Source organism: Mangrovimonas sp. TPBH4, from assembly GCF_001280505.1.
In the GTDB taxonomy this organism is placed as follows: Bacteria; Bacteroidota; Bacteroidia; order Flavobacteriales; family Flavobacteriaceae; genus Mangrovimonas_A.
The window spans coordinates 115,343-173,013 of the sequence record NZ_LBIO01000050.1; the positions used below are offsets into that span (position 1 = coordinate 115,343).

A 57,671-nucleotide genomic window follows, 5' to 3' on the forward strand; every position below is an offset into this window, starting at 1 on the left:
GTTGATATCGTGTTGAACCCACTAGGGGTACCATCACGTATGAACATCGGGCAGATTTATGAAACGGTTCTTGGATGGGCTGGTCAAAAATTAGGACGCACTTATGCAACCCCTATTTTTGACGGTGCAACTCTAGACCAGATCAATGAACTTACCGACGAGGCAGGAATTCCAAGATTTGGACACACTTACTTATATGATGGTGGATCAGGAGATCGTTTTGACCAACCTGCAACTGTAGGGGTTATTTACATGATCAAACTAGGCCACATGATCGACGATAAGATGCACGCACGTTCTATCGGGCCATACTCATTGATTACGCAACAACCACTTGGAGGTAAGGCTCAGTTTGGTGGTCAGCGTTTCGGAGAGATGGAGGTATGGGCACTTGAGGCTTATGGAGCATCAAGCACACTACGTGAAATCTTAACAGTAAAATCTGATGACGTTATAGGTAGAGCTAAAACTTACGAGGCAATCGTAAAAGGAGAGCCGATGCCAGAACCAGGACTACCTGAATCTTTCAACGTATTAATGCACGAATTGAAAGGATTAGGATTAGATATTAGATTAGAAGAATAAAAAAGTTTTCAGTGCTCCTGTAGGTGAATTATCACTTACCGGAAACTGATAAAGACTACAAAGTATTATGGCTAGAAAACAAGATAAGAATACAGTACAGAGATTTAATAAAATCTCGATTGGTTTAGCATCGCCAGAGTCTATATTGGCGGCGTCTCGTGGTGAGGTTCTGAAACCTGAAACTATTAATTATCGAACTCATAAACCAGAAAGAGATGGTTTATTCTGTGAGCGTATTTTTGGTCCCGTTAAGGATTTTGAATGTGCTTGTGGTAAATATAAAAGAATCCGTTACAAAGGAATTGTTTGTGATAGATGTGGTGTTGAAGTAACAGAAAAGAAAGTACGTAGAGATAGAGTAGGACATATTAACCTTGTTGTGCCAGTAGCACATATTTGGTATTTCCGTTCTCTTCCAAATAAAATTGGTTACCTATTAGGATTGCCATCCAAGAAATTGGACATGATCATTTACTACGAGCGTTATGTGGTAATTCAACCAGGTAATGCCAAAGGTGTAGAAGGTGACCCATTACAAAAATTGGATTTCTTGACAGAAGAGGAATACTTGACCATCTTGGAATCCCTTCCACAAGAAAACCAATATTTGGATGATACAGATCCTAACAAATTCATCGCTAAAATGGGAGCCGAGTGTTTGATCGAGCTTTTGGCGAGAATTGATTTGGATGAATTGTCTTATGACCTACGTCACAAAGCCAATAACGAAACTTCTAAACAACGTAAAACCGAGGCTTTAAAGCGTTTACAGGTTGTTGAGGCGTTTAGAGATTCTAATGCTAACCGTGAAAACAGACCAGAGTGGATGATTATGAAGGCTATTCCTGTCATTCCACCAGAATTACGTCCATTGGTGCCACTTGATGGAGGTCGTTTTGCAACGTCTGATTTGAATGATTTATACCGTCGTGTAATCATCCGTAACAACCGTCTTAAGAGATTGGTAGAAATCAAGGCTCCAGAGGTAATCTTACGTAACGAGAAGCGTATGTTACAAGAGTCTGTAGATTCATTGTTCGATAACACACGTAAGTCGTCTGCTGTAAAAACAGATTCTAACAGACCACTTAAGTCATTGTCTGATTCCTTGAAAGGTAAGCAAGGACGTTTCCGTCAAAACTTACTTGGTAAGCGTGTTGATTACTCTGCACGTTCGGTAATTGTTGTTGGACCAGAATTGAAATTATTCGAATGTGGATTGCCAAAGAACATGGCAGCAGAATTATACAAGCCTTTTATCATCAGAAAATTGATTGAAAGAGGAATTGTTAAGACTGTAAAATCTGCAAAGAAAATTATAGATAGAAAAGAGCCAGTTGTGTGGGATATCCTGGAAAACGTATTAAAAGGACATCCAGTGCTTTTGAACCGTGCTCCTACGCTTCACAGACTTGGTATCCAAGCTTTCCAGCCTAAATTGATTGAAGGTAAGGCAATCCAGTTACACCCATTGGTATGTACGGCGTTTAACGCGGATTTCGATGGTGACCAGATGGCGGTGCACTTACCATTAGGACCAGAGGCTATTTTGGAAGCACAAATGTTGATGTTGGCATCACACAATATCTTGAACCCTGCCAACGGATCTCCGGTAACCGTACCTTCTCAGGATATGGTTCTTGGTCTGTACTACATGACCAAGGAGCGTTTAACTACCGAAGATGTTGTTGTTAAAGGGGAAGGATTGACATTCTACTCTCCAGATGAGGTAACCATTGCTTACAACGAGAAAAGAGTAGACTTGAATGCCCGTATCAAGGTAAGAACAAAAGACTTTAATGAGGCAGGTGAATTGACCACCCAAATCATTCAAACTACTGTTGGACGTGTACTTTTCAACGAAAAAGTACCAGCAGCAGCAGGATATATTAACCAAGTTTTGACTAAGAAATCCCTTAGAGACATCATTGGTAACATTCTTAAAGTTACTAGTGTACCAGAAACAGCGGCTTTCTTGGATGATATCAAAACTTTGGGGTATAAGTTCGCATTCCAAGGTGGATTGTCTTTCAGTTTAGGTGATATTATTATCCCTGCTGAAAAGCATACCATGATCGATAAAGCCAATACTTTGGTGGATGGTATTATGGCCAACTATAACATGGGACTTATTACCAACAACGAACGTTACAACCAGGTAATTGATATTTGGACCTCTACCAATGCTGAATTGACGGAGCTGTCTATGAAGCGTATCCGTGAGGACCAACAAGGATTTAACTCTGTGTACATGATGCTTGATTCTGGAGCTCGTGGATCTAAAGAGCAGATTCGTCAGTTGACTGGTATGCGTGGTTTGATGGCCAAGCCTAAGAAATCCAATGCAGGAGGTGGAGAGATTATTGAAAACCCAATTCTTTCCAACTTTAAGGAAGGACTTTCAATTTTGGAATACTTTATCTCTACGCACGGTGCTCGTAAAGGTCTTGCCGATACCGCTCTTAAAACGGCCGATGCTGGTTACTTGACTCGTCGTTTGGTAGACGTATCTCAGGATGTTATCATTTACAGTGAAGATTGTGGTACGCTTAGAGGTATTGAAGTTTCGGCGTTGAAGAAAAACGAGGAAGTTGTTGAAAAACTTGAAGATAGAATTGTAGGTCGTACGTCGTTGAATGATGTATACGATCCAATTACAGAAGAATTATTGGTGAGCGCTGGTGAACACATTAATGAAACCATTGCAAAATCTATCGAAAATTCTGCTTTAGAAAGTATTGAAGTACGTTCTCCATTGAGCTGTGAGGCCAAAAAGGGAATTTGTGCGAAGTGTTACGGTAGAAACCTTGCAACAGGTAAAATTGTTCAAAGAGGTGAGGCCGTTGGTGTGGTAGCTGCCCAATCTATTGGAGAGCCTGGTACACAGTTAACATTGCGTACGTTCCACGTAGGGGGTATTGCAGGTAACATTTCTGAGGAGAATAAATTAATCGTGAAGTACGACGGTATTGCAGAGATCGAAGATCTTAAAACCGTTAAGACTTTAGATAATGAAGGTAAGGAAGTTGATGTAGTAATTTCCAGAACTTCAGAATTGAAACTTGTTGATGCCAAAACTGGTATTACTTTAAGTACAAATAACATTCCTTACGGTTCCTATATTTATGTAAATAGTGGAGATGCCGTTAAGAAAGATGATGTGATTTGTTCTTGGGACCCTTACAACGGTGTAATTATTTCAGAATTTGCCGGTAAGGTTCGTTATGAAAATATCGAGCAAGGTGTTACCTATCAAGTAGAAATCGATGAGCAAACAGGATTCCAGGAAAAAGTAATTTCTGAATCTAGAAATAAAAAATTGATCCCAACGCTTCATATTGAAGATTCAAAAGGAGAAACTATCCGTTCGTACAACTTGCCGGTAGGAGCTCACTTGATGATCGATAACGGAGATAAGATTAGTGTTGGTAAGATTTTGGTGAAAATTCCTCGTAAATCTGCAAAAGCAGGGGATATTACAGGAGGTCTTCCACGTGTAACCGAGCTGTTCGAGGCTCGTAACCCATCTAACCCAGCAGTAGTAACTGAAATTGATGGTGTGGTATCCTTCGGTAAGATTAAAAGAGGTAACCGTGAAATCATTATCGAGTCTAAACTTGGAGAGGTTAAGAAGTACTTAGTAAAGTTATCTAACCAAATCCTAGTTCAAGAGAATGATTATGTGAAAGCAGGTATGCCATTGTCTGATGGTTCTATTACGCCAACAGACATCTTGAATATTAAAGGGCCATCTGCAGTACAACAATACTTAGTGAACGAAGTTCAAGAAGTATACCGTTTACAAGGTGTAAAAATTAACGATAAGCACTTTGAGGTTGTTGTAAGACAAATGATGCGTAAAGTTCAGATTATTGATTCTGGAGATACTATCTTCCTAGAAAACCAATTGGTACATAAATCTGACTTTATAGAAGAAAACGATAAGATTTTTGGAATGAAAGTAGTAGAGGAGGCAGGAGATTCTACAACTTTAAAACCAGGACAAATTGTTACGCTTCGTCAATTGAGAGATGAGAACTCTATTTTGAGAAGAGAGGATAAGGCTTTAGTATCCGCTAGAGATGCTAGTCCAGCTACAGCAACTCCAATCCTTCAAGGTATTACGAGAGCATCTCTACAGACTAAGTCATTTATCTCTGCAGCATCGTTCCAGGAAACAACTAAAGTTCTTAACGAGGCAGCTGTAAGTGCAAAAGTTGATGCTCTTGAAGGCTTGAAAGAAAATGTAATTGTTGGACATAGAATTCCGGCCGGTACAGGTGTTAGAAGATATGATAGTATTATTGTAGGTTCTAAAGAGGAGTTCAATGAGATGATGAAAGCCAAAGAAGAAATGAATTATAACTAAAAAGAATTCCCGCGAAAGCGGGATTCTTTTTTTAACTTAATTTGAATCATACAGTATATGGCAGAAGAACAAAATAAAAAAAAGAAACAAGGACAAATTAATATAGAGCTGGATGAAAAGGTTGCAGAAGGAACATATTCCAACTTGGCAATCATCAACCATTCAGTTTCAGAATTTGTAGTTGATTTTGTGAGTATTATGCCTGGAACTCCAAAAAGTAAGGTGAAATCCAGAATTATTTTGACCCCACAACATGCCAAAAGACTTTTGAAGGCATTGGGAGATAATGTTCATAGGTTTGAACAGGCTCATGGTGAGATCAAAGATTATGACCAACCGCCTATTCCTTTAAATTTTGGACCTACGGGACAAGCATAAAAACAAAAAAGCCTTTGAGATAATCAAAGGCTTTTTTCTTAAGGTTATTTTAAATTTAATTAGGCGTACTCTTTAGCCTTGGTTTTTACCTTATAACTCAATGCTCCAGAAGGGCATTTTTTTATTTGTGCCATAATGTTATTACTAGGGGCACCCTCCATATCAATCCATGGAATTACCGATTGTCTAAAGACACTGGAGAGTTCTCTGGCACAACATTCGGAATTGATACATTTCGATGGGTTGAATGAGACAGTAATGTCATCATTACTAAATTGGTTAGCTTGGATTTTCATAAGTAGACGGTTTTGGGGTTGTCTTCACAATTTGAAATTATCAAAAATGCCTAATGTATCCACAAAATTTTCGATAAGAGACATCAAATTTGTGCTAAACCCTTTCTTTTGTATTTAATTTCTTACTATAACGATTGAAATTTTACTCTATTACTTAAATTCTGAAGTAAAGTGGAACTTAATTGATGGGTACTTCTGTTGCGTCATTTGTAATGAAAACGCCGAATCTGCCAAAAATACAAGTTGATCTTGTTTGTCCTTTGCCAAGTAACGTTGCTTAACGCGTAAAAATTCTTTGTATTCTTCGTTTTTGGGGTCTTCAGGATCTACCCAACAAGCTTTGAATACATTCAAGTTTTCATAGGTACATTTGGCGCCATATTCATGCTCCAATCTATACTGGATTACTTCATACTGAAGTGCTCCAACGGTACCAATTACCTTTCGGCCATTGAGCTCCAGGGTAAACAACTGGGCAACCCCTTCGTCCATTAATTGGTCGATGCCTTTATACAATTGTTTCGATTTTAATGGATCGGCATTATTGATGTATCTAAAGTGTTCTGGAGAGAAACTTGGTATCCCTTTGTAATTGATGGTTTCCCCTTCGGAAAGGGTATCCCCAATTTTAAAGTTTCCAGTATCATGAAGTCCAACAATATCACCAGGGTAGGAGATGTCTACAATTTCCTTCTTTTCGGCGAAAAAGGCATTTGGACTGGAGAACTTAAGCTTCTTATTCAACCTAACATGAAGGTAGGGTGCATTACGTTTAAATTCACCCGAAACTATTTTAATAAATGCCAAACGGTCACGGTGGTTTGGATCCATATTGGCGTGAATTTTAAATACAAAACCGGTAAATTTAGTTTCGTCCGCATTTACTAATCGCTCTTCACTTTGTTTGGGTCTAGGTGGCGGGGCGATGTCCACAAAGCAATCCAGCAATTCCCTAACCCCAAAATTGTTCAAGGCAGATCCGAAAAATACAGGCTGCTGTTTACCGCTCAAGTATTCTTCCTTGTCAAATTCAGGATAGATACCTTGTACCAATTCTATTTCTTCTCTAAGGGTATCAGCTGCCTTATCACCAACTAATTCATTAAGCTCAGGTGATTCCAAATCTGAAATCTCGATGGTTTCCTCGATATTTTTTCTGCTATCCCCACTAAATAGGTTAACGTTCTTTTCCCAAAGGTTATAAATTCCCTTAAAATCGTAGCCCATTCCAATTGGAAAACTCAATGGCACAACGCTTAATCCTAGTTTTTGTTCCACTTCATCCAAAAGATCAAAAGCATCTTTTCCTTCACGGTCCAATTTATTAATGAAAACAATCATAGGGATATTTCGCATTCTACAAACCTCTACAAGTTTTTCGGTTTGTTCCTCAACCCCTTTGGCAACGTCTATAACTACAATAACACTGTCAACAGCCGTTAAAGTTCTAAAAGTGTCCTCGGCAAAGTCCTTGTGACCTGGTGTGTCCAAAATGTTTACTTTGGTGCCGTTATACTCAAAAGCAAGTACGGAAGTGGCTACGGAAATACCCCTTTGGCGTTCAATTTCCATAAAGTCACTCGTGGCTCCTTTTTTGATTTTGTTGCTTTTTACGGCTCCAGCCTCTTGGATGGCTCCACCAAAAAGCAAGAGTTTTTCAGTTAAAGTAGTCTTTCCGGCATCAGGGTGTGAAATGATACCAAACGTACGTCTTCTTTTGATTTCGTCTTTAAAATTCATGCGCTTAAATTGGACGGCAAATATACGTCTTCTTAAGGCATGTTACAATTAAGGATTCCACTTTTTAAAGGCTTCAGTAGCAGTGGCTATATGGAGGTATTCATTTTTTAGGTCTGCCCCTAGAATACATTTGAACTACTTTTAATTAAAAGTATCTAACATTTTTTTCTGATTTTTTGACGCAACAATTAAGGCTAGGATTATGTTCATTTAAAATTTGATTGGTATTTTTACATTATGATTGAAGAACAAGTCATTTTAGTTAATGAAAACGATGAGCAAATTGGTACGATGGCCAAAATGGAAGCTCACGAAAAAGCATTGTTGCACCGAGCATTTTCTGTGTTTGTATTTAATGAGAACAATGAATTAATGGTTCAGCAAAGGGCTTTACATAAATATCATTCGCCTGGGTTGTGGACCAATACCTGCTGCAGTCATCAACGTGTTGGGGAAACCAATATTCAAGCGGGAAAAAGACGCTTAAAGGAGGAAATGGGATTTGTAACCGATTTGGAAGACACTATTTCCTTTATTTATAAAGCTCCTTTTGACAACGGATTGACAGAGCATGAATATGACCATATTTTGGTGGGACATTTCAATGGCGAGCCTCAAATAAACCCAGATGAAGTAGCAGCTTGGAAATGGATGGGATTGGAAGAAGTTAAAGCCGATATGCTTGTACACCCGGAACAATATACAGCTTGGTTTAAAATTATTTTTGAAAAATTCTACGAACATATAAATATTTCAAAATGATAGTTACCGTAAGTAGGAGGGCCCATTTTAATGCAGCGCACCGCCTGTATCGGAAAGATTGGTCTGACGAACAAAATCTGGAAATATTTGGTAAGTGCAGCAATCCCAATTACCATGGACACAACTATGAACTGGTTGTAAGTGTCACAGGTAGGATTGATAAAGAAACTGGGTATGTCATAGACCTTCGGATTTTAAAGAATATCATAAGGGAAGAAGTTGAAGAGCCTTTTGATCATAAAAACCTGAATTTGGAGGTTGAAGAATTTAAGGACTTAAATCCTACTGCGGAAAATATTGTAGTGGTCATTTACAACAAGCTTAAAAAAAGATTGGATTCCAGACTTGATTTGGAAGTCACACTCTATGAAACACAACGAAATTTTGTAACCTACTCTGGACAATAATAGATGAACGAATTACTATACCCCATTAAGTTTGACCCCATTTTAAAAGATAAAATTTGGGGAGGCGAGAAACTAAAAAAATTACTTCATAAAAAAGGGACTTCAAAAAGGGTTGGGGAAAGCTGGGAAATAAGTGATGTAGAAGGTGATACTTCGGTTGTTTCAAACGGTGCTCTTAAGGGTAAGACCCTGAAACAATTGCTGCATACTTACAAGGATAAGTTGGTAGGACTTAATAATTATAAAATTTTTGGAGATAAATTCCCCTTGCTAATCAAGTTTATTGATGCCAAGGAAGATTTGTCAATACAACTACATCCTAATGATGAATTGGCATTAAAGCGTCATAACTCTTTTGGAAAAACCGAAATGTGGTATGTGATGCAGGCAGACCAAGGAGCTAATCTAATAGTTGGTTTCAACCAAAAGGTAACACCAGAAATCTACTTAAAGCATTTAGAGAAAAAGACCTTAACCAAAATATTAAATTTTGATAGGGTTACAACGGGTGACACCTATTTTATAGAAGTAGGGCGTTTACATGCTATTGGAGCAGGAGTGCTTTTGGCTGAAATTCAGCAAACAAGTGATGTCACTTACCGAGTTTATGATTGGGATCGAGTGGACAGTAATGGAAATGAAAGGGAATTGCACAATGATTTGGCAATAGATGCCATCGATTTTGATATGCCCGACAATTTTAGGGTAGAGTATGATACAGATAAGAACAAGGCAAATGAAATGGTGAATTGTCCTTATTTTACAACCAATTATTTAAAGGTAAATTCAAGATTGGAAAAGGAAAACAATCATGATTCATTCATTATATATATGTGTGTGGAAGGGGAGGCTACCATAGAAACCGAAGAAACTAAGGAAACTTTGGTTAAGGGGGAAACGGTGTTGATGCCATATGCCATTGACACTTTTAGTATTGAAGCAAAGGAAGCCACACTTTTGGAAGTTTATGTATAAAATTCTATAGTTTTAGACCCTTCGCATTTAAAGGGAAGACCTAACTTTATTTCAATTAATTACTTACTTTTGTAGCAAATAAAAAATACGAATTATGGCAAATGTTAGAAACCTAAAAAAGGATATAAACTACGTTTTAGGAGATATTATTGAGGCGGTGTATGTATGGGAATATAACAACACAGACAAGGACACTAAGGAAAGTGAGGCAATTATTGATGAGGCAATAGAAATGTTTGATGCTTTAATTGCAAAGGTTAACGATAGAAGTGTTGAGGATAAAAAAGCTCATTTTAAAGCTGTTAACCAAGAGCTAGAAGAAAGCGCAGAAACACTGATTGAAAAAATTAACGCTTTAGGATAATTTCTTTTGAAAAAATGTTTGCAAATATAGTTTTCACGATTATATTTGCACTCGCTTTGCCGATATAGCTCAGCTGGCTAGAGCAGCTGATTTGTAATCAGCAGGTCGTGGGTTCGAGTCCCTCTATCGGCTCTAAAAAGCCTCTCAATTTTGAGAGGCTTTTTTTATGGCTATTGTTAATCATCTTTTTTGCGTTTAAGCCATGAAAAGATTCCTTTTTTCTTTTTCTTTTTAAATTCTCGCTTGTCTTTTTTATTGCCCAAAAGACGTTGTAAAAAGTTGTCTTCTTGGATAGGTGGACAATCTAAACTTGCCAAGACCTCAAAGGAAGGAGATTCAAAGCGTGCTCTGGTATAACGGTTGAACCTAGAATCTTGGTTAAGCAGTTTTAAGTAATTGGCAAAAATGGGTAATGCCGAATTGGCGCCTTGACCCATTCGGGTACTTTGGAACCCAATTTGCTGGTTGTCGTTGCCAACCCAAGTAATGGTGACCAAATTGGGCATAAGGCCAACAAACCAACCGTCCTTATTGTCTTGAGTGGTTCCAGTTTTTCCTGCCAAATCATTTCTAAATTTATAAGAAGTGCGCAAGCGCTTTGCAGTACCTTCGTTAACAGTAGCTTTCATGAATTCCAGCATCACTTGTCTAGTATTGTCACTAAAGGCCTTTTCAACAGTTTTATTGCTTTTATAGAGGTCTTTATAACTGGCAATAACATTACCGTTCTTATCTTCAATTTTAGTGATAAATATGGGCGTTGACGGTAGGCTATTGTTGACATAACTGGAATAGGCTTTGGCAAGTTCCAATAATCTAAGATTTGAAGAACCCAAGGCAATGGAAGGTACTTCCTCAATTTCAGAAGCAATTCCCATTTTGTGCGCCATGGAGATCACATGATCGATTCCCGTTTCGTACAATACTTTTACGGCAATGGTGTTGACAGAATTACTTAAAGCCTTTTGAAGAGAATAATTAAGGTTTTCGTCTTCTTCTTTTGATGCGTTTGTGGGGGTCCAATTGTCTATATCGGTATAGGTAATGGCTTTTAATGGGAAATAGGTGCAAGGAGCCATGCCATTTTCAAGTGCTGCTGTATAGACTATTGGTTTGAAAGTGGAGCCAATTTGCCGTTTACTTTGAGCTACGTGATCGTATTTAAAAAAACTATAATCAATTCCTCCCACGTAGGCCTTGATAGCTCCTGTTTTTGCTTCCACAGAAACCATTCCAGCGTTTAGAAATTTCGAAAAGTATTCTAAACTATCCAATGTAGAAAGGGAGGCAATACTGTTGTCATTCCATGAAAAAAGTTCCGTGGATTTTTTCTTGTTTAAAGAGTCCTGAATGGCCTTTTCATCCAAGCCTAAATTTTTTAAACGCTTGAAAGTTGGCAATCTCTTTTTGACTGCAAGAAAGGCGGGCTTATTCTTTAACCAAGGTGCATTGTTGCCATAAGCTTTTTCAAATTGCTTCTGAAGGTTTTTCATGTGTTCCTTCATGGCCTTTTCCGCATATTGTTGCATAGTGTTGTCCAAGGTAGTATACACCTTTAGGCCGTCATGGAAAATATTATAAGGCTCTCCATTGGAGTTTCTAAACTGTTTTTGTTTTAAAATGTAATCCAACTGTTTTTTTACTTCAGCCCTAAAGTAGGGAGCTAAACCTTGGTTTGGGGCATAGTATTGATAGTCTAGGCTAATGGGAGTTTCAGCAATATTGTCAAGGCTAGATTGCAGAAGATAGTCGTATTTTACCATCTGGTTGAGCACAACATTTCTTCTTTCCATTGAATTTTCAGGGAATAACCTGGGGTTGTAGCTATTGTTTGCTTTTAAGGAACCAACAAGTGTAGCAGCTTCCAAAAGGTTTAAATCCATGGCGTGTTTATTGAAGAATTTTTGAGAGGCACTTTCAATACCATAAGTGTTGTCCGGAAAGGGAACTGTGTTTAGGTATAGTGTCAAGATTTCCTCTTTGGAATATAAATCCTCAATTCTTTTGGCCACGATACTTTCCCTTATTTTATTAACTACAATACTTATGGCTCCATAATCTTGTCTCCCAAACAAATTTTTAGCCAATTGTAAGGTGATGGTACTACCGCCTCCCGAAGATTTATCGGCCATTAGAATAGTTTTGAAAAAGACTCTTAAAAGACTTTTGTTGTCGATGCCATGATGCTCATAAAACCTTGAATCCTCTGTAGCGATGAGGGCATCGATAAGATGTTGCGGAAATTCGGCAAAAGGAATGGATTGCCTGTCGTACACATATAGCTTGCCAATAAGTTTATTGTTGCTGTCAAGTAGCTGAGTTGCTTGGCTTTGTTTGAGACTAGAGAGTTTATTTTTGCTTGGAATTTCACCCCAAGCACCAAAATAAATACTGTAATAAAAGCAGATTAAAAGTGTCGTTAATAGGAGAAGTCCATAACCAATTCGTTTTCCCCATTTGCGTACACGTTCCTTGTTCAAAATCATAACATTAACTTCTCTACAAGGTAACGAATTTCTCAAAGAAGTATTATCTATGGAACTTGTAATCAATAAAAAAAGCCAGCATTTCGCTGGCTTTTTTATGTATAAAGATTCTTAAAATATTATTGAGCTTCTTCTGTATTTGTAGAAACACTTGTTGAATCTGCTTTTCTAGCTTCTATTTCAGCTTTTAATTCTTTACCATAAAGAGATGCTTTAATGTTGTCATTTAAGGCCTCGTAAATAGTTTCTAAGTATTTAACAGAGGTATTTGGAATTTCAGTAAGAGCCAAATAGGGAGATACTTCACTGTCTTTATGGTTTACGGCAAAGTTTATGGTATATAAATACTTACGCTTTATAAGCGTGTTGTACTGTGATTCGAAATCAAAACCAGTAGAATCATTGCTTTTTTCCGATTCAAAATGTTCTTTGATCAAATCTAAATTTTTGTCGTTGAATTTAGAAATCATCAATAGATATTCTTCCAAAACATCTTGTTGTTTAGATCCTTTTATGGAAGCATCAAAGTTGAAATTTTTTAAGGTTGTCTTAATTTCTGTAATACCCTTGTCCGCAAAAAACGAGATATAACGGTAGTCATTGTCATTTTTATTCAGTTTTAAAAATAGAACTTGCGGCTCACTTAAATTACTGTGTAATTCAAATTCTGGGTTGCCATTTACAACTATAGAATCTACAATTACGAATGCAGAATCCTGCTGTTGCTCTAGGTAAACAGTACCTTTTTTTAAGCCATCTACATGGACTTTAACAGTTAAGTCTTGAGTATCGTTTCCGCAGGAAATTGCCAAAAAGGCGAGGGCTATTATAAATACGTTTTTCATTTTAAAAAATTATTGGAGGGCAAATATCTTATAAATTAAATTTAAAAACTAACCAGCCGAAGCGATTCTCATCAATTCGGCACACAGCAGGGCTCCATAGGTTCCAACCACATAGCCAAACACAGCTAAAAGGGCTCCTACAGTAGCAAGCGAAGGGTGGAAAGCGGCGGCCACAACAGGCGCCGATGCGGCACCTCCAACATTCGCCTGGCTTCCAACGGCCATAAAAAAGTAAGGGGCCCTAATGAGTTTGGCAACCAAAATAAGTAAGCCCGCATGAATGGACATCCACACCAAACCAATCAAAATCAAGCCTGGATTTTCAAAAATTTTGCCAAGATCCATTTTCATTCCTATAGTGGCTACCAAAACATAGATAAACACACTTCCTATTTTGCTGGCACCAGCTCCTTCGTAATTCTTAGCTTTGGTAAATGACAATAAAATGCCAATTAAGGTAGCTATGGAAATCAACCAGAAAAACTGACTTCCAAAAGAGGAAAGGGCACTTTTAGGATTGCTTACAGCTTCAAAATTGTCTGATAAAAATGTCGAAATTTTATCCGCAGAAAAATGTGCAATACCAACTGCTGTGAAGGCAAACATCAAAATAACGATGAGGTCTGTAAGTGTTGGGTTTCGGGTAATTTTTTCACTGAAATTTTGGACTTTCTCCTGTAGTTTGTCAATGGCACTGTTGTCTGCTTTTAGCCAATTGTCAATTTTATTGCGCTTACCAATTCCTAATAACAATACGGCCATCCAAATATTGGCTACAACGATATCTACCAATACCATACCTCCGTAAAGTTCTTGGTTGAATTCGTAAATTTCCAACATAGCCGCTTGGTTGGCTCCACCACCAATCCAACTTCCAGCCAAAGTGGCTAAACCTCTCCAAACAGCATCATGGCCAACACCTCCAACTGTTTCAGGAGAAAAGGTAGATATAATCAAAATGGCAATTGGGCCACCTATTACAATACCAATGGTGCCCGTAAAGAACATCACCAAAGCTTTCCAACCTAAATTGAAAACGGCTTTAAGGTCAATGCTAATGGTCAATAAAACTAAGGACGCCGGCAATAAATAACGACTGGCTACATAATAGGTTTTGGAAACGTCGGCAGAAATTAATCCAAAAGAATTGAAGATTGCAGGAATGAGATAACACATTAATAAGCCTGGAACGTATTTGTAGAATACTGGCCAAAATCCCTTTTTTTGAGATTCAGTATAGAAGACAAAACCTAAAGCCAGCATGAGCAATCCCAATACAATAGCGTCATTTTTAAACAATACAAGTTTATTGACGGTACTGTTTTCTATTTTGGTAGTTACTTCAACAACTTCACCAGCATGGTCAAATTGAGCTTTGTTAATTGTAAGTAGTTGAGTGTCTTTAAAACGTTCCTGAGTGTACGCTTTAATGCTTAATAAAGCTTGTTTTTTTGAGATACTCACAGGCGCGTTTCCAGAATATTTTATGGTATAGCTTCCATTGTTTTCAGTATAGCTTAAGGAACCTTGGGATAGTTTTTTGTTGAGTATAACCTGCTCCAGTTTAAGCTCAGGACTAGTTGGAGTGATGATTAAAGAAAAGTTGCTGAAGTTAATGGAGTCTACTGCAACCGGGATTTCAAAATTTTCGGAATAAACACTTTCGGGTTTGCCAACATAAACGGTTTGTGCATGGCTGTTTTGCATTGAAAATAGTATTGAAAAACAGCTAATGACGCAATAAATAAAATATTTCATGGGTAAGTGAATTGAGCTGCAAAAGTGACAAAATTATTCCACAAAAAAAAGCGACCCCTAAGTGTCGCTTTCCTCATCTGTATTTGTTTTCTTTTTTGGTGCTCTATTATGGTTTTTAAGGCTTTGCATCAGCATCCATTCAATTTGGCCATTGGTGCTCCTGAACTCATCCGAAGCCCATTTTTCAATGGCTTTGAGCATCTCTTCATTAATCCGTAATGCAAAAGCTTTCTTTTTAGACATAATTTTCTTCTATAAATTCTGGATTATATGTTTCTGATTTAAACTTCTTCAAGGTATCATAAAATTCATTGGCCTTGGAGGTACTTATAAGAAGTGGCTTTTTGGCATCGTAAATAATATTTAGGACTTTGTCAAAAACTCCTTGATTATCTGCATTGCTTAATAGTTTATACTAATTAGTTGTATTATCTGAATTTTTCACGCTCAAAAACTATGGTTGTCATATTTGTATTAAAGTGAATGGCTTTCCACCCTTCCCGAGCATGTTGGTTGAGGTGGTCCTCAAGTTTTTGGCTAGGATTTATAAGTCCTATGGATTTGGTGCTTACTTTGTATTCTTTCATATTAATGATTTAAGGTTCCTGTATTTAATACTGGAGAGGCATCTTTGTCTCCACAAAGAACAACCATGAGGTTGCTAACCATAGCGGCTTTACGTTCTTCATCCAATTCTACAATTTCTTTTTTATTGAGTTCTTCCAAGGCCATTTCCACCATGCTTACGGCACCCTCCACAATTTTATGTCTGGCCGCAACAATGGCTGTTGCTTGTTGACGTTTTAACATGGCGTTTGCAATTTCTTGAGCATAGGCCAGGTAACCAATTCTTGCTTCCAAGACTTCGATACCGGCGATGGAAAGACGCTCGTCAATCTCTTTTTCTAGAGCGTTACTTACTTCGTTTACACTGGAGCGTAAAGTAATGTCCTCGTCATGACCTTCGTCTGCAAAATTGTCATAAGGGTACATACTTGCCAGCTTTCTTACAGCGGCATCGGTTTGCACTCTTACAAAGTTCTCGTAATTGTCAACATCAAAAGCTGCTTTATAGGTGTCTTGTACACGCCAAACCAAAATAGTACTGATCATGACAGGATTTCCCAATTTGTCATTAACCTTGAGGCGTTCACTATCAAAATTACTGGCTCTAAGCGAGATTTTCTTTTTGGTATAAAAAGGATTAACCCAATAGAAGCCGTTCTTTTTTACTGAACCTTTGTATTCTCCAAACAGCAATAAAACTCTTGAGTTATTGGGTTGTACCATAATAAAACCTAATGCAATAAGGATAGCACAGATAATGGTCAGGACAAACCAAGGAGTCTGGAATAGAATGATTCCAGCAATGCTTCCAAAAAATAGGATAAGAAATAGAAATAGCATAAGATAGCCATTTGCGGGAACGATAATTTTTTCTTCTTTCATCTTTGATTGATTTAAAATGATATTAAAATGATATCATAAAGATATATAAAAAAATTGTCATGACAAAATGGTTTTTGGCATGACTATTGAAAATTTGCCTCCTGTAATAATGATATTACATTTGGTTGGTTAATTAGTTGAAATGAAAAGCACCCTTTTTTAAGGGTGCTTTTCTTCATTTATATGAGTTATATTTTAATTATAGGGACAATGGCATTTGTTACTTCTGAATAGGTTTGAGAAAAAGCCATCGAGATCATCAGGGTTTGTACGGAAGATGTCTATAAAAACACTTAAGCGTAGCATGTTGGGTTTATATGCCTTCAAATCTGCTAGGTTAACACCGTAAGCACTGTGGATTATGTCTAACAATTCTTCTTCGGTTTCTTTTAAACCTTGTTCGTACCTAAGATCTACTCCAAACCTACCAAAACGTACCATAACCCCAAAGCTGAAGTTTACGGTGGTTTTGTCCAAATCTGGACCTCCATCACTATACGAAGTTACTTGAACTCCATCTAGTGTAGTGTCATTATAAAAATTAAATCCAGGTCCAAGGTAAATGGATACTGGGTCAAAAATTTCAAAACCGGCCAAAACGGGAACCTCTATTCTGGAGGTTTTCCAATAAGCAGTTTTATCCGGAAAATCATAACTGTTTTTGGAAGACAGGTAAACTATTTCAGGTCTAAGAAAGAATCTACCATATTCAACAGTAAAATAACCTCCAAATTGATACCCTAGTTCCTTGTTTGGGGAGAATAATTCATCTTCATCCATTGTTGCAATGGAATTGGCTCTGGAATTTATATCGCCTATAGTGTAGTAATTTAATCCCCCTTTAGCTCCAATGGCAAATTCTTGAGCTTTGGAGGAATAGAGTCCCAATAGGCAAGTGATTAACAGTAAAATTGGTGCTCGCATGGTTAATTAGTGGGATTGGTAATCCTATTAAAACTAATTTAACACAACTATACGTACACAATTTAATCGATTAGCAACCTTATTTTTCGTTAATCTTAGTAAAATATTTGAAAATGAATCTTTTAACTTAAATATGCTAGGTTAATTTGATTTTATAAAAGCCGAAATACTTTCCACTAAATGTTGAGAAATAGGCAGAGAGGTGTCATTGTAGGTTTTAAAGTTTTCAAGTTCGTTGTCATCCACTTCTATAAATACATGATTCATTTTATCGATAATTTTTAACTGGGCATTTGGCGCCGCGCTTTTCAGTAACTCCGCATCTGCTTGTGAAATTTGCAAATCATTGGTACCATTTATTATTAAGATGGGCATGTCGAGCTTTGCAATACTTTCTTGTGGATCATATTGTATCCAATTAATCATAAAGGGTTGAATGTCTATGTTGAAAATGGAGTTTAAGGCAGGGGAGTAGTCTGTAGTGGTTTGCCCTGACTTTAAAATATCGATAATCCTGTTGCTTTCTTCAGAAAATTGAGGTGCGCTTTTAGCAATTTGTTCCTTTAAAACTTCATCGATACTTTTGCCTGGCCCAGCCAAAGAAATAAATCCGTTGGCGCCGTCCTTGGCTGCTAACATGCCAATAAGACTTCCTTGGCTATGCCCGATAATATAGATTTTTGAAAAAGCCTTTTTCTTTTTGAAATATTGCAATACATCTGTAGCATCAGTTACAAAGTCGTCAAACATGATTTCCTCGTCTAACTTTCCAGTTTGTAATAATTTCACTGAACGCTTGTCATATCTAAACGTTGCCATACCATCCTTTGTCAAAGCTTCAGCCAATTTTTTTAGTGAATTGTTTTTGGCAAAATTTTGATTTCCATTTCTATCTGTTGGGCCAGATCCTGCAATTAAAATTGCCAATGGTGGTTTTTGAATGTCATTCGGTAATAATAAGGTACCATCAATAAATTCGCTTACTGAGATATTTTCAGAGGTGAAATTTGAATTTTGTGCAAGTAGACTAAAGTGGATGCAAACAAAACAGATGAATAAAGAGAAAATAGATTTCATAGCAGGTTCTTGATTAATGTTCAAATTTAAACAAAAGTTGAGATCATTCATTCTATCTTTTTAACGTTTTCTCTATTAAATTGGTGCTTTTTCAGAGGAGAATATTGAAAACTTTAAGATGTATTTCGTCGATAAAACGTGTGTTTTTGTCTTTAAATGTTAAAATTTAATGCATTTCATCGATTTATTATGTGTTTTAATCGATGCATTGAAATATTGTTTTACATTTGAAGTGTACTAGAAATTTAGTTTTTAGTTCAATGGATTAATTAATTAATATTTGCATTATGTTGTTGGCTTTAGAGACCCTAAATCTACACATGTAAAACAGCAAATTAGGAAAACCGAGATTGAGGGATCTCGGTTTTTTCTTTTTATAGAGTTCTTTAAATTATCTTTCTGAAGGTTAGATTAATTCTGGGGCCAACCTTTCGTTTCGTTTTTGCAATTTGATGCAACCAATGTTCCTGCATAGCGCCTTTCATAATCAATAAGCTTCCGTGTTCCAATACCACTTTGTGACGTTCATTTTTTAATTGACGGTGCTTGAAATGAAAATAGCGCTGTTCTCCAAAACTTACCGAAGCAATCACGGGGTGGATGCCTAATGAAGCCTCATTGTCAGCATGCCAACCATTGCTGTCGTTGCCATTTCGGTAGAGGTTTAAAAGCACAGAGTTAAAATGATGTAGGGCTTCCTCTTCAACCTTAGCTTTGATTTCCAAAAGATCTTTGGAGAACGGATTAGGATGCATCGTAATACCTGAATAGCTATAGGGCGTATTGCTTTCACCATAAAAGGCCGTTAATCTTGGCTGTTGATAGGTTTTCCCGAATACTTTTATTTCATCTTGCTGCCATTGGGTACCTTCCATAAGCTGTTCAAAGTAGTAGGTGGCTTCTGTTTTTGAGAAGAAATTTGGGATGTAAATAAGTTCTGCGTCGGGCAATTTCCAAATCAGTTTTTCTCCAGAAAATAAATCCATAGCCTTAATTTTTCTAAATTAGCCTTTACATTATGAAGAACAAAATACTGATAATACTATTTATAGTCATAAGTTTTGCCTTTAAATTACAGGAGACAAATACCTTGCCCGATGGTTTTGTGTATGTAGATTCTGTTATTCCGGATATTGAAGTGGAACTTCGATATTATAGCTCACATAATTTTGTTGGAGATACCATTACAGGCTATCAATCCAACAGATTGATATTAACCAAGCGGGCAGCCGAAGCACTGAAGTTGGTACAGGATGAATTGCAACAGCAAAACTTGTGTTTAAAAGTATATGATGGTTACAGGCCGCAACAAGCCGTTAACCATTTTATGCAATGGGCACGTAACTTAAATGACACGATTGAAAAGCAAGAATTCTATCCTAATGTTAATAAGAGACATTTATTTCGTGATGGTTATATTGCCACGCGTTCTGGACACAGTAGAGGCAGTACCTTGGACCTTACCATTGTAGATGCCGAAACTTTAGAGCCTTTGGACATGGGAAGTCCCTACGATTTTTTTGGAATGTCTTCTTGGGTGGCTTTTGAAGGCATTACAGCGGAGCAAAAAGCTAACCGCCAATTACTGCAAAGGGTGATGAACAAACATAACTTTAGGAGTTATTCAAAGGAGTGGTGGCATTTTACCTTGCGCTGGGAGCCATTTCCAGACACTTATTTCGATTTTCCTGTGAAGTAAATATTCCTTAATCCTCTTTAAAAACCTTATAGGTTACTCCAATACCGTAATTGGTAAGGTCTGATTTTAATAGGGAGGATTCAATACCACTTCCTTTTTCAAATCGAACCCATTCATTATCATTAAGGAATACCCGCTTTATGTAAGTGTTGTTTTCTACAATTTCATCTGTAAATGGTAGCAACGGTCTAAAGTTGGTTGGGATTTTTAAAACACCATTTCTAGACTTCACCTCTTTGTATTTTTTGTTAGGAAGTAGTTTTCCGTTCTTGTCAGTATAACCCAATACTTGAAGTGATACAAAAAAACCATTGTCGGGGATGTCCAATTTGTGTTTAGTTACATCAAGTTCAAAAACATCGCCGTGTTTTTCGGTTGCTACAAAAACGATGTTTTCATAGGTGAGTACGTCTCCAGGGAAACCTTCCTGATTCTCGTAGAATTTTACTTTAAAGAGGGTCGAAAAAGGTTGTTTGTCGGCATTGGCTTTTTTACGCTTTTCCCAATCTTTAGATTCCAAAGTAATTGGAAAATGAATGGTAGCTATTTCCTTGTCTTGAGAGGTTTCGTTTGGGAAAAAGACGGCAATTTCAGATTCTATGGTTGGTAACCAACATTTATAATAATCATCGTCCAAATAGGGTTTTTGAGTTTCCTTTTTAAATTTTCGGTCCTCTTTGGGCACATTTACATTTAAAACCACTTCTTCCAATTGGTCAATATGAGGTTCTAAAAGCAAGATTTTGGGAAGATTTTCAGTAGAAACTCCTAAGTCTTTATATCCTAAGGCCGAAATGAATAGAGAGTCGATATCCGGATATAGCTTTTTGGTGAAGATGAACATGCCTGAATCATCAGCAAAAATACCGTTGCCATTCCCGAAGGAAATAGTAGCGTAGGGAATAGGTTCATTCGTGTTTCCATCCTTGATGGTGGTTTGGGCCATTGCCAAACCACCAAAAAATAGGATGTTTATATATAATAAGATGTGTCGCATTATTTTTTAGCCTTTATCCAAGTATTTATTTTGGTTTCCAAAAAGGCCAATGGCATATTTCCAGACTCTAATACTTGGTTGTGGAATTCAGAAATATTGAATTTGTCTCCCAATTCCTTTTCGGCTTTGGCTCTCAATTCCAAAATTTTCAACTGACCAATTTTGTATGAAAGTGCTTGCCCCGGAATGGCCATGTAGCGCTCCACCTCAGAGATGATGCTTGATTCACTTTCGGCTTCGTTTTCTAAAGAATATTGAATGGCCTGCTCTCTTGACCAGCCTTTAGTGTGGATTCCTGTATCCACTACCAAACGAATGGCTCGGTGCATTTCTGCACTTAACATTCCAAAATATTGGTAGGGATTTGAGTAAAGTCCCAATTCTTTACCAAGGGACTCCGTGTACAAGGCCCAGCCTTCACCATAGGCACTGTAATATAAGGTTTTTCTAAAGCTTGGCAACTCTTCATTTTCCTGTTGCAATGAAATTTGGTAATGGTGCCCTGGAATGGCTTCGTGTAGGAATAATGATTCGTCCATAAAGTTGTTGTATTCCGAAGCATTTGGAACCGGTACATAAAAAATACCTGGTCTAGTTCCGTCAACAGATCCAGGGCTGTATTCTGCACTTGCCGAAGCTTCCCTGAAAGCCTCTGTTCGTCTTACTTCAAAAGCGGTTTTTGGTTTTAAATCGAACAATTTTTCCAATTGCGGTTGCATGGTTGCGTGGATATTGTTGAAGTGATCGATCACTTGTTGCGCCTCTGTATAAGGCATCAGTTCTTTATTGTTTCTTACAAAGTCGAAGAAACTTTTTAGGTCTCCTTCATAACCAACTTGAGCCTTCACTTTTTCCATTTCAGAAGAAATACGAGCAACTTCACTCAATCCCAGTTGGTGAATTTCATCCGCCGTCATGTTAGTCGTGGTATACTGCTTAATCGCAAAGGCATAATAATCGAGTCCAGTTGGAATTTCTGAAATACCACTTGAAGTCCTTCCTGCTTCCAAATAGTCTTTGCTCATGTAATCCAACAACTTTTTGTTGGCAGGCACCACTTTGGTTTCGATAAGGTTTTTATAGGCTTCAGTCAATTTGGTTTTATCTTCCTCAGTAAAATCTTCAGGGAAGCTTTTGATAGGAAAGAAAAATAAATGCTCTTCGGTAGTAGCGTTGGTAAGTGCTTCCAATTGAGGAAGGACTTTTGTGATCAATGATTTTGGAAGCGTATAGCCTTTGCTAACACCTTCTTTCATTTTTGCTTCGGCAGAGGCCATCCATTCCAAATAGCCATTTACACGCAGTAGCCAGTTATTATAGTCTTGTACAGTATTGAAGGGTTGTGAACCAGCACCACTGGCCAATTGACCTATCATCAAAGGAAGGGACCAAAATTGGTTTATAGGCATTAAGTCTTCTCTAAATGTAAGGCGTTCCAAATTGATATCGCATTCCCAATTTAGGATGGCTTTAGAAAGTTGTTGACTTTCGCTTAATTGAGCATCCTGAAATGCGTTTACTTGCTCCTTATAGCTGGTATAATGGGCCTTGGTTTTTGCCAAAAAGTCATCCGATAGCATGTTTGGAAGCAAGTCGTTGTATCTGTTGTCCCCCTCTGCAGTGGCATTTAAAGGATTAAGTTTTAAGGCGTCTTGATAATAAGCTTCCAATACTTTGTCAAATTCGGCATTGGGCATATTTGCATTGATTGTTTGAGAATCTGTTTCGGTTGGTTTGGTCTCATTTTTACAAGCAATAAACGTTGCAATTAGACCAGCAGCTATTAATAATTTCTTCATTAAAACAATAAAATTTTATTTGAGGTTTTAAAGATACGGATTCTATGCAGTTTCTAAAGCATAAAAAAAACTGCCATTAAAATGGCAGTTTACGGTGTTGAGGTTATAAATTAGGCTTGTAATTTATTCCTTATCCAAATTTTGAGTCATTTTAAAACCTATGAATAGGCCAACTCCAGCCATTAAAAATATGGTTCCAGGCATGGCAATATCTTCATCTACTCCCATAGATACCAATATCTGTGAGATAAAAATTCCAACACCAATACTCATCAGTAAAAGCGCTAGGTTCAAAATAATGACCTTCCAAATAGGTGCTGTACGTTGTTTGCCCATTGTAAAAATACTGGCATCTGCTCCTTTTTCAATTAGGGCTAGACGTTCTTTATTTCGCGTAGAAAAATAAAGGTAAACTATCCCGAATAGGGCCAAGAAAAAGCTAATAGGTATTAATATTTCTTCCATGATACTTGTTTTTTAATTGATTACTTTTAATATGTTTTTATCTTATGACGATACTTTTTTCATTAAGGTTACAAAAAGACTGAAAAAATATTTTTATAAAAAAGTTGTAACCTCAAAAGTTATAGGGGCGTCTTATTTGTTACATGGCCATCAACGAGCACATAATTATCAATCAAATTATTGAAGGAAATACCGGTGCGTTTTCTGTATTGGTAGATCAATATAAGGACATGGTCTTTACTTTGGCACTGCGAATGGTCAAAAATAGGGAGGAAGCTGAAGAAGTGGCACAAGACACTTTTATAAAGGTGTATAAATCTTTAAGGAAGTTCAAAGGGGATTCCAAACTGTCCACTTGGGTTTATAAGGTGGCCTACAACACTTGTTTGGACAGTATTAAAAAGAACAAAAAATACTTGGCCAATGTGCCCGTAGATGAGATAACAATGCGGTACATTAAAACAATGGATACCGCTTTGGATGGTATTTTGGAGGCGGAAAAGGCACAGTTGATTCAGGATTGTCTTAATCAATTGCCAAGTGAGGATAGTTTTTTGTTGACTCTGTTTTATTTTGAAGAGCAGAGTTTGGAGGAAATTTCCAAAGTAGTGGGGATTACACCCAATAATGTTAAAGTTAAGTTGTTTAGAAGCCGCAAAAAGTTGGCTTCCATATTGAAAACACAATTAGAACCTGAAATGATAGCACGTTATGAAAACTGAAAAGGATAAAGAATTGGAGCAATTGGTTCAAAAGTTCATGGAGAATTCACAAAAAGAGTCTCCTTCGTTCGAGTTTACTTCAAAAGTCATGGAGGAAATAGAACAGCTTTCGGAAGTGAAAAGAATCACTTATAAACCTCTAGTTCCCAAAGCGGTTTGGTGGATGCTTTCTGTGGGCTTAGGTCTGTTAGTGCTTTATATAGCGCTTGGAGCTCCTGCACAAGGGGAAGGTTGGTCATCCTATATTTCTTTGGAACAAATCAAAATTCCAAAATGGAATGCTTTTTCAGGAATCAAGTTTTCTCAAACCACAATGTACGGAATGGTAATGTTGGCATTGATGGTAATGGTGCAAATTCCGTTGCTGAAGCATTATTTCAATTCCCGTCTTAAATTGTAATTAGTCTTCCTTTTTAAAAATAGTTTTAAGGCCGTTATAGGCTGCTAAATGTAGGATGTTTGCGTGATTTTCGTCTTCAAATACTTCCAAAGTTGAAGTTATTGATTCGTTTTCGCTGCTTTGAAGTAGTGTGTAAAGTGCGTTGGCCTCACGCTGCATGATTTCATCTTCTTTTCCTCCAACTGCGATAAAAATATTTTTGGAAACCTTGTAGTTGGCGTGTATAATGGCAGGCTGTTTTTTCAAAAGTGCTTCTTCATCCCACCATAAACTAGGGCTTACAATTAGATAATTGTTGAAGAGATGAGGTTTTGTGAATAGAATTTCGGTGGCCAAAAGTCCTCCTAAGGATTGCCCTATAAGGGTTTTGGTTCTAGTGGTTCTGTAAGTTTTTTCAATGAATGGCTGTAATTCCATCTCAATGAAATTTATAAATTTTTCAGAGCCTCCTGCGGTTGGGAAATTTTGTGAATGATCTGCTACGCTAGGCAGGAAAGTAAAATCACGTTTTCTATCTATGTTGGCAATGCCCACGACGATGGATTCTGGAACCATGTCAATCCACAAAAAGGAAGCAAATTGTACCAAACCGGAAATGTGAATGAAATCTTCTTCCCTGGATCCATCCAATAGATAAATTACGGGATAGTCTTTATGAGTGGCCTTTTGATAGCTATTGGGCAGATATACATTGACAATACGGTCTTCGTCCAACACCGAAGAGTACATGGTTACTTGATCTCCAATTTCGAAGGGTTTGGTTTCAGCTACTTCACTGGGTTGCGTGTCATGATGTAATAAGTCAATTTGCGAAAAACTACTTTTTGAGATTGAAAATATAATTAAAAATATACCGAAGTATTTCATTGTCTATTTGAGGGTTAACTATTAATACCAGCGTTTCTTTTTCTTTTTGGAACCTTGGCCTTTTCTTCCTTTCTTGTGTTTGCTCCCAGTATTTTTGGAGCGGTGGACTTCAGGCTTCGCTTTGGGGTCTAGAGGATAAGGATGATTTTCCTCTACTGGTATTTGAACATTTATTAATTGTTGAATGGATTTAATATAAGTTTTTTCGTCGGCAGAACAAAGGGAATAGGCATGTCCAATATTTCCGGCCCTACCAGTTCTTCCAATGCGATGCACATAGGTTTCTGGAACATTGGGTAAATCAAAATTGATTACCGCATCCAGTTCGTTAATGTCTATTCCACGAGCAGCAACATCTGTTGCAATTAAAATGTTGACATAGCCATTTTTAAATTTCTTTAAAGCTTCCTGTCTGTCATTTTGCGTTTTATCCCCATGTATGGTTTCTACTTTGTAACCATTTTTAAGCAGGGTTTGCTCTAATTTGTCCACACCAAATTTGGTACGTCTAAAAATTAGAATGCTACCTTTAATTGTATTCCGTAATAAGTGTAAACAAAGTTCAATTTTATTGCGCTTAGGAACGTAGTAAAGAATTTGGCCAACATCTTTTGCTGCGGAAGAAGTAGGAGTGACTTCAATACGTTGCGGTGACTTTAAAATGGTATTGGCCAGTTGTTCTACCTTATATGGCATGGTGGCAGAGAACAGTAAAATCTGTTTTCCTTCAGGGCATAAACGCTCTATTTTCTTAACATCATCTATAAAGCCCATATCCAACATTAAGTCGGCTTCGTCCAAAACCAAGGTTTCTACGTAATCAAGATTAATGATGTCTTGTTTGTGCAGATCCAATAAGCGCCCTGGTGTGGCAACTAAAATGTCCACTCCCTTTTTCAATACATCTATTTGCGGTTCTATGGAAGTACCTCCGTAGATTACGGTGGAACGTAGATTTGTGTAAGTACTGTAAGTCTTAAAGTTTTCTCCTATCTGTATGGCTAATTCCCTTGTAGGGCTAACAACCAAAGCTCTTATTTTTTTACCTTTTTTAGGGGCGTCTTGCTTGTCAAACAACAATTGAAGAATGGGAAGAGCAAATGCGGCTGTTTTTCCAGTACCCGTTTGTGCAGAGGCTATTAGATCCTTTCCGCTTAAAACCACGGGAATGGTTTGTTCCTGAATTAATGTAGGATCATCATATCCTGCCTCAGCAACAGCTCTTAGGATGGGTTTGTTAAGATTTAAGTCTTTAAATGACATTTAGGTTTATTTCTGGCAAATATAAGTCAAAAGTTAAAGCTGAACTTAATTTTAGAGATTGATTTACTGATGTATAGCTTTCTGCAAGCACAAAGTTTCTTACAGGAAATTGAAAGTGCTAACGGTCAATTAGTTTGCGGTTACAACTCGATTGTTTTTATTCCGATTTTTTGTTGAAGTGCGGGGAGACATCCTTATCTACGGCCGTTACAAAGTATTTGGTGTCGCCCCAAAACGCTAATGTTGTGTAGCGTTCTACATAGGTAACCTTAACATAATTTCCCTGTAGTTCATTGAGTTTCTGTATCACATCATCATCTTTGTCGAGCACAGAAAACTTAAATATTTCCGCGCCACTAATCCCTTGGCTGATTTCTCCTTCCCAAGTTTTAAACACAACCCCTTTGTTACTCACTTTAATAAGTTCTCCAGAACGAGTGCCTTCGCTATAAGGCACGTAGTATACAAACGCAAAATAGGCAGCCAAAAGCAGCACTAAACTGATGACGAATATGGTTAGGATTTTTTTCATAGTTGAAAAAGATAAAGACTTACGTAAGATTAAAAATAACAGTTTTTTTGTTGATATACAATTTCTTACGTTTGGCTGTTTCCGGTTTTTTACTTAGTGACCTCAATAGTATAAGTGGCTACAATGTCTTTGCCAATTTTTAGATGAACGTCATAAATTCCTTTGTGGTTAAAGTTGGTTTTAAAGGAAATGTACCCGTTTTCGATTTTAAGGTCGTAAATTTTTAAAGTCTGTTCCTGTGAGCTGGTAAAATAGACCAGTGAAATATTGTTGTTTGAAATTTCCTTGGGGCTTTTAAAGCTGAAGTTGAGGTCTTCCTCTTTTTTTATGGACGTATTTAAATTAATTGGAGTTACCGATTGTATTTGGTGCTGAAATGTTTCTCCGTAAACCATAGGAGAAGAGGTGAAATCTTCTCTAGATACGGTGTCTGTCAATACCCATTGTTGGTCAACAGGAAAGTGGTTTTTTGCAAACAAAATGGGGTCGGTTAAAAAGTACCCATCGTTATAATCTTTTACAAAAGTATAGCCCATCGTGTAGCCACTAGACCAAGTGGCATCACACAAATACCATTTGCCGTTTAGGTTTACAGCATTCCAAGAATGGTTGGTCATTTCCAGTTCCTCAACATTGGAGTTAACAGTTCTGCCATAACCATCAATAATTTTACAATCAATATTGGCCAAAAAACAAAGTTCCTTAATCAGATAGGCATAGCCAGTGCACATAGTTTTTTTGTGCTTCAATAACTTTTTAAAGGCAATTTTTTTGTACTCTTCATTCCACATGGAATAAGCTGCGCTATCACCATGCATTTTTTTACGCTTTCTATCAACTTTGTTGTGTTGATTGCTGTCTCCATTGATATTGTGGCATACCCAAAAGTAAATAGCTCTAAATTTTTCAACATCGGTGGAAAGATTTGCTGTTAGTTGGTGGGCAAGCAAACCAAGGTTTTTCAAATCTGCTCCTTGGTGAAGTTTGGCCGTATTATCTGCCTTTGTGAAATCGATATGGACAAAATCCGATAGTTGGGCTTTAGAGCTATTTATATAGAAAATTGAAATTAAAACAACGAGGTATTTCATATAGAGTAGATTGGGTTAGCGTCTTTTGGATTTATACACTTTTTTGACGGCCACTTTGCCTAAAATCATGCATTCAGTCATTGACATATTTACCTTTAGAGTGACATTGGATGCTGTTTGGTCATTGGTAATTACCAACTTCTGAGATTCCATGCCCACGTAACTGAACACTAAAACATCTCCTTTTTTTAGTTTGATAGGGAATTCAAAATTGCCATCAAAATCGGTGCTGGTGCCTATGGAAGTGCCTTGCAATACAACATTCACTCCTGGTAATGGGGCTTCATTATCAGACACAGTTCCCTTTACCACAAAAGTCTTTTGAAACGACGAATCCTGAATTTTGGACGGTGGATTTTCTGTAGTTGCTGTTTTTGGCTGTATGGTTTGTGATTGCGCAGAGTTGAGTGCAAATAAGGATAAAAATGTAAAGGCCAATCCATTTAAAAAGTTTGATGTTCTCTTGATTGGTATTGTAGGTTGGTGGGCCGTCAATTGCGAGCTTTTGAATCGGCCACAAACGTTTTGAGTTGCATTGTTTTTGAAATAATCCGTGATTTCTTGGGAGTCCATTCCTGTAAAGTCTACTACTTCTGTTTTACAGGAGTTGCAAAATCCGCCTTTGCAGGTAGGAGAAAATTCATTGTAGTTCTCTTGACATGGAGTCTCAATGCTTAAGTTGAATTGCTTGTTCATGATGTTAGATTTAAAAGTTAATACTTCAAACCTACTAGGCAATTCATGATTTTAAAAAGGGAACTTAGTAAATGGGATTGTTTGTTGAGTAAACGGTGTTTTTTGAAAAGGGTATAAAATGAAAATCCTCCCTTTTCACAGGGAGGATTTGCAAATGATATATTATAAATGACCTATTTGATCATTTGGTAGCTTCGTTTGATGAAGTTGGTAAGTTCTTCACCTTTTAAAAGACCTTGTGACAATCTTGCCAAATCTAAACTTTGATTGATCAAACGCTCTTGCTCATCTTTGGCTTCGGTGTCCAAAATTTGGCCTACTAATTCAGCATTAGTATTTACCACCAAATTGTACATTTCTGGCATATTGCCCATTCCAAACATACCACCGCCAGTAGCTTGCATCTCTTTCATACGGCGCATAAACTCTGGTTGCGTAATCATGAAAGGAGCAGCGTCGCTATCCATGGCTTCCAATTGCACCATGAATTTTTCTGAAGGAATCGTCTCTTTCAACAAGGTGTCCAAAGCAGTTTTTTGCTCTTCAGATAGTTTAGAGATTTTTGTGTCTTCCTTCTTGATCAAGTTGTCAATATGGTCTGCATCTACACGTGAGAATGAAATATTCTCCTTAGAGGTTTCCAGCTTTTGCATCAAGTGGCTCACAATTGGAGAATCCAACAACAATACCTCATAACCTTTCGCTTTGGCGCTTTCAATATAACTGTGTTGCTCGTCTTTGTTGGAAGCATAAAGAATCACCGTTTTATTGTCCTTATCCGTTTGGTTATCTTTGATCTTGTCAATCAATTCTTGGTAAGTGTAATACGTACCGTCTACAGTTGGATATAGGGCGAATGCATCTGCTTTTTCAAAGAATTTTTCTTCAGAAAGCATTCCGTACTCAATTACAATCTTGATGTCATCCCATTTTTGTTCGAAGTCTTCACGGTTGTTGTTGAACAAGGATTTCAGCTTGTCCGCTACCTTACGTGTGATGTATGATGAAATCTTTTTCACCGCACCGTCTGCCTGTAAATAACTACGAGACACGTTCAACGGAATGTCTGGAGAATCGATAACCCCTTTCAACATCGTTAAGAATTCAGGAACGATACCTTCTACATTGTCCGTTACAAACACTTGGTTTTGGTACAATTGAATTTTATCCTTTTGAATGCTTAAATCGTTGGTCATTTTAGGGAAATACAAAATCCCAGTTAAGTTGAACGGATAGTCAACATTCAAATGGATGTGGAATAAAGGCTCCTCAAATTGCATAGGATACAATTCTCTATAGAAGTCCTTATAATCCTGGTCTTCCAAATCGGTTGGTTGCTTGGTCCAAGCTGGATTTGGATTGTTGATGATGTTGTCTACAGTAATTTGCTTGTGAGGCTCTGTAGTTTCTTTTCCGTCTTTATCGGTAGTTGTTTTAGGCGTGAAATCTGGATCGTTTACCTCCTTGGTTCCAAATTTGATTGGAATAGGCATAAACTTGTTGTATTTCAACAACAGCTCTTTAATTCTGGATTCTTCCAAGAATTCGGTTGAATCGTCTGCAATATGAAGAATGATTTCTGTCCCTCTTTCGGCTTTGTCATGAGGCTCCATTGTAAATTGAGGCGATCCGTCGCAAGTCCAATGTGCTGCTGGCTCATCTTTGAAAGATTTGGTAATGATTTCCACTTTATCAGCAACCATAAAGGCAGAGTAGAACCCTAGACCAAAATGTCCGATGATTCCAGAATCTTTTGCAGAATCTTTGTACTTGTCCAAAAACTCTTCGGCACCAGAAAAAGCCACTTCGTTAATGTACTTTTCAACCTCCTCGGCAGTCATACCAAGACCTTGGTCTATAATGTGAAGTTTCTTGGCATCTTTATCAATTTTTACTTCAATTTGTGGGGTGCCGTATTCAACTTTCGCCTCTCCAATATTGGCTAGGTGCTTTAGTTTTAGGGTAGCGTCCGTCGCATTACTGATTAACTCGCGTAAAAAGATTTCGTGATCGCTGTATAAGAATTTTTTGATCAACGGAAAGATGTTTTCAACCGAAACATTAATATTTCCTTTTGCCATGATATCTAAATTTTAATGTATTTATAATTTTCTTGGAACAGGACAAAAAAAGTACCAAGACCAAAAAGGTGACAAACTGACATTGTGAATAGGAAATAATGCCTTTGTGTGGAAGAAATCTTTTAAGGGTTTAGTTTAAAAAAGATGGAATAATGATTAAATTTACACCTTGTTTTTTGTCATTTTTTCAAAAATGACAGTGAAGCAGTTCGATTTGATTAAAATAATAAGGATTTATGTACAATTCAAAAATAGTTGGTCTAGGGCATTATGTGCCCGATAATGTGGTAACTAATGACGATTTATCCAAAATGATGGATACCAACGACGCCTGGATTCAAGAGCGTACAGGTATTAAGGAACGTCGTTGGGTTGAAGACAAAACAGGAGATACCACATCCACGATGGGTGTGAAGGCGGCAGAAATAGCCATAGAACGTGCCGGAATAGACAAAAACGATATCGATTTTATTGTATTTGCCACCTTAAGCCCCGATTATTATTTCCCTGGACCTGGGGTTGCCGTTCAAAAAGCTTTGGGCATTAAAACCGTGGGAGCCTTGGATATTAGAAACCAATGTTCGGGATTTGTTTATGGAATTTCCATCGCCGATCAATATATTAAAACAGGGATGTATAAAAACGTGTTGGTGATTGGTAGTGAGGTACACTCAAGAGGTTTGGATAAAACCACCAGAGGAAGAGGCGTATCTGTGATTTTTGGAGATGGAGCGGGAGCCGCTGTGTTGAGTAGGGAAGAAGATCCAACCAAAGGCGTTTTATCTACGCATTTACATTCTGAAGGTGAGCATGCCGAAGAGTTGAGCTTAATTGCACCTGGAATGGGAAAACGTTGGGTAAGTGACATTTTAAGGGACAACGACCCTGACGATGTTAGTTATATGCCACATATGAACGGGCAGTTTGTATTCAAAAATGCGGTAGTTCGTTTTAGTGAAGTGATTATGGAGGGATTGATGAAGAACAACCTGCAGGTTTCCGACATTGATATGTTGATTCCGCATCAGGCCAATTTGAGAATTTCACAGTTCATCCAGAATAAATTTAAGTTGAATGACGACCAGGTGTTCAACAATATCCAAAGTTACGGAAACACGACAGCGGCTTCCATTCCTATTGCGTTAACCGAAGCTTGGGAACAAAACAAAATTAAGGAAGGTGATTTAGTAGTGTTGGCCGCTTTTGGAAGTGGCTTTACTTGGGGAAGTGTGGTTATTAAGTGGTAATCACTTTTCAGTAACATAATGACCATTCATAAAATAAAAAGCCCGTGACTGAGAATCACGGGCTTTTCAGCTATTAACCAACCTTACTAACACTAAAACTATAAAAATACTTCTGTTGATTAACTTTAAAACTTATCACTACACTATAGACGTTGAAATTTGAATTTTATTTCATTAATTAACACTTTTAACGTTAATTAACATTTAAGCTAAAACCCAGGGCCTAAGCACCTGGGTTTGTAAAATCCAACATTTACCAAATCAACGAATCTTAATTGATGAAGGCTAATTCAAATTAATTAAACTCAGTTGAGGAACTGTGTATAAAAAAGACGGTTTAAAAAATTGTTTGTTACAGTTTTGGAAAGAAAAAAAGACCCCAAAAAAATGAGGTCTTTCAAGTTGATTATTCTTTTGAGTTTTTTAATTGATGAAGGCTAATTCAAATCAATTTAAACATGCAGAAGTAATCGATTGCAAAGATACCCTCAGAAAGGAGAAAAATTAACATATCATTAAAATAATAACATTATTTTAACAATAGTGAAAACCCGAGGTTTAGAACCTCGGGTTTTCTTATTTAGTAACCAAACATTAACACTAACCATCAACTATTGTGTGGGTTACTAAATATGCCGTGTATGTTACATAAAACCACCACTTCCTTGGGTTTCATTATTATCTCTTTGTTTTCTGCTCATGGCTCTGTATTTACCGCCTCCAAATCTATATGATAGGCCAATGCGCCATTGGTTGCTTTCCCAGTTAAATTCTCCTTGCGCAGGAAATGGCCGGTCATTTTCGAAGGCAAATCGCATAGTGTTGAATATATCGTTGTAACTAAAACTAAAAGTAGCCCTGTCTTCTTCCAAGAAACTGTAACGGAGTCCTGTATTTACCAAAACCATGGGCTTTCTTTTACCTTGTAACGTTCTGTCCTGGCCGCGATACATGCCAAAAAGGGAGAAACTCAAGCTTTTTGTCGCTTTAAAGTTGTTGTTCATACGGAAATTGAAATTAGAGTTTTTAATTTCCAAGTTTTCCTGTTCCACAGCGCCCCTCAAAGTTTTAAAGTAATATTCCACACTGGCATTTAGGCTCCACCATTTGGTAGGTCTGTAGTTGCTTGAAGTTTCAAATCCAAATGCAGTATTTCGATCAAAGTTGTCATAGGTTAAAATTACCCTGTCGCCGGTAGGATCCTCGGGATCAATATAAACAGCTCTATTTATTTCGTCATTGATAATTCTATAGAAAGTTCCTGCCGTAATATTTCCTCCCTTTACGTTTTTTGTCAAGTTTAACTCAAAGGAATTGGTGAACTGCTGTTTCAACTCAGGATTTCCAAAGGAGGTTATCCTTGGTGTGCTCCACTCTCTAATAGGGTTGATCTGTCCCAATCCAGGTCTGTCAACACGTCTGCTATAGCTAAATTGAAGTGCTGTTTTTTCAGAAGTATTATAGGTGACAAAAGCGGAAGGATAGATACTGAATTGCTCATCGTTGAAAATGGCAGTCTCCTGACTAACTTGATCAAAAATAGCTTCTACCTCGTATTGTTCAATTCTGGCCCCTACTTGGTAGGACCATTTGTCAAAAGTTTGTCCGTAGGTCGTGTAAAAGGAATAGATACTTCTGTTGTACTCGTAATTGGAATCAAACAAATTGGCATTGCTAGTGTCATAAATATTGTCTGCATTGTTCATGCGGTATTCGGCACCAATCTCTAGTTTAGAAGTTTCGGTAAGCGGATTGACGTAATCCAAATTAATCAAGGTGTTGTTCCTTTTGTTGTTCACCAAATCCATGTAGGAAGATGAGTTGTCTGTGAAATCAAAAAAGGCCGTTTCGTCACTGTCAAATGTGCTATAGTCGGCCTCTAGGCTAATATTGTGGCCTTCCTTTTCGAAATCGTGTTTAAATGCTGCGTTGTATGAGGACGTATTGTTTTCATTTTCATTGTTGAAATTCTGACCAAAATTTGGAACATTCCCTGAAAGGTAGAGAATGTCTGTCTTGCTGGTTCTTTTTCCGTTGTAAATATTTTGGTTGGTGTACACAGAAAACACATTATTGTCATTTATATAATAATCAACCCCCAATTTGTACAAATGGGATTTATTATTGCTCCAGTTGTGAAAGAGTTGTTCGGAGTTGTCATCAAAACGGTCTATTTTACCGCCACTTCTATTTTTGCCAATATTGTTGCCGTAATTTCCGTAAAAATTGAGCTTGCCGTTTCTGTAGTTCATATCTAAAGAACTATTGAAATTCGGGCTAATTTCTTTTGCAAATCCAACGTTGAGGTTTCCATTGAATCCTATATTGGCGTTTTTATGAAGGATAATGTTGATGATCCCACTCATTCCTTCTGGATTGTACTTAGCTGAAGGGTTCGTGATCAATTCCACACTTTTAATAGATGTGGAAGGAATTTGTTTCAACAATTGTGCCGCAGGGACATTGGTAGGTTTGCCATCCACCAATACGCGAACATTTTCATTGCCGCGCAGGCTAATGTCTCCGCTTTGACTATCCACGGTTACTGAGGGAAGGTTGTTCATGATTTCGGAAGCAGAGGCTCCAGTGGTCGTTAAATCTTTGCCAATGGTAATAACTTTCCTGTCTACTTTTTGTTGAATTGAGGAAACTTCGGCTACTACAGTTACCTCGTCCAAACTAGCAATATCCTCTTCCAACAGAATATTGCCCAGTTCTATTTTGTAATTTCCATTGCCAATAACCAATGGTTTAGATACCGTTTTATAACCCATATATTGAATGGTAATCACATTTTTACCTTCAGGGATATTTTTAATTTCGAAATACCCTTGGTCATCTGTAATTCCACCCGTAATGGTTTCTCCAGCATCATTTTTAATGATTATATTCACGTAGGGTAAAGGTTGGTTTAAGGCTACGTCTATTACTGTTCCCGTAACCGAACCATCTCTTACTGCGGTTTCGGATGCAGTTTTTGCGCATAGTGGGTACATTGATAACAATGCCATAAAAAGTAAAATGTGTTTCATCGAAAATATGTAAGTTAGCGTGATAATGTTTGGAAGATAGACGCCAGCAATAATATTGTGTTACTTAAATTAACAGACCTTAACAGCTTTTTAACAGATGAGTAAGAAGACCCTTGTTTTTGGAGCCTCATTGAAGCCCTCTCGGTATTCCAATTTTGCAATTGCTAGGTTGTTGGCACACGATTATGAAGTGGTTGCCTATGGAATGAAACAGGGAAGGGTTTCTAGTGTTGAAATTGATGATGAATTAATAGCATATAAAAATATCCATACCGTAACCTTATATCTCAATCCATCAAGACAAGTGGCTTATTATGAATATCTAGTTGCACTGAACCCGAATCGTGTTATTTTTAACCCAGGGACAGAAAATCCTGAGTTTTACCAAATTTTGGAAGCTAATAACATTGCTTATGAAGTGGCTTGTACTTTAGTTTTGCTTACTACGAATCAATATTAATCCTAAAAATGTCAATAGGCCATTGATGATTAAGATTTCAAACCCTATTTGGTAACCACCTAACAGCTCTTCAGAATAGGTGTTCAATAGGTAAGAAACTATTGGAGCAACTATGGCCACAATCCAAACTAATTTGTCTTTGATCTGGAATTTGGTGTAGATCCCAAAGGCAAACAGCCCTAACAATGGACCATATGTATAACCAGCCGCTTTAAAAAGTTCCCAAATTACAGAGACATCCTTAAAGAGCAAATCAAAAATGAGGATAACAATTATGAGCACAAAACTTGTGGCTATATGTACTCTTTTTCTCGTCTTTTTTTGTTGTTCCTGTGGCTTTTTGTCCAATTCAATAATATCAATACAGAAAGAGGTTGTCAGGGCTGTTAAGGCCGAATCGGCACTGGAATAGGCGGCTGCAATAAGCCCCAATAAAAAGAATGCCGAAGTCATGATGCCTATGTCTGGAAGCATGGCAATGGTTGGGAACAAATCATCTTTTTTGGCAGTAATACCATATTGTTGGGCATACTGAGTCAATAAAAGTCCCAAAACCAAGAAGAGAATATTTACAAAAATCAACACAATACTAAAGGAAATCATATTTTTTTGGGCTTCCTTCAGGTTTTTACAAGTTAGGTTTTTTTGCATCATGTCTTGGTCCAATCCTGTCATAGTGATGGTTATGAACATTCCCGCTAAAAAGCTTTTGAAAAAATACTGTGGATCATTAATGTCTTCAAAGAAAAACGTCTTGCTCAAGGAGCTTTCGCTTACGGTTGTATACACATCAGTAAAACCGTGAAGATCTAAAGCAGAAGCTAAAAAAGTAATGGTCACCACTACGGAAACCAACATGAAAAAGGTCTGCAGTGTATCCGTAAATATGATGGTTTTAATACCGCCTTTAAAGGTATACAGCCAAATTAGGGCTATGGTAATTACCACGGTAACGGCGAAAGGAATGCCGAATTCATTAAAAATAAGTAACTGAAGCACTTTGGCTACCAAAAACAATCTAAAGGCAGCACCAACCGTCCTGGAAACCAAAAAAGCCACCGAACCTGTTTTGTAGCTTATAATTCCAAAGCGGGTTTTTAAATAGGTGTAAATGGAGGTGAGGTTCAATTTGTAATAAATAGGTAATAGAATATAGGCAATGGCCAAATAGCCAAAAAAGTAGCCGAACACCACCTGTAAATACCCAAATTGTTTGGTTTCTACCGCTCCAGGCACAGAGATAAAGGTGACACCGGATAACGAAGCGCCAATCATTCCAAAAGCTACCAAATACCATGGCGCCGATTTATTGGCTTTAAAAAAAGCTTCATTGCTGTCTTCCTTTCCAGTGAAAAATGAAATAAGGATTAATACTACAAAATAACCTAGAATTAAAAGCGCAATGGTAACCGGGGTCATAGGGGAGAATTTAGGATGATTTTAAAAATCAGAATGTTACTTTTCAATTGTTATGATAGACAATAATAAGTAATTTAATAAGAACCCCATAATTAAATAGTCCGTAAATTATAGTAAATTCGCAGCATGGAATTTTCTTCAAAACTTCTGGAAAAAGCAGTTAATGAAATGTCCCAGTTGCCTGGGGTTGGCAAGCGTACGGCCTTAAGATTGGTCCTGCATTTGTTGGGGCAGCCTCAGGAACGCACCCAACTACTGTCAGAAGCATTGAGTACCATGCGCAATGAAATTAAATTCTGTAAAAGTTGCCATAACATTAGCGATACAGAACTTTGTGAAATTTGTTCCAACCCAAATAGAATGGAAGATGTAGTTTGTGTTGTGGAAGATATTAGGGATGTCATGGCTATAGAAAATACCAGTTCCTTTAAAGGCTTGTACCATGTGCTGGGAGGCAAGATTTCCCCCATGGATGGTGTTGGTCCAAACGATCTCAATATTGAATCGCTTGTAGAAAAAGTAAAGCAGGGCAAAATAAAGGAACTTATTTTTGCGTTAGGCTCTACGATGGAAGGCGACACAACCAATTTTTATATTTACAAACAAATTCAGGACTTCAATATTGTAACCTCTACCATTGCCCGAGGCATCTCGGTTGGTAATGAACTCGAGTATACCGATGAGATTACCTTAGGGAGAAGTATCATCAACAGAATTCCTTTTGAGGTGTCCTTAAAGTCCTAGTTTCTTTTTCGTGAAATTATCCGTTGTCATATTAAATTATAACGTTCGTTATTTTTTGGAGCTTTGCCTAAGAAGTGTCGTTGAAGCTACTAAATTAATCGAGTCGGAAATTATTGTTGTTGACAATCATTCTGCCGATGATAGTTGTGAAATGGTCAAGACACTGTTTCCCGAAGTTATTTTAATAGAAAATAAGGATAACGTCGGTTTTTCCAAAGGAAACAATCAAGCGGTTCGTAGTGCAAAAGGGGAATATCTGTGTATTTTAAATCCAGATACGGTATTGCCAGAAGATGTATTTGTACAATTGTTGGCTTTTGCAGATGCTAAGGAAAATGTCGGGATTTTAGGGTGTAGATTGGTGGACGGTACCGGCCATTTTCTGCCCGAAAGTAAACGCAACATTCCAACGCCTTATGTCTCTTTAAAAAAGGTGACAGGATTTACAAAGGAATACTATGCTAATCAATTGGGAGAACATGAGGTAGGCAAAATCCCTGTGTTTGTTGGAGCTTTTATGTTGATTAAAAGAGAAGTTTATAACGAAGTACAAGGGTTTGATGAGGACTATTTTATGTATGGTGAAGATGTAGACTTATCTTATAAAGTTCTTGAGGCTGGCTATGATAACTATTATAACGGAACCATAACGGCAATTCATTATAAAGGAGAAAGCACCTTAAAAGATGCCGTTTACGCTCGCCGATTTTACGGTGCCATGCAAATTTTCTACAAGAAACATTTTAAAAAGAACATCTTGTTCAACTTGGCTGTTTGGTTTGGAATTCGGATGGCTTATGTGGCCAGTAGAGAACCTAAACCTGGCAATCCAAAGGTAAATCACTACATATTGGTTTCGGATACAATGGCAGAAGGCTTGGAGAAAGCACTGAACAAAAAAGTTTCCGTCGTTGATGAGATACAGCAAGTGAAACCGCACACTGAAATAATATTTGACGCTAACATATTGAGTTTTAAAAAAATCATTCAGTATATGTGCGACAATCAAATAAATAGAAACGCAAAATTTAAAATTCTTTCAAAAAACTCTACCTTTATCCTCGGAAGTAACAGCTCAAAAAATAGAGGAAAAGTGATTTTGTTAGAATAGAATTAATTGAAAAAATCTTAAAGAACACATTGATTTTTTATTAATTTTGCAGACGAAAAATAAAAACAGATCTTTTCATTATAGATATGGCAAAATTTGAATTAAAGCTCCCGAAGATGGGGGAAAGTGTTGCGGAAGCAACAATAACATCATGGTTAAAAGAGGTAGGAGATACTATCGAGATGGATGAAGCGGTTTTGGAAATTGCTACAGACAAGGTAGATAGTGAAGTGCCTAGTGAGGTTGATGGCGTTTTGGTTGAAAAGCTATTCAATGTAGATGATGTAGTTCAAGTAGGGCAAACAATAGCTATTATTGAGACGGATGCCGATGTTGCAGATACTCAAGCTGCGCCACAGGCAGAACCGGTGAAGGAGGAAGTTGAAGCAGAACCAGCTGCTGTGGCCCAAGTAGCGGAAACGGTACAGGCTGCGCAAGAAGCTGTAGCGCCTGTAGTATCTACAGAGGGTAGATTTTATTCGCCATTGGTGAGAAACATCGCCAAGGAAGAAGGTATCAGCCAAGCTGAACTTGATAAAATCTCAGGAACAGGAAAAGAAGGTCGTGTGACCAAAAATGATATTTTGGCTTACCTTGAAAACAGAGGTAGCCAACCAGTTCAGGATGCGGTAGCGGCACCACAACCAGCTAAAGTTGAGGTTCCTCAAGTAAATGGAACGCAGCAAGCCAAGCCAGCAGCAGCTCCTGTTGTGGCTAGTGGTGAGGACGAGATCATCGAAATGAGCCGTATGGGGAAATTGATTGCACACCATATGGTGGAATCGGTACAGACTTCTGCTCACGTACAAAGTTTTATAGAAGCCGATGTTACCAATATCTGGAACTGGCGTAAAAAAGTTAAAGACGGTTTCGCAAAACGAGAAGGTGAAAACTTGACCTTTACTCCAATCTTTATGGAAGCCATAGCCAAGGCGCTTAAAGATTTCCCAATGATGAACATTTCGGTTCAAGGAGATAAAATCATCAAGAAAAAGCATATCAATTTAGGGATGGCGGCAGCCTTGCCAGATGGTAACCTAATTGTACCAGTAATCAAGGATGCCGATCAGCTGAACTTGGTAGGAATGACCAAAAAGGTGAACGACTTGGCTAATAGAGCTAGAGTAAATAAACTAAAACCCGATGAAATCCAAGGAGGAACTTACACGGTGACCAATGTGGGAACATTTGGAAGCATTATGGGAACTCCGATTATCAATCAGCCGCAAGTTGGGATTTTGGCCTTGGGTGCTATTAGAAAAGTGCCTGCGGTAGTGGAAACTCCAGAAGGGGATTTCATTGGTATCCGTTACAGAATGTTCTTGTCACATTCTTATGACCATAGAGTAGTGAATGGTGCGCTTGGTGGACAATTTGTAAAAGCCGTTAAAGATTATTTGGAAGCTTGGGACATCAATAGAGATATTTAATCCTTAAAGCCTATGATATATAAAGTCTTAACTTTTCAGTTAAGGCTTTTTTTGTGCCCTAATTCTACGTAAAAATGCAGTCGCATGCAAGCATCCTTATATGACATTTATCATAATTCTTGCAAGTTCAAATCGATACATTTGAGGTTTGCAATTTTAAAAACAACATAGAATGAATAACAAAGCGCATTCATTTCATATTCCGGTTATGGGGATTGGCTTTACAATCGATTCACCTTTGAAGGTAGCGCAATATGGCATTGATTCGGTGATTTCTCTGGTAGACGACATGCTTATTGAGAAATTACGAAAAATGTATAGCGAAACATTAGAGTTGCCTTATCAGGAAATTACCAATAAGGTGGACGATTTTCGGGCAAAGCGCATTACCTCATACCTTAACTTGATAAATGAAGTAGTCGATCAAAAAATAGAAGCTGTGAAGCAAGCAGCTCTTGACACGGGAGAAAGTTTTAAGGCCTATCTAGATATGCTGCCTTCCAATGCTCTTCTTAGAGAAGAGTTTAAAAAGCTAACAGAAAAAGGCGAAGGACTATCGGAGCTAAAGTCTTGGTTAAACCAACATTTGGTAAAGGGAAGTATTGATGTGAACATCATGACCAAGGTTGATAAGGACAATTACAACAAAGATGAAAAACTCCCTGTAGCCTATAATGATGCACATGCCGCCTTGCGTGGTTTTGCCAATAGTAACTTGAATGGTTCTGTGGTGCTTTCGGCAGGGATGAATCCTCGCTTGTACGCCTATATGAGTGAGTTTGATGATTTTTATCCAACTTCAGAAGGGACTTTTAAAAAGCGAATCATTTTAAAGGTAAGCGATTACCGTTCGGCATTGATTCAAGGGAAATTCTTGGCCAAAAAAGGACTTTGGGTATCTGAATACCGAATTGAATCTGGATTGAACTGTGGAGGTCATGCCTTTGCCACTGACGGGTATTTGTTGGGGCCAGTATTGGCGGAGTTCAAGGAGAAACGCGATGAACTGAGAGTGTCTATTGAAGAAGTTTTGAACAAGGAATTGGAGGCTCAAAACAGAGCAATTTCAAAGGAACCTTTGCAAATAAAAATTACGGCTCAAGGTGGAGTGGGAACTCACGAGGAACACGAGTTGTTGTTGGATGCCTATCAATTGGATTCTGTAGGATGGGGAAGTCCATTTTTATTGGTTCCGGAAGCAACAACCGTAGATGAAAAGACTTTGGAGAAATTGGCTTCCGCACAAGAAAAGGATTTGTATTTAAGTGATATTTCTCCGCTAGGAGTGCCTTTCAATAATCTTAAGGAAAACACCAAAGATTTAGAGCGTGATGCTTTAATTGATAAAGGAAGACCGGGCAGTTCCTGTCCTAAAAAATATGTGGCCTTGAACAAGGAATTCAAGGAAACAGGGGTGTGTACGGCGTCTCGGGAGTATCAGCATTTCAAAATTAAAGCCTTGGATGCTCAAAATCTTTCAAAAGAAGCTTATCAATTGGAATTGAACAAGATTACCGAAAAGTCATGCACTTGTGTAGGTTTGGGAACTTCGGCCTTGTTGAAATATAATTTAGATACAAAGAAGGAAGGGGAAGGTGTTTCCATTTGCCCAGGGCCAAATATGGCTTATTATTCCAAAGTGATGAGTTTGAAAACAATGGTGGATCATATCTACGGACGTGACAATGTAATTTCTAGAACTGATCGTCCAAACATGTTCATTAAGGAATTGTATATCTATATCGATTACCTGAAAAATAAGTTGGAAACGGCTAAAGTGGAAATGACCAAAAAGGAACAGAAATATTTGGCAACGTTTGCAGAGAATTTAAAGTCAGGAATAACCTATTACAACAATTTCTTTTTGGAACTGAAACATAATTTTGAGGACAGCAAGAACGAAATTTTTAATATGCTCAGCCAAGGAGAGCTGCTTTTGAACAATTTGCAGTTGGAAATTGCCAATGTTGAGGTTAAAAATTAGTGAGATGATCTGTTGATTTGAAATTTGTGAATGAAAATGGTGAAGTTATGAGTGAGACAATAGATTTAGTGAAAGAGATAAAGCGCCTGAAAAAGGAAAAGAATGCAGTAATCTTGGCGCATTATTATCAGGTGCCAGAAATACAGGATATAGCCGATTATGTAGGGGACAGTTTGGGATTGTCCCAAAAAGCCGCCGAGACAGATGCCGATATTATTGTGTTTGCCGGGGTGCATTTTATGGCGGAAACAGCCAAAATATTAAACCCAAACAAAACAGTGGTATTGCCAGATTTAAATGCGGGGTGTTCCTTAGCCGATTCTTGTCCGCCTGAAAGTTTTGACGCCTTTATTAAGCAGCATCCTAACCATGTGGTGATTACTTATGTTAACTGTTCCGCGGAAATTAAGGCCTTGAGTGACATTGTTTGTACGTCTTCAAATGCTTTGAAAATAGTGGAGTCTATCCCCAAGGAAACGCCCATTATTTTTGCGCCCGATAAGAATCTTGGTCGCTATATCATGAAGGAAACAGGAAGGGATTTGTTGCTTTGGGATGGTAGTTGTGTGGTACACGAGGCTTTTTCGATGGATAAGTTGATCGAGCTACATAAAAAGCATCCGGACTATAAAATTATTGCACATCCAGAATCGGAGACGCACATTTTGGATACGGCCACTTATATCGGGTCCACTGCTGGGATGATTAATTTCGTGAAGGAGCATCCAAATGAAAAATTTATTGTGGCTACTGAAGTTGGGATTCTTCATAAAATGCAAGAGGAAATTCCAACAGCAAAGTTGATTCCAGCACCAGCCTTGGAAGATAATACCTGTGCTTGTAGCGAATGCCATTTCATGAAAATGAATACAATGCAAAAATTGTATGATTGTTTGTTGAACGAGTCGCCACAAATTGAAGTCCCTGAGCATATTATTGAACGTGCATTGCAGCCTATAGAGAGCATGTTGGAATTGTCTAAATAAATGTTGTTTAATCTCGAGTGAAATTATGATTACCGCAGATTATTTGGTGGTTGGTTCTGGAATTGCAGGATTGACTTTTTCCGTGAAGATTGCTGAGAAGTTTCCTGATAGGAATGTTATTATTGTAACCAAAGCCAATGAAGAAGAATCCAATACCAAGTATGCCCAAGGAGGAGTTGCCATTGTGTTGGATAAACAGAAAGATTCATTTAAAAAGCATATTAAGGATACTTTAATTGCTGGTGATGGACTCTGTGAGGAAGATGTAGTTAAGATGGTTGTCGAGGAAGGTCCGAAGCGCATGGAAGAATTGTTGCTTTGGGGCGCCAATTTTGATTTGGATGCCAAAGGAAAATTCGACTTGGGTAAGGAAGGAGGGCATTCCGAATATCGAGTGGTACACCATAAGGATATAACAGGCTATGAAATTGAGCGCGCCTTGTTAAAGCGTGCACATCAATTATCCAATATTTCTATTTTACCGCATCATTTTGCGATAGATTTAATTACCAATCACCATATAGGAGGAGCAGACCCAGAAGAGCTGAAATGCTATGGTGCTTATGTGTTCAATCAAAAAACAGGGGAGATTTCAACCATAAAAGCGAATAGTACCTTGTTGGCTTCGGGAGGTATTGGGTATGTGTATGGCCATACCACCAATCCTATTATTGCTACAGGTGATGGCATTGCCATGGCCTACCGTGCTAAGGCACGCATTAAGGATATGGAGTTTGTGCAGTTTCACCCAACGGCATTGTATGGTGCCAAAGGGGAGTCTTCTTTTTTGATATCGGAAGCTGTTCGTGGCTTTGGGGCTTACCTAAGAAACAAGGAAGGCGAACGTTTTATGTTGAAGTATGACGAGCGTGCCGAATTGGCCTCAAGGGACATTGTCTCGCAAAGCATCGATAGCGAGTTAAAAAAATCGGGGGAATCCCATGTGTTTTTGGATTGCACTCATTTGGATTTTGACGGTTTTGTCAAGCATTTTCCTAATATCTACCAAAAGTGTTTGGACAGTCATATTGACATAAAAACCGGTTGGATTCCAGTGGTGCCGGCATCACATTACCTGTGTGGAGGCATTCAGGTGGATAAATTGGGAAAAACCACTATTGACAATTTGTTTGCCTGTGGGGAATGTTCCAGCACAGGTCTGCATGGTGCTAATCGATTGGCTTCAAATTCCTTGTTGGAAGCCTTGGTGTATGCGCATAACATTTTCAAATATCACGAAGCACATGAAAGTGTGCTTGCTAATGTTGACATTCCAGATTGGGATGACAAAGGCACAAGCATCACCAAAGAGCATGTTTTAATTCAGCATAACTTAAAAGAGTTACAGGCATTGATGCACAATTATGTGGGGATTGTAAGAAGTAATGAGCGCTTGGAAAGAGCTAAAAAACGCTTGGATCTCATCCATAGGGAAGTGGAGGATTTTTATAAGGCATCAAAAATTACGACCTCGCTTTGTGAACTTCGGAATATGATTAATGTGGCACATTTAATCGTGAGCCAGTCGTTGGAACGCACCGAAAACAAGGGTGGATATTTTAATATTGATAATGTGTAGGTTTCAATCTGACCTTATAAAAAAGCCTTAATTTAGTTTAAGGCTTTTTTTATTCTCGTTATCTTAGCCCAAAATTTGATAAAAATGAATCTTAATCTTACAAAACCGATTTGCTTTTTTGATCTGGAAACCACCGGAGTAAATATTTCAAAGGATAGAATTGTTGAAATTTCCATTTTAAAGGTATATCCAGACGGAAAGGAAGAAAGCAATACTTGGTTGGTAAATCCAGAAATGCCTATTCCGCCAGAAGTAACTGCAATCCATGGTGTGTCTGATGAAGATGTCGCAGACAAGCCTACATTTAAGGAATTGGCAAAAGAGATTCATAATATTATTAAGGATTCCGATTTGGGAGGCTTTAACTCCAATAGATTTGATATTCCTTTATTGGCAGAGGAAATGCTCCGTGCCGAAATGGATTTTGATATGAAAAGCCGAGTTGCCATTGATGTGCAAACCATTTATCACAAAATGGAACAGCGTACCTTGTCGGCGGCCTACCAATTCTACTGTAACAAGAATTTGGACGGAGCACATAGTGCCGAGGCCGATACCAATGCCACTTACGAAGTATTGAAGGCTCAGGTGGCGAAGTATGAGGAGTTGGAAAATGATGCCAAGTTTTTGGCGGAATTCAGCTCTAGAAAGAAATTTGCCGACTTTGCAGGCTTTATAGCTTTCAATAAAGAGGAAGAGGAATGCTTTACCTTTGGAAAGCACAAGGGGAAGCGTGTTCAGGATGTATTGAATGATGAACCGGGATATTTTGGTTGGTTGTTGAATGCCGATTTTCCTTTGTACACCAAAAAGGTGCTGACCGCCATTAAATTGAGAGCGTTTAATAATAAATTGGACTAATTAGTTGTATTGCTAATTGTTTTAGGACTATGAAACTTATCTGCATAGGTAGAAATTACACAGAGCACATCGCGGAGCTTGAAAATGAAAGACCCGAGGAGCCTGTAGTGTTTTTGAAGCCCGATACGGCTATCTTGTTAAAGAAACAACCGTTTTTTATCCCAGATTTTTCAAACGATGTACACCACGAAGTGGAAGTTTTGGTGCGAATCAATAAGGTTGGGAAATATATCGATAAGAAATTTGCCCATAAATATTATGATCAAATTGGTTTAGGAATCGATTTTACGGCAAGAGATCTTCAAGCAAAGTTAAAGGTTAAAGGACTTCCTTGGGAAAAGGCAAAATCTTTTGATGGAGCTGCCGTAATTGGTAATTGGTTGCCGAAAAGTAATTTTGAAGATGTGAACAACATTAACTTTACTTTGGAGAAAAACGATGAGCTTGTGCAACAAGGGAATACCAATTTGATGCTTTGGAAAATTGATGAAATCATCGAATATGTCTCAAAATATTTCACTTTAAAGATAGGAGATATTATCTTTACGGGAACGCCTGCAGGAGTGGGTAAAGTAAATGCAAATGACAAATTGGTTGGGGCTATAGAAGGGACCCCTTTGTTTTCAATAACTGTAAAATAAATGGAACAGCATTATAAATTATATAGAGTAAGAGAGTTGGCCGATAACGACGAGGATTTTATCGTGGCTTTGGTGGCAGCTTTCTTGGAAGAAGTACCCGAAGATGCGGCAAGATTAAAAGAAGCCGTAGCGGAGAAGGATTATTTTAATACCTATCAAGCGGCCCATAAAATGAAACCAACCATAGATCTTTTCGAACTTGGTGTTTTGGAAGATTTGATCGTGGTTCAGGATTGGGGGAAATTTGAGAAGAAAGAAGAAGACGTTTCGGATAAATTGGACCTTGTGCTAACAGCCATAGAAAATGCATCCGAAGAATTAAAAAAGGATTATAACCTATAATGCAAGCCGAAATCATTACAATTGGCGATGAGATACTCATAGGTCAAATTGTAGATACAAATTCAGCATTTATCAGTAAGGCCCTAAATAAAATTGGGGTCTCTGTGTATCAGATCACTTCTGTTCAGGATGATAAGGAGCATATTCTAAAGGCGTTTAAGGAGGCTGAAGACAATGCCGATATCATTATAATTACTGGAGGTTTGGGACCCACCAAAGACGATATCACCAAGAAAACCATCGCAGAATATTTTAACGATACGCTAGTGCAGAACCAAGAGGTGTTGGCACATATCAAATACCTTTGGGAGCATTATATCAAGAAACCTTTGGTGCAGGTTAATATCGATCAGGCTTTGGTGCCTTCAAAAGCACAGGTTTTGATGAATGTTAACGGAACTGCTCCAGGCATGTGGATGGAAAGGAATGGGAAAGTATTTATTTCATTACCTGGGGTGCCGTTTGAAATGGAAGCTTTGATTGAAAATGAGGTCATTCCTAAACTCCAAAAGGCATTTAAATTCCCATATATCAAACATAAAACCATTCTAACCTATGGCATGGGCGAAAGCAATTTGGCTGCCCGTATAGAAGATTGGGAGGACAATCTGCCAAAGTTTATCAAGTTGGCCTATTTGCCCAATTTGGGAAAAGTGCGTTTACGCTTAACCGGAAAAGGAATGGATAGGGAAGTTGTGGAAGCTGAAATAGATAGACAAGTAAATTCCCTTTTGCCTCAGATAGAAGATATTTTTGTAGGATTTGAAGAGGATGAATCCCTAGAGGCTATTATAGGAAGGCAACTGACCCTTATGGGTAAAACACTTGCCACTGCCGAAAGCTGTACGGGTGGGAAAATTGCAGAGAGCTTTACCTCACACCCTGGTGCTTCCAAATATTTTAAGGGAAGTGTGGTAAGTTATACTAAGGAAGCTAAGATGAATGTACTGCACATTTCAGAAGCCCTTATTGATCAATTTTCCGTGGTAAGTGCCCAAGTGGCTGAAGCTATGGCGACGGCAGCCTTGAAAATGTTCAATAGTGATTATGCCATAGCGACCACAGGTAATGCAGGGCCTACCACAGATGATACAGATGAGGAAGTAGGCGTGGTATTTATTGCAATTGCCTCTAAAAGTGGCGTGTATAGTGAAGAATTTAACTTTGGGAACCACCGCGTAAAGGTGATAAACAAGGCGGCCAACAAGGCTTTTGAAATGCTTCAAAAAGAAATTTTAAAAAAGATTTGAAAAAGAAGCGAATTAAGTTTGTTGATATATAATCTTTTTTTTAAATTTGCAGCCTGTTTTGAAATAACATAATTTAAAGTTAGAAAGAATGTCAAGAGTTTGTGAACTTACTGGAAAAAAAGCGATGGTTGGAAACAACGTATCTCACGCTATGAATAAGACTAAGCGTAAATTTGATGCAAATTTGATCAAAAAACGCTTTTATATTCCTGAAGAAGATAAATGGGTAACTCTAAAAGTTTCTACCTCTGCGTTGAAGACTATCAATAAAATTGGTATCTCTGCTGCAATCAAAGAAGCAAAATCTAAAGGATTTTTAAAATAATAGCATAACAGTTAAAGGCACGTACAATGGCAAAGAAAGGTAATAGAATTCAGGTTATATTGGAGTGTACAGAGCACAAGGAGTCTGGGATGCCAGGAACTTCACGTTACATCACTACCAAGAATAAGAAAAACACGCCAGATAGAATGGAGATTAAGAAATTTAATCCAATCTTGAAGCGTATGACAGTTCATAAAGAAATTAAATAATTAGGAATCATGGCAAAGAAATCAGTAGCAACTTTACAAACAGGATCTAAAAGATTAACAAAAGCCATCAAGATGGTGAAGTCTCCTAAGAGTGGTGCTTACATGTTCGTAGAATCTGTTATGGCTCCAGAATTAGTGAACGACTTTTTAAACAAAAAATAAATTATATTTGTTCATAATTTAATTGTAACTGCTTTCATTTGAAAGCAGTTTTTTTATATCTATATTTGATAGGTTTTTCTGCCAAAATTGCAGATTGCAGTTTAAGGCAGGGAATTTGTAAAGTGCTTTTTGGCTTTTTGAAAGGCCAAAACTAACACCAATTAAACATGAGTTTTTTTAAGAAAATATTTTCTTCGGAAAAAAAGGAAACCCTAGACAAAGGGTTGGAAAAATCCAAAACATCATTCTTCACAAAGCTGAATAAGGCTGTAGCTGGAAAGTCAAAAGTGGATGATGAGGTATTGGACAACCTAGAGGAAATTTTGGTGACCAGTGATGTCGGGGTGGATACTACCTTAAAAATTATTGAGCGCATCGAAGAGCGTGTGGCACGTGACAAATATTTGGGAACTTCCGAACTCAATAAAATTCTTCGTGAAGAAATTGCGGGGTTGTTATCGGAAATTGATGCCGGTAACGCGACTGAATTCACGGTGCCCTCCAATAAAAAGCCTTATGTTATGATGGTGGTGGGTGTAAATGGTGTTGGAAAAACGACGACTATTGGGAAGTTGGCACACCAGTTCAAGCAACAAGGATTGAAAGTGGTACTTGGGGCGGCAGATACCTTTAGGGCTGCGGCAATAGACCAATTGCAGGTTTGGGCTGATCGCGTAGACGTACCTATCATCAAACAATCCATGGGAAGTGATCCAGCTTCTGTGGCTTTTGATACGTTGCAAAGTGCAGTGACTTCAGATGCCGATGTGGTGATTATCGATACAGCTGGACGTTTGCATAATAAGGTGAATTTGATGAACGAGCTTACCAAAGTGAAACGTGTGATGCAGAAAGTGGTGGAAGATGCGCCGCATGATGTGTTGTTGGTGTTGGATGGTTCTACGGGTCAAAATGCTTTTGAACAGGCAAAACAATTCACAGCAGCCACTGAAGTAACGTCATTGGCGGTTACTAAATTGGATGGTACGGCTAAAGGTGGCGTTGTGATTGGTATTTCAGATCAATTTAAAATTCCGGTGAAATATATTGGAGTTGGTGAAGGGATTGAAGATCTTCAGGTGTTCAATAAATTTGAATTTGTGGATTCTTTCTTCAAAAACTAATTCCACAACCATATAAATGATACAATAAGCTTACCTTAATCGGTGAGCTTTATTTTTTTAGTATTTTTAGTAAAAATACTAACCATGAGATTCTTGGCTTTCACTCTATTGTTGCTACTGTTTTCTTCCTGTAAACAGCATAATTCCCAAAGTCCTATACAATCAAAATCTGATTCTACAGATATCAGTGATATATCTACCAAAGAATTCACCGAGTTCAAGGTTTTGGATTCAAAATATATGGATGTCGAACAGTTATGGGAACCTTTCAATGCTGAATTGGCTTCCTTTTCAGAAACCGACTATAATAATTTGAAGCCGCTTGTTTTGGAGCAGGATATTCCAAGCTTACAGAAATATGTGCAAGAGGGAAAATTGTCCTATGAATTACTGACCAAATTTTACCTTTATCGCATTAGAAAATATGACAGAGCCAATCCGAACTCTTTAAATTCTGTCATTGCCTTAAACCCAAAAGTGATAGAAGAAGCACGAAAGTGTGATGAACTTATAAAAACAAATGGCCTGAAGCATCCCATTTTTGGAATGCCTATTTTATTGAAGGATAACATTGATGCCTCCGGTATGCCTACCACAGCGGGGGCTGTTGCTTTAAAAGACAATTTCACAGAAGATGCTTTTATTGTAAAGAAATTAAAGGCCAATGGAGCATTGATATTAGGAAAGACCAATTTAAGCGAATGGGCCTATTTCTTTTGCGGCGATTGCCCGAGTGGGTATAGTGCCATTGGAGGTCAAACCTTAAACCCTTATGGAAGAAAAGTTCTGGATACCGGTGGTTCTAGTTCTGGTAGTGGGGTGGCAGTGGCTGCCAATTTTTGTGTGGCAGCAGTTGGCAGTGAAACCTCAGGTTCTATTTTGTCACCTTCAAGTCAAAATTCCAATGTAGGGTTGAAGCCAACGATTGGTTTGTTGGGCAGAAGTGGAATTGTACCTATTTCGTCAACTTTAGATACACCGGGCCCTATGACCAAGAATGTTATAGATAATGCTATTTTATTTCATGCCATGTTAGGAAAAGATATGGACGACTTCAAAGCAACTGATGGTATTTTAAAAGAGACTTTTGATTTAGATAATTTTGAACCTATCGATTTACAAGGGGAAAAGTTTGGATGTTTCGCAAGTCTAAAAGAAGACCCTTTATACTCCAAAGCCTTACACGATTTGGAGAATCTTGGAGCCGAAATTGTAGAAATAGAAGCACAGGAAATTCAACTCCCAGATTTTATAAGGTTGCTTAATCTTGATATGAAAAAGGATTTACCAACGTATTTGAAACATTACGCAGATAATAATGTTAAGGTAACCTCGGTAGAAGATGTTATTGTGTTTAATAGGGAAGATTCCATCAATAGAATGCCTTATGGACAAAAGCTGTTTGAAGGCATTGTAGCTGACAACGGGACTGAGAAGGACTTGGAAAACATCAAATCGACCCTTAAAACAAATGGAAAATTGTTTTTGGACACTCCAATGCAAAAGTATCAACTAGATGCCGTTTTGTCTATTAATAATTTCCATGCAGGATTTGCCGCGGTTGCCGAATACCCTGCGATTACGGTACCGATGGGGTATACTGCAGATAAAGGAGAAGCCAAAGGGCTAACTTTTATCTCAAAACCTTTTAGCGAAATACAATTATTACAATGGGCCATGGCCTATGAACAGGCCACGAAACAAAGAGAAATGCCTAAAGGTTATAATTAATTGATGAATGCATTGATGTATTCCCAAAGCTCGTTGTCGAAATTGGAGAGGGCAAAATTTTCTCCGTCGGCGGCTTCTCCCATCCTAATCACGACCAATTTTTCATCGGACGAGATGTAAATTTTCTGATCGTTTTTCCCCAATGCAGCAAACATGTCAGATGGCGCATTTGGGATTAATGACCCGTTAAATTCATATTGGGTTTGTGGCAAGTGAAAAGAGGATTTGCCATTTAACCACCATAAATAGCCGTAAGCTTCATTGATACTTTGCGATGTGTTGGTTGCTTGATTTAAAAATTCTTCAGAGACAATGGTGTTATCTTCCCACTTACCGTTAGCGTAAATAAGCAGGCCAAAGCGAGCCATGCTTCGGGTGTTGCTGAAATACACACTAAGGTCCCCAAGATTGGTCCAAGTGCCATTTGCAGACATACCTATTTTAGAAGCCAATTTCGTTTCAAAGTAGCTGTCCCAGCTTAAGGCACTAGCTTCTGCAATAACATCCTGCATTTTAACATATACATTATGGTAGGCCCATCGAGTGCCGGCATCGGCTAGATATTGCAAATTTTCAGGGGAAACATCATCGCCTAAGCTGTCGTCCAATCCAGAATCCATCGACAATAGGTTTTTACAGGTGATTAAATTTTCTTTTTCCAATGGGGCAGAAGTCCAACCTTCTCCCAAATAATCAGAAACCTTGGATTGAATGTTGATGAGGCCTTCATCTTGCGCAATTCCAGTAACTGTTGATGTTAATGTTTTTCCTGCACTTGCCCAATACCATAAGGAAGAGGAAGAATGCCCATTAAAATAGTCTTCAACGACAATTTTACCATTATAAAGGATCATAAAACTTTTGGTGTTCTTGGTTTCCAAATAGTCCAATAAAGGTTGGAGTTCACTCTCATTCCAATCTAATTCCGAAGGCGAAACAGTTTCCCAATTGTTGGAATTCACAGGAGGAAAATAGATTTCGGAAGTTATGGGGGAGTTATCAGTTTGGTCATCTTTTGAGCATCCGGATAGTGCGAAAATTAATAAAACGAGTACAGTAAAGTAAGTAGGTTTCATGGTCTTGGGATGTTTTTAGTGTTCTAAAGATACGAAAGCTTTCCATAGTCATTCTAATTTGTTAATGTCATACGGTAAATCGTTAAGCATTACGTATCTTTGCAGCCTGAATTTTTGATATGAGAACAAAATCACTTAAAAAGAACAAAATCAATGTAGTAACCCTTGGGTGTAGTAAGAATGTTTACGACAGTGAGGTGTTGATGGGGCAGTTAAAAGCTAGTGGCAAGGACGTTGTTCATGAAGAGGAAGGAAATATTGTGGTGATCAATACCTGTGGTTTTATCAATAATGCCAAGGAGGAGAGTGTGAACACAATTTTGGAATTCATGCAAAAAAAGGAGGCAGGCGATGTAGATAAGGTGTTTGTGACAGGTTGTTTAAGTGAACGTTATAAACCGGATTTAGAAAAGGAAATTCCTAACGTAGATCAATATTTTGGAACTACAGAGCTTCCTGGGCTGTTAAAGGCTTTGGGAGCAGATTATAGACATGAGTTGATAGGGGAGCGTTTAACAACAACTCCTAAAAACTATGCGTATTTGAAGATTGCTGAAGGTTGCGACCGTCCATGTAGTTTTTGTGCTATCCCTTTGATGCGTGGAAAACACAAAAGTACGCCTATTGAGGATTTGGTGATAGAGGCTGAAAAGCTGGCGGCCAATGGCGTGAAGGAGTTGATCTTGATTGCTCAGGATTTGACCTATTACGGTTTGGATTTATATAAGAAGCGTAATCTTGCAGAATTATTGGAGGCCTTGGTGAAAATAGAAGGTATCGAGTGGATTCGTTTGCATTATGCCTTCCCAACTGGATTCCCAATGGATGTGTTGGACGTGATGAACCGCGAGCCGAAAGTGTGTAATTATTTGGATATTCCGTTGCAGCACATTTCTGATTCCATTTTGAAAAGTATGCGTAGAGGAACTACCAAAGCTAAAACGACCAAACTAATTGAAGAGTTTAGAAAGGCCGTTCCAAATATGACCATTAGAACCACGTTAATTGTAGGGTATCCGGGTGAAACCGAGGAAGATTTCCAGACTCTAAAGGAATGGGTTCAAGAAATGCGTTTTGAGCGTTTGGGATGTTTTACCTATTCGCATGAGGAAAATACCCATGCCTATAATTTGGAAGACGATGTGCCTGAAGATGTAAAACAGGAACGTGCCAATGAAATTATGGATATCCAATCGCAAATTTCTTGGGAGTTAAACCAAGAAAAAATCGGTCAAGAGTTTAAAGTAATCATCGACCGTAAGGAAGGTAACTATTTTGTAGGGAGAACCGAGTTCGATTCCCCAGATGTGGATAATGAAGTGTTGATTGATGCCACATCAACTTACTTGAAAACTGGAGAATTTGTGACTGTAAAAGTAATAGAAGCAGAAGATTTCGATTTATATGCGGAAGTGGTAAAATAAGCCCTCAAGTAACAACATAAAAAAAGCAGCACATTGTGCTGCTTTTCTTTTATATGGTAAATAGGTTGTTATTGACAAAGAAGACAGCATTGACCAGGAATAGTTTTCCATTTTCCCAAAAACTTCGGAACATGACATTATCTGTCATATAGACGATACTTCCTTCGCCGATTCGTTCTTCTCCAAATATCAAAGAGTTTTCTAAGGTTTCAAGAGCATCGGTTCCTGTAAAGCCAGAAACACTTTTTGGGTTCTCTCCAATATGCACCACATTATAGCCATCCTCCAATAACTCATAGGAATCATTGCCTAGTTTTAATGTGTAATAGGTGTCTGAATATCCAAAAGCCAATGGATGGGTGTCGTCCACTTTCGTTTTAAAAACGGCTCCTGTAATGAGTTTTTTGATGCCTTCACGTTCACGATCGGCATAGGAAATCAGCTTCTTGTCAATAGAAATGGAGTCCTTAACTTCATGGGCTTTTAAGCTGAATCCTTTTTTACCGGCAAAGCTTTTTAGGGCACCGTCAATGACAATCAGTTTGCCTCCCTTTTGAATCCATGATTGCAGATTTTTTAAAGTACCATTGTCCAATATCTTGGCATAGTTGCCATCGGGTACAATCAATACGTTGTACTTTTTCAAATCGTACATTTTGAAATACTTTGTGTTTAAAGAAGTCACAGGGAATTGTAATTGTTGCTCAAAGAAGTGCCATAATTCACCATAACCATAGGGAGATGTAGATTCGCCAGAAAGTAGGGCAACTTTAGGCGTGTTGACCAATTTCACATCTGGCGATCCAAAATCTGGCCCCGATTTGGAGAATCCACTCATCACCGCAATTGGATTCTTGTTGAATTTTTTCGCGGAAGCCATCACTTTGGAATCAAAGTCTTCCACAGATTGATTGTCACCTCTTGTGATGATCAATGAACCGCGATCAAATGTTTGCTCAGGTACACTGGTGGTAATGGGTTTTTCGGTAAAACGTACCTTAATTTTTTGTTTCATTAAATCTACCAGGAATTTGGCATCGGTAATATGGTTCCATTTGGCCATATAGGCCGTTGCTTTGGTGTCTATTTTTGGAGTTGGGGTAGATGTTGCAGCTCCTGCTTTTGCCGGAACCAATTTGGTGCTGGCCAAGGCGTCCAATCCAAAGGCAAATGGAGCACTCCAAGCAGTAATGTCATAGGTTAGGGAATCGCTTAGGTTGACATTTGGTTCAAACAATACTTGCACCATTTTACCTTTTGGCTGGTTGGTGCTAATAACCAAATCGGAGGAGGTGATGTCCATTGAACCTTTGTCTCCTTTGTTGTATAGATAGCCGTTCACCTTAGTTTTGGAGCCGTTATAATAACTAATTCCATGTTGGTCTAATAACTGTTTTAAGCTTTCAATTTTATCAGGTTCTCCACTCAAAACATAACTCTGATAATCCACATCACTGTTTTCGAAGAATTTTTTGAATTCAGAGTTTAGCTTAGCTGCATTTTTGCTGGCAACTTCTACCGTAGATAGACCTGTAGTGGTATGGTGTGCAATACGATCCTTAAGAGTTAATTCTGTGCCTTCATCATTCATAATCCCCAAACCACCACGGCCGTGACCGGCCTGTTCGTAGGTCATACCAATGGCTCCCATAAATGTTGGATAAGTGTCACCATAACTTGGGTATAACAAATCAAAACGTTCTCTTGTAAAATACAGCCAACCGTTGGAATCAAAATATTTGGCGTGGTTTTTTCCTATTTGTGTTTGAAAGTCTTTTTGCCAATCGGTGATGATTTCATGGAATGGTTCTGCTGCTGGAGCAAAATAATAAGGGTTATTGATCCCTTGTTCATGGAAATCCACATGAATATGTGGAAGCCATTTGTTGTAGATTTTTAATCGCGACTGACTTTCAATTTGTGTAGCCCAAGCCCAATCTCTATTCAAATCAAACAAATAATGATTAGGTCTTCCCCCTGGCCATGGTTCTAAATGTTCGCTAGCTTGTTGGTCGGTGTCGTAAGGGGTACTAGAGGTTTCATTATACCAATTCACATAACGATCTCTTCCGTCAGGATTGATACAAGGATCTATAATTACCACGGTGCTTTTAAGCCATTCCTGTTTTTCGGTCAATAAGGTGAAGAGGGTTTTCATGGCGGCTTCAGTACTAGATGCTTCGTTGCCGTGAACATTATAGCTTAACCATACAATAGCCAACTCATTGGAAGTTGCACTGCCATCCAAAACACCTGCATTTTTAAGGTTGTTCTGGCGAATCGTTTCCAGATTTCTCAGGTTTTCTTCCGAAGAAATATAAGCAACATACAATGGGCGTCGCTCATAAGTATCCCCATAATGTTCCAATTTCACTTGACCAGGCAGTTGCTGGCTTACATATTTAAAGTAATCTACTACTTGATGGTGTCTGGAAAAATGGGACCCCAATTTATATCCTAAAAAGCTGTCGGGAGATTGTAATTCCTGTCCAAAAGAGAAAATTGAACAACAGAATACAGTAACTATAAAAACAATTTTTTTTTGCATAGCGCTGGTTTAGGTGATAAAAATAATGATATAAATTGAATATGAATTAACTAAAATTTAGGACATAAAACAGTTTTGCGCTGTATATTTACGTCAGAATTGAATAGTGACTATGCCAACAGACTGTATTCCGTTTAAAGACACCAACTACTTCTCACAACTTATCTGTGATTATCTAGAAGAAAATCAAAATCTAAAGCCTTTTTACCACAGGTTTCCAACCGTGGAAGCCTTTAAACAACAGATAGAGGAAAAGCAACCTCAAGTTTCTTTAGCAAACCGAAAGGTTTTGGTAGAAGCTTTGGAACAACAATGTCAGTCTTTGGAACTTTCCGAAAGCACACAACAGAATATTCAAGCCTTAAAAGAAGAAAATACATTTACCATTACTACAGGGCACCAACTTAATCTGTTTACTGGTCCTTTGTATTTTTTCTATAAAATCGTCTCTGCCATCAATCTTTGTGGTGAGTTAAAGGAAGCGTATCCCGAATACAATTTTGTGCCAGTATATTGGATGGCAACGGAAGACCATGATTTTGAAGAGATCAATTATTTCAATTTCAACGGAAAGAAAATAAAGTGGAGCAGAGCCTCATCAGGTGCAGTTGGAGAGTTGGATTTGGAAGGTTTGGATGCGGTTGAAGAAGTGTTTGCTTCTCAATTGAATGCCGGTAACAATGCCAAACGTTTAAAGGAACTTTTTAAAAAGGCATATTTAGAACATGCAAACTTAACAGATGCCACTAGGTTTTTGGTGAATGAATTGTTGGGGGAGTATGGTTTGGTGATTGTAGATGGCAACGACCATAACTTAAAGCAACTGTTTGTGCCTTATATGGAGGATGAATTGTTGCAGCAATCGTCTTTTAAAAATGTCTCGGAGACCAATGCCCAAATCAATACATTGCCCGAAAACTACAAAATACAGGTCAACCCTAGAGAAATTAATCTTTTTT

At 38.0% G+C, this 57,671-nt stretch carries 53 protein-coding genes and 1 tRNA gene (2 of these 54 running past the window's edge); 30 read left to right on the top strand and 24 right to left on the bottom strand.

The features are described 5' to 3' along the window. The 3 genes from rpoB to ZA05_RS11180 all read left to right on the top strand — a co-directional run. Nucleotides 1-585, top strand: the 3' end of a protein-coding gene (rpoB, locus tag ZA05_RS11170; RefSeq protein ID WP_053991769.1) for a DNA-directed RNA polymerase subunit beta. 3,228 nt of this gene lie to the left of the window's left edge; only the last 585 of its 3,813 coding nucleotides appear in the window; the start codon falls outside the window, past its left edge; it ends in the stop codon at nt 583-585. A 67-nt stretch (nt 586-652) separates the two neighbouring features. Further along, on the top strand, nt 653-4,954 hold the full coding sequence (gene rpoC / locus ZA05_RS11175) for a DNA-directed RNA polymerase subunit beta' (protein ID WP_053991770.1): 4,302 nt from the start codon (nt 653-655) through the stop codon (nt 4,952-4,954). A gap of 57 nt (nt 4,955-5,011) precedes the next feature. Then, nucleotides 5,012-5,332 carry a DUF3467 domain-containing protein gene (locus ZA05_RS11180; protein WP_053991771.1) on the top strand — a complete coding sequence of 107 codons (321 nt, stop codon included), beginning with the start codon at nt 5,012-5,014 and terminating at the stop codon, nt 5,330-5,332. 59 nt (nt 5,333-5,391) lie between these two features. Here the strand turns inward: ZA05_RS11180 and ZA05_RS11185 are convergent, their stop codons facing one another. Together ZA05_RS11185 and ZA05_RS11190 are read right to left on the bottom strand one after the other, a co-directional pair. Then, the gene (locus tag ZA05_RS11185; protein ID WP_053991772.1) at nt 5,392-5,628 is read right to left on the bottom strand and encodes a (4Fe-4S)-binding protein; all 237 of its coding nucleotides are present in this window, start codon (nt 5,626-5,628) and stop codon (nt 5,392-5,394) included. Between the two features lie 150 nt (nt 5,629-5,778). Continuing rightward, nucleotides 5,779-7,368: a peptide chain release factor 3 gene (locus ZA05_RS11190; RefSeq protein ID WP_053991773.1), complete on the bottom strand. Its 1,590-nt coding sequence runs from the start codon at nt 7,366-7,368 to the stop codon at nt 5,779-5,781. A 237-nt stretch (nt 7,369-7,605) separates the two neighbouring features. On the opposite strand from ZA05_RS11190, the gene idi reads away from it, so the two are divergent. The 5 genes from idi (at nt 7,606) to ZA05_RS11215 (ending at nt 10,008) form a co-directional block, all read left to right on the top strand. Beyond that, nucleotides 7,606-8,130 (top strand): isopentenyl-diphosphate Delta-isomerase, encoded by a 525-nt coding sequence (gene idi / locus ZA05_RS11195; RefSeq protein ID WP_053991774.1) that lies wholly within the window; start codon nt 7,606-7,608, stop codon nt 8,128-8,130. After that, on the top strand, nt 8,127-8,537 hold the full coding sequence (locus ZA05_RS11200) for a 6-carboxytetrahydropterin synthase (protein ID WP_053991775.1): 411 nt from the start codon (nt 8,127-8,129) through the stop codon (nt 8,535-8,537). The genes idi and ZA05_RS11200 overlap by 4 nt, the downstream gene beginning before the upstream one ends. A 3-nt stretch (nt 8,538-8,540) precedes the next feature. Continuing rightward, nucleotides 8,541-9,512: a type I phosphomannose isomerase catalytic subunit gene (locus ZA05_RS11205; RefSeq protein WP_053991776.1), complete on the top strand. Its 972-nt coding sequence runs from the start codon at nt 8,541-8,543 to the stop codon at nt 9,510-9,512. A gap of 94 nt (nt 9,513-9,606) precedes the next feature. Then, nucleotides 9,607-9,876, top strand: a complete 270-nt coding sequence (locus ZA05_RS11210; protein ID WP_053991777.1) for a hypothetical protein — start codon at nt 9,607-9,609, stop codon at nt 9,874-9,876. 58 nt (nt 9,877-9,934) lie between these two features. Next, nucleotides 9,935-10,008: transfer RNA gene (locus tag ZA05_RS11215), tRNA-Thr, on the top strand. A gap of 44 nt (nt 10,009-10,052) precedes the next feature. Here the strand turns inward: ZA05_RS11215 and ZA05_RS11220 are convergent. From ZA05_RS11220 to ZA05_RS11255, 9 genes are all read right to left on the bottom strand, one after another. Then, the gene (locus ZA05_RS11220) at nt 10,053-12,362 is read right to left on the bottom strand and encodes a transglycosylase domain-containing protein (protein ID WP_053991778.1); all 2,310 of its coding nucleotides are present in this window, start codon (nt 12,360-12,362) and stop codon (nt 10,053-10,055) included. 119 nt (nt 12,363-12,481) lie between these two features. Next, the gene (locus ZA05_RS11225; RefSeq protein WP_053991779.1) at nt 12,482-13,207 is read right to left on the bottom strand and encodes a DUF4369 domain-containing protein; all 726 of its coding nucleotides are present in this window, start codon (nt 13,205-13,207) and stop codon (nt 12,482-12,484) included. 48 nt (nt 13,208-13,255) lie between these two features. Further along, nucleotides 13,256-14,470, bottom strand: coding sequence for a DUF819 domain-containing protein (locus ZA05_RS11230; RefSeq protein WP_053991876.1), 1,215 nt, complete (start codon nt 14,468-14,470; stop codon nt 13,256-13,258). A 552-nt stretch (nt 14,471-15,022) separates the two neighbouring features. After that, nucleotides 15,023-15,208 carry an Arc family DNA-binding protein gene (locus ZA05_RS11235; protein WP_053991780.1) on the bottom strand — a complete coding sequence of 62 codons (186 nt, stop codon included), beginning with the start codon at nt 15,206-15,208 and terminating at the stop codon, nt 15,023-15,025. 185 nt (nt 15,209-15,393) lie between these two features. Next, nucleotides 15,394-15,552: a hypothetical protein gene (locus ZA05_RS18350; RefSeq protein WP_197276087.1), complete on the bottom strand. Its 159-nt coding sequence runs from the start codon at nt 15,550-15,552 to the stop codon at nt 15,394-15,396. A gap of 1 nt (nt 15,553) precedes the next feature. Continuing rightward, entirely contained in the window at nt 15,554-16,414 is an 861-nt protein-coding gene (locus ZA05_RS11240) for an SPFH domain-containing protein (RefSeq protein ID WP_053991781.1), read from the bottom strand. Nucleotides 16,415-16,609: 195 nt separating this feature from the next. Next, on the bottom strand, nt 16,610-17,338 hold the full coding sequence (locus ZA05_RS11245) for an outer membrane beta-barrel protein (protein ID WP_053991782.1): 729 nt from the start codon (nt 17,336-17,338) through the stop codon (nt 16,610-16,612). A gap of 141 nt (nt 17,339-17,479) precedes the next feature. After that, nucleotides 17,480-18,415 (bottom strand): S9 family peptidase, encoded by a 936-nt coding sequence (locus ZA05_RS11250; RefSeq protein ID WP_053991877.1) that lies wholly within the window; start codon nt 18,413-18,415, stop codon nt 17,480-17,482. Between the two features lie 386 nt (nt 18,416-18,801). Beyond that, nucleotides 18,802-19,401: an alpha-ketoglutarate-dependent dioxygenase AlkB gene (locus ZA05_RS11255; RefSeq protein WP_053991783.1), complete on the bottom strand. Its 600-nt coding sequence runs from the start codon at nt 19,399-19,401 to the stop codon at nt 18,802-18,804. Between the two features lie 32 nt (nt 19,402-19,433). On the opposite strand from ZA05_RS11255, the gene ZA05_RS11260 reads away from it, so the two are divergent. Continuing rightward, nucleotides 19,434-20,114 carry a M15 family metallopeptidase gene (locus tag ZA05_RS11260; protein WP_053991784.1) on the top strand — a complete coding sequence of 227 codons (681 nt, stop codon included), beginning with the start codon at nt 19,434-19,436 and terminating at the stop codon, nt 20,112-20,114. Nucleotides 20,115-20,121: 7 nt separating this feature from the next. Here ZA05_RS11260 and ZA05_RS11265 read toward each other — a convergent pair whose 3' ends face one another. From ZA05_RS11265 to ZA05_RS11275, 3 genes are all read right to left on the bottom strand, one after another. Then, complete coding sequence (locus ZA05_RS11265) at nt 20,122-21,111, bottom strand: carboxypeptidase-like regulatory domain-containing protein (protein WP_231632483.1); 990 nt, start codon at nt 21,109-21,111, stop codon at nt 20,122-20,124. Then, nucleotides 21,111-22,910 carry a DUF885 family protein gene (locus ZA05_RS11270; protein WP_053991785.1) on the bottom strand — a complete coding sequence of 600 codons (1,800 nt, stop codon included), beginning with the start codon at nt 22,908-22,910 and terminating at the stop codon, nt 21,111-21,113. Before ZA05_RS11270 ends, ZA05_RS11265 begins: the two co-directional genes overlap by 1 nt. A gap of 123 nt (nt 22,911-23,033) precedes the next feature. Continuing rightward, the gene (locus tag ZA05_RS11275) at nt 23,034-23,375 is read right to left on the bottom strand and encodes a DUF6249 domain-containing protein (RefSeq protein WP_053991786.1); all 342 of its coding nucleotides are present in this window, start codon (nt 23,373-23,375) and stop codon (nt 23,034-23,036) included. Nucleotides 23,376-23,518: 143 nt separating this feature from the next. On the opposite strand from ZA05_RS11275, the gene ZA05_RS11280 reads away from it, so the two are divergent. Both ZA05_RS11280 and ZA05_RS11285 read left to right on the top strand, forming a co-directional pair. Continuing rightward, a complete protein-coding gene (locus ZA05_RS11280; RefSeq protein ID WP_053991787.1) occupies nt 23,519-24,097 on the top strand; it encodes an RNA polymerase sigma factor in 579 nt (192 codons plus the stop codon). Further along, nucleotides 24,087-24,497, top strand: coding sequence for a hypothetical protein (locus tag ZA05_RS11285; protein WP_053991788.1), 411 nt, complete (start codon nt 24,087-24,089; stop codon nt 24,495-24,497). Before ZA05_RS11280 ends, ZA05_RS11285 begins: the two co-directional genes overlap by 11 nt. Here the strand turns inward: ZA05_RS11285 and ZA05_RS11290 are convergent, their stop codons facing one another. From ZA05_RS11290 to htpG, 6 genes are all read right to left on the bottom strand, one after another. After that, nucleotides 24,498-25,364 carry an alpha/beta hydrolase gene (locus tag ZA05_RS11290; RefSeq protein ID WP_053991789.1) on the bottom strand — a complete coding sequence of 289 codons (867 nt, stop codon included), beginning with the start codon at nt 25,362-25,364 and terminating at the stop codon, nt 24,498-24,500. Nucleotides 25,365-25,385: 21 nt separating this feature from the next. Continuing rightward, nucleotides 25,386-26,627 (bottom strand): DEAD/DEAH box helicase, encoded by a 1,242-nt coding sequence (locus ZA05_RS11295; protein WP_053991790.1) that lies wholly within the window; start codon nt 26,625-26,627, stop codon nt 25,386-25,388. A gap of 157 nt (nt 26,628-26,784) precedes the next feature. Next, a complete protein-coding gene (locus tag ZA05_RS11300; RefSeq protein WP_053991791.1) occupies nt 26,785-27,159 on the bottom strand; it encodes a hypothetical protein in 375 nt (124 codons plus the stop codon). Between the two features lie 89 nt (nt 27,160-27,248). Continuing rightward, nucleotides 27,249-28,250, bottom strand: coding sequence for a transglutaminase domain-containing protein (locus tag ZA05_RS11305; RefSeq protein ID WP_053991792.1), 1,002 nt, complete (start codon nt 28,248-28,250; stop codon nt 27,249-27,251). A gap of 15 nt (nt 28,251-28,265) precedes the next feature. Further along, nucleotides 28,266-28,946 carry a carboxypeptidase-like regulatory domain-containing protein gene (locus tag ZA05_RS11310; protein ID WP_053991793.1) on the bottom strand — a complete coding sequence of 227 codons (681 nt, stop codon included), beginning with the start codon at nt 28,944-28,946 and terminating at the stop codon, nt 28,266-28,268. Nucleotides 28,947-29,119: 173 nt separating this feature from the next. Continuing rightward, a complete protein-coding gene (gene htpG, locus ZA05_RS11315; RefSeq protein WP_053991794.1) occupies nt 29,120-31,027 on the bottom strand; it encodes a molecular chaperone HtpG in 1,908 nt (635 codons plus the stop codon). Between the two features lie 236 nt (nt 31,028-31,263). On the opposite strand from htpG, the gene ZA05_RS11320 reads away from it, so the two are divergent. Then, nucleotides 31,264-32,274 (top strand): 3-oxoacyl-ACP synthase III family protein, encoded by a 1,011-nt coding sequence (locus ZA05_RS11320; protein WP_053991795.1) that lies wholly within the window; start codon nt 31,264-31,266, stop codon nt 32,272-32,274. 644 nt (nt 32,275-32,918) lie between these two features. On the opposite strand, the gene ZA05_RS11325 is transcribed toward ZA05_RS11320, so the two are convergent. Continuing rightward, on the bottom strand, nt 32,919-35,306 hold the full coding sequence (locus tag ZA05_RS11325; RefSeq protein ID WP_053991796.1) for a TonB-dependent receptor domain-containing protein: 2,388 nt from the start codon (nt 35,304-35,306) through the stop codon (nt 32,919-32,921). Nucleotides 35,307-35,403: 97 nt separating this feature from the next. Here ZA05_RS11325 and ZA05_RS11330 point away from each other — a divergent pair, with 97 nt between their 5' ends. Further along, the gene (locus tag ZA05_RS11330; RefSeq protein ID WP_053991797.1) at nt 35,404-35,766 is read left to right on the top strand and encodes a CoA-binding protein; all 363 of its coding nucleotides are present in this window, start codon (nt 35,404-35,406) and stop codon (nt 35,764-35,766) included. Here the strand turns inward: ZA05_RS11330 and ZA05_RS11335 are convergent. Next, nucleotides 35,737-37,185: a sodium:solute symporter gene (locus ZA05_RS11335; protein ID WP_053991798.1), complete on the bottom strand. Its 1,449-nt coding sequence runs from the start codon at nt 37,183-37,185 to the stop codon at nt 35,737-35,739. The two genes, ZA05_RS11330 and ZA05_RS11335, sit on opposite strands and share 30 nt — an antisense overlap. 126 nt (nt 37,186-37,311) lie before the next feature. Between ZA05_RS11335 and recR the strand changes: the two genes are divergently transcribed. From recR to ZA05_RS11405, 15 genes are all read left to right on the top strand, one after another. After that, nucleotides 37,312-37,929 carry a recombination mediator RecR gene (gene recR, locus ZA05_RS11340; protein ID WP_053991799.1) on the top strand — a complete coding sequence of 206 codons (618 nt, stop codon included), beginning with the start codon at nt 37,312-37,314 and terminating at the stop codon, nt 37,927-37,929. 10 nt (nt 37,930-37,939) lie between these two features. Then, entirely contained in the window at nt 37,940-39,040 is a 1,101-nt protein-coding gene (locus tag ZA05_RS11345) for a glycosyltransferase family 2 protein (RefSeq protein WP_053991800.1), read from the top strand. 86 nt (nt 39,041-39,126) lie between these two features. Beyond that, nucleotides 39,127-40,470 (top strand): dihydrolipoamide acetyltransferase family protein, encoded by a 1,344-nt coding sequence (locus ZA05_RS11350; RefSeq protein WP_053991801.1) that lies wholly within the window; start codon nt 39,127-39,129, stop codon nt 40,468-40,470. A gap of 172 nt (nt 40,471-40,642) precedes the next feature. Continuing rightward, entirely contained in the window at nt 40,643-42,454 is a 1,812-nt protein-coding gene (locus ZA05_RS11355; RefSeq protein WP_053991802.1) for a hypothetical protein, read from the top strand. Nucleotides 42,455-42,501: 47 nt separating this feature from the next. Then, entirely contained in the window at nt 42,502-43,440 is a 939-nt protein-coding gene (gene nadA / locus ZA05_RS11360; protein WP_053991803.1) for a quinolinate synthase NadA, read from the top strand. A gap of 25 nt (nt 43,441-43,465) precedes the next feature. Further along, nucleotides 43,466-45,019 (top strand): L-aspartate oxidase, encoded by a 1,554-nt coding sequence (gene nadB, locus ZA05_RS11365; protein WP_053991804.1) that lies wholly within the window; start codon nt 43,466-43,468, stop codon nt 45,017-45,019. Nucleotides 45,020-45,103: 84 nt separating this feature from the next. Then, nucleotides 45,104-45,880, top strand: a complete 777-nt coding sequence (locus ZA05_RS11370) for a 3'-5' exonuclease (RefSeq protein ID WP_053991805.1) — start codon at nt 45,104-45,106, stop codon at nt 45,878-45,880. Nucleotides 45,881-45,909: 29 nt separating this feature from the next. Further along, nucleotides 45,910-46,521 carry a fumarylacetoacetate hydrolase family protein gene (locus ZA05_RS11375; RefSeq protein WP_053991806.1) on the top strand — a complete coding sequence of 204 codons (612 nt, stop codon included), beginning with the start codon at nt 45,910-45,912 and terminating at the stop codon, nt 46,519-46,521. Further along, nucleotides 46,522-46,863, top strand: a complete 342-nt coding sequence (locus ZA05_RS11380) for a hypothetical protein (RefSeq protein WP_053977451.1) — start codon at nt 46,522-46,524, stop codon at nt 46,861-46,863. After that, nucleotides 46,863-48,113, top strand: a complete 1,251-nt coding sequence (locus ZA05_RS11385; protein ID WP_053991807.1) for a competence/damage-inducible protein A — start codon at nt 46,863-46,865, stop codon at nt 48,111-48,113. Before ZA05_RS11380 ends, ZA05_RS11385 begins: the two co-directional genes overlap by 1 nt. Nucleotides 48,114-48,201: 88 nt before the next feature. Then, nucleotides 48,202-48,438 (top strand): 50S ribosomal protein L28, encoded by a 237-nt coding sequence (gene rpmB / locus ZA05_RS11390; protein ID WP_053977453.1) that lies wholly within the window; start codon nt 48,202-48,204, stop codon nt 48,436-48,438. A gap of 26 nt (nt 48,439-48,464) precedes the next feature. After that, the gene (gene rpmG / locus ZA05_RS11395; protein ID WP_031444791.1) at nt 48,465-48,647 is read left to right on the top strand and encodes a 50S ribosomal protein L33; all 183 of its coding nucleotides are present in this window, start codon (nt 48,465-48,467) and stop codon (nt 48,645-48,647) included. Nucleotides 48,648-48,656: 9 nt separating this feature from the next. After that, nucleotides 48,657-48,809: a DUF4295 domain-containing protein gene (locus ZA05_RS18070; RefSeq protein ID WP_076663445.1), complete on the top strand. Its 153-nt coding sequence runs from the start codon at nt 48,657-48,659 to the stop codon at nt 48,807-48,809. A 167-nt stretch (nt 48,810-48,976) separates the two neighbouring features. Further along, entirely contained in the window at nt 48,977-49,933 is a 957-nt protein-coding gene (ftsY, locus tag ZA05_RS11400) for a signal recognition particle-docking protein FtsY (RefSeq protein WP_053977454.1), read from the top strand. A gap of 84 nt (nt 49,934-50,017) precedes the next feature. Further along, nucleotides 50,018-51,664: an amidase family protein gene (locus tag ZA05_RS11405; protein WP_053991808.1), complete on the top strand. Its 1,647-nt coding sequence runs from the start codon at nt 50,018-50,020 to the stop codon at nt 51,662-51,664. On the opposite strand, the gene ZA05_RS11410 is transcribed toward ZA05_RS11405, so the two are convergent. Next, a complete protein-coding gene (locus tag ZA05_RS11410) occupies nt 51,661-52,740 on the bottom strand; it encodes a serine hydrolase (protein ID WP_053991809.1) in 1,080 nt (359 codons plus the stop codon). The two genes, ZA05_RS11405 and ZA05_RS11410, sit on opposite strands and share 4 nt — an antisense overlap. Before the next feature lie 119 nt (nt 52,741-52,859). Here ZA05_RS11410 and rimO point away from each other — a divergent pair, with 119 nt between their 5' ends. After that, on the top strand, nt 52,860-54,164 hold the full coding sequence (gene rimO, locus ZA05_RS11415; RefSeq protein WP_053991810.1) for a 30S ribosomal protein S12 methylthiotransferase RimO: 1,305 nt from the start codon (nt 52,860-52,862) through the stop codon (nt 54,162-54,164). A gap of 49 nt (nt 54,165-54,213) precedes the next feature. On the opposite strand, the gene ZA05_RS11420 is transcribed toward rimO, so the two are convergent. Beyond that, a complete protein-coding gene (locus ZA05_RS11420) occupies nt 54,214-56,712 on the bottom strand; it encodes a M14 metallopeptidase family protein (protein ID WP_053991811.1) in 2,499 nt (832 codons plus the stop codon). A 112-nt stretch (nt 56,713-56,824) separates the two neighbouring features. Between ZA05_RS11420 and bshC the strand changes: the two genes are divergently transcribed. Further along, nucleotides 56,825-57,671, top strand: partial view of a bacillithiol biosynthesis cysteine-adding enzyme BshC gene (gene bshC, locus ZA05_RS11425; protein ID WP_053991812.1) — the 5' portion only. It continues 758 nt past the right edge of the window; only the first 847 of its 1,605 coding nucleotides appear in the window; its start codon is at nt 56,825-56,827; its stop codon lies off the right edge, out of view.

Excerpts from the sequence above, each read along its gene's own strand:
- ZA05_RS11385 (WP_053991807.1), top strand. The coding sequence starts at position 46,863 with ATGCAAGCCGAAATCATTACAATTGGCGATGAGATACTCATAGGTCAA.
- ZA05_RS11280 (WP_053991787.1), top strand. The coding sequence starts at position 23,519 with ATGGCCATCAACGAGCACATAATTATCAATCAAATTATTGAAGGAAAT.
- ZA05_RS11190 (WP_053991773.1), bottom strand. The coding sequence starts at position 7,368 with ATGAATTTTAAAGACGAAATCAAAAGAAGACGTACGTTTGGTATCATT.
- ZA05_RS11420 (WP_053991811.1), bottom strand. The coding sequence starts at position 56,712 with ATGCAAAAAAAAATTGTTTTTATAGTTACTGTATTCTGTTGTTCAATT.
- ZA05_RS11330 (WP_053991797.1), top strand. The coding sequence starts at position 35,404 with ATGAGTAAGAAGACCCTTGTTTTTGGAGCCTCATTGAAGCCCTCTCGG.
- ZA05_RS11350 (WP_053991801.1), top strand. The coding sequence starts at position 39,127 with ATGGCAAAATTTGAATTAAAGCTCCCGAAGATGGGGGAAAGTGTTGCG.
- ZA05_RS11225 (WP_053991779.1), bottom strand. The coding sequence starts at position 13,207 with ATGAAAAACGTATTTATAATAGCCCTCGCCTTTTTGGCAATTTCCTGC.
- ZA05_RS11305 (WP_053991792.1), bottom strand. The coding sequence starts at position 28,250 with ATGAAATACCTCGTTGTTTTAATTTCAATTTTCTATATAAATAGCTCT.
- ftsY (WP_053977454.1), top strand. The coding sequence starts at position 48,977 with ATGAGTTTTTTTAAGAAAATATTTTCTTCGGAAAAAAAGGAAACCCTA.
- ZA05_RS11285 (WP_053991788.1), top strand. The coding sequence starts at position 24,087 with ATGAAAACTGAAAAGGATAAAGAATTGGAGCAATTGGTTCAAAAGTTC.
- ZA05_RS11335 (WP_053991798.1), bottom strand. The coding sequence starts at position 37,185 with ATGACCCCGGTTACCATTGCGCTTTTAATTCTAGGTTATTTTGTAGTA.
- ZA05_RS11210 (WP_053991777.1), top strand. The coding sequence starts at position 9,607 with ATGGCAAATGTTAGAAACCTAAAAAAGGATATAAACTACGTTTTAGGA.
- recR (WP_053991799.1), top strand. The coding sequence starts at position 37,312 with ATGGAATTTTCTTCAAAACTTCTGGAAAAAGCAGTTAATGAAATGTCC.
- rpoC (WP_053991770.1), top strand. The coding sequence starts at position 653 with ATGGCTAGAAAACAAGATAAGAATACAGTACAGAGATTTAATAAAATC.
- rpmG (WP_031444791.1), top strand. The coding sequence starts at position 48,465 with ATGGCAAAGAAAGGTAATAGAATTCAGGTTATATTGGAGTGTACAGAG.
- ZA05_RS11275 (WP_053991786.1), bottom strand. The coding sequence starts at position 23,375 with ATGGAAGAAATATTAATACCTATTAGCTTTTTCTTGGCCCTATTCGGG.
- ZA05_RS11245 (WP_053991782.1), bottom strand. The coding sequence starts at position 17,338 with ATGCGAGCACCAATTTTACTGTTAATCACTTGCCTATTGGGACTCTAT.
- ZA05_RS11205 (WP_053991776.1), top strand. The coding sequence starts at position 8,541 with ATGAACGAATTACTATACCCCATTAAGTTTGACCCCATTTTAAAAGAT.
- ZA05_RS11325 (WP_053991796.1), bottom strand. The coding sequence starts at position 35,306 with ATGAAACACATTTTACTTTTTATGGCATTGTTATCAATGTACCCACTA.
- idi (WP_053991774.1), top strand. The coding sequence starts at position 7,606 with ATGATTGAAGAACAAGTCATTTTAGTTAATGAAAACGATGAGCAAATT.
- ZA05_RS11380 (WP_053977451.1), top strand. The coding sequence starts at position 46,522 with ATGGAACAGCATTATAAATTATATAGAGTAAGAGAGTTGGCCGATAAC.
- ZA05_RS11185 (WP_053991772.1), bottom strand. The coding sequence starts at position 5,628 with ATGAAAATCCAAGCTAACCAATTTAGTAATGATGACATTACTGTCTCA.
- ZA05_RS11300 (WP_053991791.1), bottom strand. The coding sequence starts at position 27,159 with ATGAAAAAAATCCTAACCATATTCGTCATCAGTTTAGTGCTGCTTTTG.
- ZA05_RS11180 (WP_053991771.1), top strand. The coding sequence starts at position 5,012 with ATGGCAGAAGAACAAAATAAAAAAAAGAAACAAGGACAAATTAATATA.
- ZA05_RS11260 (WP_053991784.1), top strand. The coding sequence starts at position 19,434 with ATGAAGAACAAAATACTGATAATACTATTTATAGTCATAAGTTTTGCC.
- ZA05_RS11410 (WP_053991809.1), bottom strand. The coding sequence starts at position 52,740 with ATGAAACCTACTTACTTTACTGTACTCGTTTTATTAATTTTCGCACTA.
- ZA05_RS11290 (WP_053991789.1), bottom strand. The coding sequence starts at position 25,364 with ATGAAATACTTCGGTATATTTTTAATTATATTTTCAATCTCAAAAAGT.
- ZA05_RS11405 (WP_053991808.1), top strand. The coding sequence starts at position 50,018 with ATGAGATTCTTGGCTTTCACTCTATTGTTGCTACTGTTTTCTTCCTGT.
- ZA05_RS11375 (WP_053991806.1), top strand. The coding sequence starts at position 45,910 with ATGAAACTTATCTGCATAGGTAGAAATTACACAGAGCACATCGCGGAG.
- ZA05_RS11265 (WP_231632483.1), bottom strand. The coding sequence starts at position 21,111 with ATGCGACACATCTTATTATATATAAACATCCTATTTTTTGGTGGTTTG.
- ZA05_RS11240 (WP_053991781.1), bottom strand. The coding sequence starts at position 16,414 with ATGAAAGAAGAAAAAATTATCGTTCCCGCAAATGGCTATCTTATGCTA.
- ZA05_RS11230 (WP_053991876.1), bottom strand. The coding sequence starts at position 14,470 with ATGCTGGCTTTAGGTTTTGTCTTCTATACTGAATCTCAAAAAAAGGGA.
- ZA05_RS11320 (WP_053991795.1), top strand. The coding sequence starts at position 31,264 with ATGTACAATTCAAAAATAGTTGGTCTAGGGCATTATGTGCCCGATAAT.
- ZA05_RS11200 (WP_053991775.1), top strand. The coding sequence starts at position 8,127 with ATGATAGTTACCGTAAGTAGGAGGGCCCATTTTAATGCAGCGCACCGC.
- ZA05_RS11255 (WP_053991783.1), bottom strand. The coding sequence starts at position 19,401 with ATGGATTTATTTTCTGGAGAAAAACTGATTTGGAAATTGCCCGACGCA.
- ZA05_RS18350 (WP_197276087.1), bottom strand. The coding sequence starts at position 15,552 with ATGAAAGAATACAAAGTAAGCACCAAATCCATAGGACTTATAAATCCT.
- rpmB (WP_053977453.1), top strand. The coding sequence starts at position 48,202 with ATGTCAAGAGTTTGTGAACTTACTGGAAAAAAAGCGATGGTTGGAAAC.
- ZA05_RS11235 (WP_053991780.1), bottom strand. The coding sequence starts at position 15,208 with ATGTCTAAAAAGAAAGCTTTTGCATTACGGATTAATGAAGAGATGCTC.
- ZA05_RS11355 (WP_053991802.1), top strand. The coding sequence starts at position 40,643 with ATGAATAACAAAGCGCATTCATTTCATATTCCGGTTATGGGGATTGGC.
- ZA05_RS11270 (WP_053991785.1), bottom strand. The coding sequence starts at position 22,910 with ATGAAGAAATTATTAATAGCTGCTGGTCTAATTGCAACGTTTATTGCT.
- ZA05_RS18070 (WP_076663445.1), top strand. The coding sequence starts at position 48,657 with ATGGCAAAGAAATCAGTAGCAACTTTACAAACAGGATCTAAAAGATTA.
- rimO (WP_053991810.1), top strand. The coding sequence starts at position 52,860 with ATGAGAACAAAATCACTTAAAAAGAACAAAATCAATGTAGTAACCCTT.
- ZA05_RS11370 (WP_053991805.1), top strand. The coding sequence starts at position 45,104 with ATGAATCTTAATCTTACAAAACCGATTTGCTTTTTTGATCTGGAAACC.
- ZA05_RS11310 (WP_053991793.1), bottom strand. The coding sequence starts at position 28,946 with ATGAACAAGCAATTCAACTTAAGCATTGAGACTCCATGTCAAGAGAAC.
- ZA05_RS11220 (WP_053991778.1), bottom strand. The coding sequence starts at position 12,362 with ATGATTTTGAACAAGGAACGTGTACGCAAATGGGGAAAACGAATTGGT.
- htpG (WP_053991794.1), bottom strand. The coding sequence starts at position 31,027 with ATGGCAAAAGGAAATATTAATGTTTCGGTTGAAAACATCTTTCCGTTG.
- nadA (WP_053991803.1), top strand. The coding sequence starts at position 42,502 with ATGAGTGAGACAATAGATTTAGTGAAAGAGATAAAGCGCCTGAAAAAG.
- ZA05_RS11250 (WP_053991877.1), bottom strand. The coding sequence starts at position 18,415 with ATGAAATCTATTTTCTCTTTATTCATCTGTTTTGTTTGCATCCACTTT.
- ZA05_RS11295 (WP_053991790.1), bottom strand. The coding sequence starts at position 26,627 with ATGTCATTTAAAGACTTAAATCTTAACAAACCCATCCTAAGAGCTGTT.
- nadB (WP_053991804.1), top strand. The coding sequence starts at position 43,466 with ATGATTACCGCAGATTATTTGGTGGTTGGTTCTGGAATTGCAGGATTG.